This window comes from Massilia sp. DJPM01 (assembly GCF_030348125.1).
Lineage (GTDB): Bacteria > Pseudomonadota > Gammaproteobacteria > Burkholderiales > Burkholderiaceae_D > Telluria_A > Telluria_A frigida.
Genome location: NZ_JAQOZV010000047.1, coordinates 1 through 56,066, shown reverse-complemented (window position 1 = coordinate 56,066; position 56,066 = coordinate 1). Strand labels below are relative to the sequence as shown.

At 63.6% G+C, this 56,066-nt stretch carries 55 protein-coding genes and 1 pseudogene (1 of these 56 running past the window's edge); 27 read left to right on the top strand and 29 right to left on the bottom strand.

Features of this window, described 5'->3' with window-relative positions; translation table 11 throughout:
* Positions 1-222: the 3' end of a hydrolase 1, exosortase A system-associated gene (locus tag PO883_RS25185; RefSeq protein ID WP_289312195.1), read on the top strand. It extends 579 nt beyond the left edge of the window; the window shows 222 of its 801 coding nt (coding positions 580-801); its start codon lies off the left edge, out of view; the stop codon is at positions 220-222.
* On the opposite strand, the gene prsR is transcribed toward PO883_RS25185, so the two are convergent.
* Positions 214-1,569, bottom strand: a complete 1,356-nt coding sequence (gene prsR, locus PO883_RS25180; protein ID WP_289312194.1) for a PEP-CTERM-box response regulator transcription factor — start codon at positions 1,567-1,569, stop codon at positions 214-216. The two genes, PO883_RS25185 and prsR, sit on opposite strands and share 9 nt — an antisense overlap.
* Positions 1,570-1,597: 28 nt before the next feature.
* On the bottom strand, positions 1,598-2,989 hold the full coding sequence (locus PO883_RS25175; protein WP_289312193.1) for a TIGR03013 family XrtA/PEP-CTERM system glycosyltransferase: 1,392 nt from the start codon (positions 2,987-2,989) through the stop codon (positions 1,598-1,600).
* Positions 2,990-3,158: 169 nt separating this feature from the next.
* Between PO883_RS25175 and nadB the strand changes: the two genes are divergently transcribed.
* Genes nadB through PO883_RS25155 form a run of 4 tightly spaced genes read left to right on the top strand, consistent with a single transcriptional unit; the run spans position 3,159 to position 6,950 of the window.
* Entirely contained in the window at positions 3,159-4,775 is a 1,617-nt protein-coding gene (nadB, locus tag PO883_RS25170; protein ID WP_167078652.1) for an L-aspartate oxidase, read from the top strand.
* A 37-nt stretch (positions 4,776-4,812) separates the two neighbouring features.
* A complete protein-coding gene (locus PO883_RS25165) occupies positions 4,813-5,718 on the top strand; it encodes a DMT family transporter (protein WP_289312192.1) in 906 nt (301 codons plus the stop codon).
* 10 nt (positions 5,719-5,728) lie between these two features.
* Positions 5,729-6,130, top strand: coding sequence for a PPC domain-containing DNA-binding protein (locus PO883_RS25160; RefSeq protein WP_289312191.1), 402 nt, complete (start codon positions 5,729-5,731; stop codon positions 6,128-6,130).
* A complete protein-coding gene (locus PO883_RS25155) occupies positions 6,120-6,950 on the top strand; it encodes an NAD-dependent protein deacetylase (protein ID WP_289312190.1) in 831 nt (276 codons plus the stop codon). The genes PO883_RS25160 and PO883_RS25155 overlap by 11 nt, the downstream gene beginning before the upstream one ends.
* Here PO883_RS25155 and PO883_RS25150 read toward each other — a convergent pair.
* Positions 6,940-7,317, bottom strand: coding sequence for a hypothetical protein (locus tag PO883_RS25150; protein WP_289312189.1), 378 nt, complete (start codon positions 7,315-7,317; stop codon positions 6,940-6,942). The genes PO883_RS25155 and PO883_RS25150 overlap by 11 nt on opposite strands.
* A gap of 223 nt (positions 7,318-7,540) precedes the next feature.
* On the opposite strand from PO883_RS25150, the gene PO883_RS25145 reads away from it, so the two are divergent.
* The 7 genes from PO883_RS25145 to PO883_RS25115 all read left to right on the top strand — a co-directional run bounded on the left by PO883_RS25145 (position 7,541) and on the right by PO883_RS25115 (position 15,541).
* Positions 7,541-9,727 carry a TonB-dependent siderophore receptor gene (locus tag PO883_RS25145; RefSeq protein WP_308606179.1) on the top strand — a complete coding sequence of 729 codons (2,187 nt, stop codon included), beginning with the start codon at positions 7,541-7,543 and terminating at the stop codon, positions 9,725-9,727.
* 16 nt (positions 9,728-9,743) lie between these two features.
* On the top strand, positions 9,744-11,930 hold the full coding sequence (locus PO883_RS25140) for a TonB-dependent siderophore receptor (RefSeq protein ID WP_289312188.1): 2,187 nt from the start codon (positions 9,744-9,746) through the stop codon (positions 11,928-11,930).
* A gap of 18 nt (positions 11,931-11,948) precedes the next feature.
* Positions 11,949-12,677: a DUF4198 domain-containing protein gene (locus PO883_RS25135; RefSeq protein ID WP_289312187.1), complete on the top strand. Its 729-nt coding sequence runs from the start codon at positions 11,949-11,951 to the stop codon at positions 12,675-12,677.
* A gap of 1 nt (position 12,678) precedes the next feature.
* Complete coding sequence (locus PO883_RS25130) at positions 12,679-12,981, top strand: DUF3649 domain-containing protein (RefSeq protein WP_289312186.1); 303 nt, start codon at positions 12,679-12,681, stop codon at positions 12,979-12,981.
* Positions 12,978-14,594, top strand: coding sequence for a PepSY domain-containing protein (locus PO883_RS25125; RefSeq protein WP_289312185.1), 1,617 nt, complete (start codon positions 12,978-12,980; stop codon positions 14,592-14,594). The genes PO883_RS25130 and PO883_RS25125 overlap by 4 nt, the downstream gene beginning before the upstream one ends.
* Entirely contained in the window at positions 14,591-14,947 is a 357-nt protein-coding gene (locus PO883_RS25120; protein WP_289312184.1) for a DUF3325 domain-containing protein, read from the top strand. Before PO883_RS25125 ends, PO883_RS25120 begins: the two co-directional genes overlap by 4 nt.
* Before the next feature lie 69 nt (positions 14,948-15,016).
* A complete protein-coding gene (locus tag PO883_RS25115) occupies positions 15,017-15,541 on the top strand; it encodes a lipocalin family protein (protein ID WP_289312183.1) in 525 nt (174 codons plus the stop codon).
* On the opposite strand, the gene nadC is transcribed toward PO883_RS25115, so the two are convergent.
* The 3 genes from nadC to PO883_RS25100 all read right to left on the bottom strand — a co-directional run bounded on the left by nadC (position 15,531) and on the right by PO883_RS25100 (position 19,248).
* The gene (gene nadC, locus PO883_RS25110) at positions 15,531-16,397 is read right to left on the bottom strand and encodes a carboxylating nicotinate-nucleotide diphosphorylase (protein ID WP_289312182.1); all 867 of its coding nucleotides are present in this window, start codon (positions 16,395-16,397) and stop codon (positions 15,531-15,533) included. The genes PO883_RS25115 and nadC overlap by 11 nt on opposite strands.
* A complete protein-coding gene (gene nadA, locus PO883_RS25105; protein WP_289312181.1) occupies positions 16,394-17,527 on the bottom strand; it encodes a quinolinate synthase NadA in 1,134 nt (377 codons plus the stop codon). Before nadA ends, nadC begins: the two co-directional genes overlap by 4 nt.
* A gap of 122 nt (positions 17,528-17,649) precedes the next feature.
* Positions 17,650-19,248 carry an ABC-F family ATPase gene (locus tag PO883_RS25100; protein ID WP_054264505.1) on the bottom strand — a complete coding sequence of 533 codons (1,599 nt, stop codon included), beginning with the start codon at positions 19,246-19,248 and terminating at the stop codon, positions 17,650-17,652.
* A gap of 1,166 nt (positions 19,249-20,414) precedes the next feature.
* On the opposite strand from PO883_RS25100, the gene PO883_RS25095 reads away from it, so the two are divergent.
* Complete coding sequence (locus tag PO883_RS25095) at positions 20,415-20,879, top strand: cache domain-containing protein (RefSeq protein ID WP_289312180.1); 465 nt, start codon at positions 20,415-20,417, stop codon at positions 20,877-20,879.
* 221 nt (positions 20,880-21,100) lie between these two features.
* Positions 21,101-21,268, top strand: a complete 168-nt coding sequence (locus PO883_RS25090) for a porin (RefSeq protein ID WP_289312179.1) — start codon at positions 21,101-21,103, stop codon at positions 21,266-21,268.
* Between the two features lie 135 nt (positions 21,269-21,403).
* Here the strand turns inward: PO883_RS25090 and PO883_RS25085 are convergent, their stop codons facing one another.
* Complete coding sequence (locus PO883_RS25085) at positions 21,404-21,985, bottom strand: hypothetical protein (protein WP_289312178.1); 582 nt, start codon at positions 21,983-21,985, stop codon at positions 21,404-21,406.
* A 241-nt stretch (positions 21,986-22,226) separates the two neighbouring features.
* On the opposite strand from PO883_RS25085, the gene PO883_RS25080 reads away from it, so the two are divergent.
* On the top strand, positions 22,227-22,754 hold the full coding sequence (locus PO883_RS25080) for a porin family protein (RefSeq protein ID WP_289312177.1): 528 nt from the start codon (positions 22,227-22,229) through the stop codon (positions 22,752-22,754).
* Positions 22,755-22,806: 52 nt separating this feature from the next.
* Positions 22,807-23,187, top strand: a complete 381-nt coding sequence (locus tag PO883_RS25075; RefSeq protein ID WP_289312176.1) for a nuclear transport factor 2 family protein — start codon at positions 22,807-22,809, stop codon at positions 23,185-23,187.
* Positions 23,188-23,217: 30 nt separating this feature from the next.
* Here PO883_RS25075 and PO883_RS25070 read toward each other — a convergent pair whose 3' ends face one another.
* The 8 genes from PO883_RS25070 to queE form a co-directional block, all read right to left on the bottom strand.
* Positions 23,218-24,408 (bottom strand): serine hydrolase, encoded by a 1,191-nt coding sequence (locus PO883_RS25070; protein ID WP_289312175.1) that lies wholly within the window; start codon positions 24,406-24,408, stop codon positions 23,218-23,220.
* Positions 24,405-25,610 (bottom strand): DUF418 domain-containing protein, encoded by a 1,206-nt coding sequence (locus tag PO883_RS25065; protein ID WP_289312174.1) that lies wholly within the window; start codon positions 25,608-25,610, stop codon positions 24,405-24,407. The genes PO883_RS25070 and PO883_RS25065 overlap by 4 nt, the downstream gene beginning before the upstream one ends.
* Entirely contained in the window at positions 25,607-26,884 is a 1,278-nt protein-coding gene (locus tag PO883_RS25060) for an FAD-binding oxidoreductase (protein ID WP_289312173.1), read from the bottom strand. The genes PO883_RS25065 and PO883_RS25060 overlap by 4 nt, the downstream gene beginning before the upstream one ends.
* The gene (ldcA, locus tag PO883_RS25055; RefSeq protein WP_289312172.1) at positions 26,877-27,794 is read right to left on the bottom strand and encodes a muramoyltetrapeptide carboxypeptidase; all 918 of its coding nucleotides are present in this window, start codon (positions 27,792-27,794) and stop codon (positions 26,877-26,879) included. The genes PO883_RS25060 and ldcA overlap by 8 nt, the downstream gene beginning before the upstream one ends.
* Positions 27,791-28,717, bottom strand: a complete 927-nt coding sequence (locus tag PO883_RS25050) for an alpha/beta fold hydrolase (RefSeq protein ID WP_289312171.1) — start codon at positions 28,715-28,717, stop codon at positions 27,791-27,793. Before PO883_RS25050 ends, ldcA begins: the two co-directional genes overlap by 4 nt.
* A gap of 148 nt (positions 28,718-28,865) precedes the next feature.
* A complete protein-coding gene (tadA, locus tag PO883_RS25045) occupies positions 28,866-29,378 on the bottom strand; it encodes a tRNA adenosine(34) deaminase TadA (protein WP_167094237.1) in 513 nt (170 codons plus the stop codon).
* Positions 29,371-29,817, bottom strand: a complete 447-nt coding sequence (queD, locus tag PO883_RS25040; protein ID WP_054262350.1) for a 6-carboxytetrahydropterin synthase QueD — start codon at positions 29,815-29,817, stop codon at positions 29,371-29,373. The genes tadA and queD overlap by 8 nt, the downstream gene beginning before the upstream one ends.
* An 8-nt stretch (positions 29,818-29,825) precedes the next feature.
* Complete coding sequence (queE, locus tag PO883_RS25035; RefSeq protein WP_289312170.1) at positions 29,826-30,461, bottom strand: 7-carboxy-7-deazaguanine synthase; 636 nt, start codon at positions 30,459-30,461, stop codon at positions 29,826-29,828.
* A gap of 208 nt (positions 30,462-30,669) precedes the next feature.
* On the opposite strand from queE, the gene PO883_RS25030 reads away from it, so the two are divergent.
* A complete protein-coding gene (locus PO883_RS25030) occupies positions 30,670-31,512 on the top strand; it encodes a sensor histidine kinase (RefSeq protein ID WP_289312169.1) in 843 nt (280 codons plus the stop codon).
* 131 nt (positions 31,513-31,643) lie between these two features.
* Positions 31,644-32,675, top strand: a complete 1,032-nt coding sequence (locus tag PO883_RS25025) for a GGDEF domain-containing protein (protein WP_289312168.1) — start codon at positions 31,644-31,646, stop codon at positions 32,673-32,675.
* A 519-nt stretch (positions 32,676-33,194) separates the two neighbouring features.
* Here PO883_RS25025 and PO883_RS25020 read toward each other — a convergent pair.
* The 3 genes and pseudogenes from PO883_RS25020 to PO883_RS25010 form a co-directional block, all read right to left on the bottom strand.
* Positions 33,195-35,159 (bottom strand): annotated as a pseudogene (locus PO883_RS25020) (Tn3 family transposase); the annotation flags it as partial.
* Between the two features lie 480 nt (positions 35,160-35,639).
* Positions 35,640-36,917, bottom strand: coding sequence for a hypothetical protein (locus tag PO883_RS25015; RefSeq protein ID WP_289312167.1), 1,278 nt, complete (start codon positions 36,915-36,917; stop codon positions 35,640-35,642).
* 237 nt (positions 36,918-37,154) lie between these two features.
* On the bottom strand, positions 37,155-37,550 hold the full coding sequence (locus tag PO883_RS25010; RefSeq protein WP_289312166.1) for a RidA family protein: 396 nt from the start codon (positions 37,548-37,550) through the stop codon (positions 37,155-37,157).
* A 137-nt stretch (positions 37,551-37,687) separates the two neighbouring features.
* Between PO883_RS25010 and PO883_RS25005 the strand changes: the two genes are divergently transcribed.
* Positions 37,688-38,620 (top strand): LysR substrate-binding domain-containing protein, encoded by a 933-nt coding sequence (locus tag PO883_RS25005; RefSeq protein WP_289312165.1) that lies wholly within the window; start codon positions 37,688-37,690, stop codon positions 38,618-38,620.
* 18 nt (positions 38,621-38,638) lie between these two features.
* Here the strand turns inward: PO883_RS25005 and PO883_RS25000 are convergent, their stop codons facing one another.
* On the bottom strand, positions 38,639-39,253 hold the full coding sequence (locus PO883_RS25000; protein ID WP_289312164.1) for a hypothetical protein: 615 nt from the start codon (positions 39,251-39,253) through the stop codon (positions 38,639-38,641).
* A gap of 18 nt (positions 39,254-39,271) precedes the next feature.
* On the bottom strand, positions 39,272-39,724 hold the full coding sequence (locus PO883_RS24995) for a DUF4034 domain-containing protein (RefSeq protein WP_289312163.1): 453 nt from the start codon (positions 39,722-39,724) through the stop codon (positions 39,272-39,274).
* Positions 39,725-40,057: 333 nt separating this feature from the next.
* Between PO883_RS24995 and PO883_RS24990 the strand changes: the two genes are divergently transcribed.
* Positions 40,058-42,910 carry a pitrilysin family protein gene (locus tag PO883_RS24990; protein WP_289312162.1) on the top strand — a complete coding sequence of 951 codons (2,853 nt, stop codon included), beginning with the start codon at positions 40,058-40,060 and terminating at the stop codon, positions 42,908-42,910.
* Between the two features lie 68 nt (positions 42,911-42,978).
* Here the strand turns inward: PO883_RS24990 and PO883_RS24985 are convergent, their stop codons facing one another.
* Complete coding sequence (locus PO883_RS24985) at positions 42,979-44,070, bottom strand: YsnF/AvaK domain-containing protein (RefSeq protein ID WP_289312161.1); 1,092 nt, start codon at positions 44,068-44,070, stop codon at positions 42,979-42,981.
* 5 nt (positions 44,071-44,075) lie between these two features.
* The gene (locus PO883_RS24980; protein WP_289312160.1) at positions 44,076-44,525 is read right to left on the bottom strand and encodes a YsnF/AvaK domain-containing protein; all 450 of its coding nucleotides are present in this window, start codon (positions 44,523-44,525) and stop codon (positions 44,076-44,078) included.
* A gap of 149 nt (positions 44,526-44,674) precedes the next feature.
* Here PO883_RS24980 and PO883_RS24975 point away from each other — a divergent pair, with 149 nt between their 5' ends.
* Positions 44,675-46,108: an alpha/beta hydrolase gene (locus PO883_RS24975; protein WP_289312159.1), complete on the top strand. Its 1,434-nt coding sequence runs from the start codon at positions 44,675-44,677 to the stop codon at positions 46,106-46,108.
* Between the two features lie 184 nt (positions 46,109-46,292).
* On the opposite strand, the gene PO883_RS24970 is transcribed toward PO883_RS24975, so the two are convergent.
* The 5 genes from PO883_RS24970 to PO883_RS24950 all read right to left on the bottom strand — a co-directional run bounded on the left by PO883_RS24970 (position 46,293) and on the right by PO883_RS24950 (position 49,261).
* On the bottom strand, positions 46,293-46,799 hold the full coding sequence (locus tag PO883_RS24970; protein ID WP_289312158.1) for a hypothetical protein: 507 nt from the start codon (positions 46,797-46,799) through the stop codon (positions 46,293-46,295).
* A 67-nt stretch (positions 46,800-46,866) separates the two neighbouring features.
* Positions 46,867-47,205 (bottom strand): hypothetical protein, encoded by a 339-nt coding sequence (locus tag PO883_RS24965; RefSeq protein WP_289312157.1) that lies wholly within the window; start codon positions 47,203-47,205, stop codon positions 46,867-46,869.
* Positions 47,206-47,209: 4 nt separating this feature from the next.
* Positions 47,210-47,470, bottom strand: coding sequence for a hypothetical protein (locus PO883_RS24960; RefSeq protein WP_289312156.1), 261 nt, complete (start codon positions 47,468-47,470; stop codon positions 47,210-47,212).
* 16 nt (positions 47,471-47,486) lie between these two features.
* Entirely contained in the window at positions 47,487-48,272 is a 786-nt protein-coding gene (locus tag PO883_RS24955) for a DNA/RNA non-specific endonuclease (RefSeq protein ID WP_289312155.1), read from the bottom strand.
* 32 nt (positions 48,273-48,304) lie between these two features.
* Positions 48,305-49,261: a YafY family protein gene (locus PO883_RS24950; protein WP_289312154.1), complete on the bottom strand. Its 957-nt coding sequence runs from the start codon at positions 49,259-49,261 to the stop codon at positions 48,305-48,307.
* Between the two features lie 96 nt (positions 49,262-49,357).
* Between PO883_RS24950 and PO883_RS24945 the strand changes: the two genes are divergently transcribed.
* From PO883_RS24945 to PO883_RS24920, 6 genes are all read left to right on the top strand, one after another.
* A complete protein-coding gene (locus tag PO883_RS24945) occupies positions 49,358-50,071 on the top strand; it encodes a hypothetical protein (RefSeq protein ID WP_289312153.1) in 714 nt (237 codons plus the stop codon).
* Complete coding sequence (locus tag PO883_RS24940) at positions 50,068-50,700, top strand: LysE family translocator (protein ID WP_289312152.1); 633 nt, start codon at positions 50,068-50,070, stop codon at positions 50,698-50,700. Before PO883_RS24945 ends, PO883_RS24940 begins: the two co-directional genes overlap by 4 nt.
* 72 nt (positions 50,701-50,772) lie before the next feature.
* Positions 50,773-51,168, top strand: a complete 396-nt coding sequence (locus PO883_RS24935; protein ID WP_289312151.1) for a hypothetical protein — start codon at positions 50,773-50,775, stop codon at positions 51,166-51,168.
* Positions 51,168-51,425 (top strand): DUF5985 family protein, encoded by a 258-nt coding sequence (locus PO883_RS24930; protein WP_289312150.1) that lies wholly within the window; start codon positions 51,168-51,170, stop codon positions 51,423-51,425. Before PO883_RS24935 ends, PO883_RS24930 begins: the two co-directional genes overlap by 1 nt.
* A gap of 3 nt (positions 51,426-51,428) precedes the next feature.
* Entirely contained in the window at positions 51,429-51,698 is a 270-nt protein-coding gene (locus PO883_RS24925) for a DUF5985 family protein (protein ID WP_289312149.1), read from the top strand.
* Between the two features lie 204 nt (positions 51,699-51,902).
* On the top strand, positions 51,903-52,433 hold the full coding sequence (locus tag PO883_RS24920) for a hypothetical protein (RefSeq protein WP_289312148.1): 531 nt from the start codon (positions 51,903-51,905) through the stop codon (positions 52,431-52,433).
* Between the two features lie 474 nt (positions 52,434-52,907).
* Here the strand turns inward: PO883_RS24920 and PO883_RS24915 are convergent, their stop codons facing one another.
* On the bottom strand, positions 52,908-53,336 hold the full coding sequence (locus tag PO883_RS24915) for an NUDIX domain-containing protein (protein ID WP_289312147.1): 429 nt from the start codon (positions 53,334-53,336) through the stop codon (positions 52,908-52,910).
* A 114-nt stretch (positions 53,337-53,450) separates the two neighbouring features.
* On the bottom strand, positions 53,451-55,931 hold the full coding sequence (locus PO883_RS24910; RefSeq protein WP_289312146.1) for a response regulator: 2,481 nt from the start codon (positions 55,929-55,931) through the stop codon (positions 53,451-53,453).
* Positions 55,932-56,066 lie beyond the last annotated feature (135 nt).

Sequence of the window (56,066 nt, the reverse complement as noted above, 5' to 3'; positions counted from 1 at the left end):
CTGCCGCAGCGCGTGCTGGCCAGCCTGTCGGGCTTCGACGGCGCGGCCCTGGTGATCCTGGGCGGCGACGAACCGGGCGCCCGGCACGTGGACGCCCTGCTCAAACGCCACGAGCTGCGCTGCAAATGCGTCACCATCGACGGCGCCGACCGCACCTTCGCCAGCCGCGCCTGGCGCGACGCGGTGGCCGAGGCCAGCGCGAACTGGATTGCGTCATGGTGAAATCCGGATGCCGTGATGGTGCATCAGGTCGTACAGGGTCGGGCGGCTCACGCCGAGCAGCTCGGCCGCCTTGACGATCGACCCATTGGTACGCGCCAGCGCCGTCACCATCACCTTGTATTCGGCGGCGTCGCGCACCTGGCGCAGATTGACCGGGGCGTCCGACTGTGGCACGCCTGCCAGGCCCAGGTCGCGCGCGCTGATCTGCGGTCCTTCCGACATGATCACCGCGCGCCGGATGCAGTTTTCCAGCTCGCGCACATTCCCCGGCCAGCCATACTGCTCGATGGCCAGCACCGCGTCCTCGGTGAAGGCCGGCACGCTGCGCCGCTCCATCAGGCTGGCCTGGTGCTTGAAATGGTGCGCCAGCAGCACCGCGTCGCCGACCCGCTCGCGCAGCGGCGGAATGGCCAGCACCACTTCGCTCAGGCGGTAATACAGATCCTCGCGAAAGCGTCCTTCGCGCACCAGTTGCGGCAAATCCTGGTGGGTGGCGCACACGATGCGCGCATCGATGGCGATTTCGCTGCGCCCGCCAATCCGCTCGATCACCCGCTCCTGCACGAAGCGCAGCAGCTTGGCCTGCAAGGCCATCGCCATGTCGCCGATTTCATCGAGGAAGAAGGTGCCGCCCTGCGCCATTTCGATCTTGCCCAGGGTTTGCTGGCCGGCGCCGGTGAAGGCGCCCTTTTCGTGGCCGAACAATTCGCTCTCGAGCAGGTCGGCCGGAATGGCCGCGCAGTTGATCGCCACGAAGCGCTTCTCGTGGCGCGCCGACAGGTCGTGCAAGCCGCGCGCGAACAGCTCCTTGCCGCTGCCCGAGTCGCCCAGCAGCATGACGGTGGCTGACGACGGCGCCAGCTTTTCGACGCTGCGGCACAGGCGCAGCATGGCCGGGTCGCGCGTGACGATGCGCGAGAGCGGCGAATCGGCGCCGATCTGCAGCATGCGCTGGTTCTCTTCCTGCATCGCGTGCAGATAAAAGGCCCGCTCCACCACCAGCCCCAGGGTATCGGCATCGAAGGGCTTCTGGTGAAAGTCGTAGGCCCCCATGCCGATCGCCTTGAGCGCGTGGGCGCGCGCCTGGTTGCCCGACAAGACGATCACCTTGGTGCCGGGCGCTTCGGCCAGGATCTGGCGCAAGGTGGCCAGCCCCTCGGTGGCGCCGTCCGGATCGGGCGGCAAGCCCAGGTCGAGCGTCACCACCGCCGGGCGATGGCGGTGCAGCTGCGCCAGCGCGCTCTCGCGGTCCTCGGCGACGATCACCTCATACCCGTCGAAGCTCCAGCGCAGCTGCTTCTGCAAGCCTTTGTCGTCTTCGACCACCAACAGCTTCTTTTTGCCCATGATGCAGCTCCTTGAATGAGGTTCACCTTCAGCGGCTTCCCTTGCCCAGCAAAACCACCTGCACCGTATCGATCAGGATCAGCAGATCGAGGAACAGGCTGTTGTTCTTCACGTAGTACAGGTCGTACTGCAGTTTCTGGACGGCGTCGTCGACCGAGGCGCCGTACTGGTAGCGCACCTGGGCCAGCCCGGTCACGCCGGGCTTGATGCTGTGGCGGACGTTGTAGTAGGGGATTTCGCGCGCCAGCTGGTCGTCGAAGAAGGCGCGTTCCGGGCGCGGCCCGACGAAGCTCATTTCGCCCTTGAACACATTGAGCATCTGCGGCAGCTCGTCGATGCGCAGCATGCGCAAGTAGCGCCCGACACGCGTGACGCGCGGATCGTTGGCCGAGGCCCAGGTGGGCACGCCGGTCTCCTCGGCATTGATGCGCATGCTGCGGAACTTGAGCACATTGAAGATGCGGCCATCCTTGCCGACCCGCTCCTGCTGGTAGAACACCGGCCCGCCATCGTCGAGGGTAATGGCGGCCGCCGCCAGCAGCATGAGCGGCAGCGACACCAGCGTGATGCAGCCGCTGGCCACCAGGTCGAAGCAGCGCTTGACGCTGGCACGCCAGAAGCTCTGGTCGAAGCCGCCGCCGAAAATCAGGTAGCTTGGCTGCAGCGAATCGAGCCGGATCTGGCACGCCTCGCGCTCGAAAAAGGTGGCGGCATCGATCACGCGCACGCCCCCAAGCGCGCAGTCGAGCAGGTCGCCAACCGGGAACTCCTTGCTGCGCCGGTTCGTCACCGTCACGACCAGCTCGCGCGCCTCGTAGCGGCGTGCCATCTCCAGCAGCGATTCGCCGACCGGCAGCAGCGCGGCGGCGGGCACGCAGCTCTCTTCGCCGGCGATCGGCACGCAGCCCACCACGCTGAACTGGTGCAGGCCGATCTTGCTGTGCGCCAGATCCATGCACTCGCGTGCAAGCGCGCCGCTGCCCACGAAAATGAGGCGCGCTTCGAGCAGCGCCGATTCGGCCGACTTGAATACCACCAGCCGCGTGAGCACCACGGCGGTGGCGCCGATGGCGAAAATCACGCTGCTGATCCCGCGTCCGAAATAGATCTCGGGACGCACCGCGATCAGGGCGCTGAGCAGCGCGAAACCGAGCGCGAACGAGGGCATGATGCGGATCAAGGTGGTGCGGATGCCCTCGCGCGAGCTGTGCTGGTACATCCCGAGCGCGCTCATGCTGAAAATGATCACCAGCGCGAAGGTCAGCGACGACAGATACAGGTTATCGGCGCGAAACTTGCCGTGCTGGTCCGAAAACCACAGCACCGAGGCCACGCTGGCCGAGGTGAGCAGCATCAACAGTTCGAGCAGCAGCAGCACGAACGCCATCTTGGATACGTAGTGACTGAAAATCCGGATCACGGTTCCTCCCTGCCAGCGACGCGCCCACGGCACGGCGTGGTAAATAATCGCTTACAGACGCATAAGAGGTATTGACTACAAACAAGCATTTTCGGGCATTTCCCGAAGGCCAGACACGGGGCAGCCAAATAGACTATAGTGATGCTTCTGCACTAATTATTCGCCCAACATGAAATTTGACGTCGCTATTGTCGGCAGCGGACTGGCCGGTCTGTCGGTTGCCCTGCACCTTGCGCAAACGCGCACCGTGGCCATCATCTCCAAGCGGGCCCTGCTCGACGGAGCCAGCAACTGGGCCCAGGGCGGCATTGCCGCCGTGCTGGACTCGGGCGACAGCCACGCCCAGCACATCGACGACACCCTGGTGGCCGGCGGCGGCCTGTGCGACGAGGCGGCCACCCGCTTCATCGTCGAACATGGGCGCGAAGCGATCGAATGGCTGATCGACCAGGGCGTGCCGTTCACGCGCGACCCGACCGCCGAAATGGGCTTTCACCTGACCCGCGAGGGTGGCCACAGCCAGCGCCGCATCATCCACGCGGCCGACGCCACCGGACACGCGGTCCAGGTCACGCTGGAACAAAAGGTGCGCGCGCATCCGAATATCTCCCTGTTCGAACAGCACTGCGCGATCGACGTCATCACTTCCGACAAGCTGGGACCCAAGCCAGCGGCGGCCAGCGCCGGCCAGCCGCATTGCTACGGTTTGTACGTGCAGGATGAGAAAACCGGCCAGGTGCTGACCTTCGAGGCCGAGCACACGGTGCTGGCCACCGGAGGCGCCGGCAAGGTGTATCTGTACACCACCAACCCCGACACCGCCACCGGCGACGGCATTGCGATGGCCTGGCGCGCCGGCTGCCGCGTCTCGAACATGGAATTCATCCAGTTCCACCCGACCTGCCTGTACCACCCGTACGCCAAGTCCTTCCTGATCACCGAAGCGATCCGCGGCGAAGGCGGCTTGCTCAAGCTGCCGCCGGAAGCCGGCGCCGCCGCCGGCACGCGCTTCATGCCGATGTACGACGAGCGCGGCGAACTGGCCCCACGCGACGTGGTGGCGCGCGCCATCGACTTCGAGATGAAAAAGCGCGGCCTCGATTACGTCAACCTGGACATCAGCCACCAGAGTCCGGAATTCCTCAAGGAGCACTTCCCGACCATTTACGCGCGCTGCCTGGAACTGGGCATCGACATCACCAAGGAACCGATTCCGGTGGTGCCGGCGGTGCACTTCACGTGCGGGGGCATCGTCACCGACCTGGCCGGACGCACCGACGTGCCGGGCCTGTACGCGGTCGGCGAAACTGCCTGCACCGGCCTGCACGGCGCCAACCGCCTGGCCAGCAATTCGCTGCTCGAATGCCTGGTGGTGGGACGCGCCTGCGCGCACGAAATCGCCGCCATGCCGAAAGGCGAAACGCGCGACCTGCCAGCCTGGGATGAAAGCCGCGTCACCAACGCCGACGAGGAAGTCGTGATCGCCCACAACTGGGATGAGCTGCGCCGCTTCATGTGGAACTACGTCGGCATCGTGCGCACCACCAAGCGCCTCGAACGCGCGCAGCACCGCATTGCGCTGCTCAAGGAAGAAATCGACGAGTACTACCGCAACTTCCGCATCACGCATGATTTGCTGGAGCTGCGCAACCTGGTCGACGTGGCCTCGCTGATTGTCAACAGCGCGCTGACGCGGCGCGAAAGCCGCGGCCTGCATTTCAGCCGCGACTATCCGAACACGCTTCCGAAAGCCTTGCCAAGCGTGCTGACCCCGCCACGCCGCTAACACGTCGTTCCCGCCAGGCGGGAACCGACGGTAGCTCATGAACCAGAAACTGTCTCCATCGACCATCGGCTTGCTGACCCTGCCCCCGCTTCTGTGGGCAGGCAACGCCATCGTCGGCCGTCTGGTGCGCGACGCGGTGCCGCCGATGACGCTCAACCTGCTGCGCTGGTCGATCGCCATGCTGATCCTGCTGCCGCTGGGACGGCGCCTGTTCGCCAGCGATGCGCTGCGCAGCAACTGGCGCCGCTTCGCGCTTCTCGGCCTGCTCGGGATCGGCCTGTATAACTCCCTTCAATACCTGGCCCTGCAAAGCTCCACCCCGATCAACGTCACGCTGGTGGCGGCCGGCATGCCGGTCTGGATGCTGCTGGTCGGCGCCCTGTTTTTCGGCGTGAAGGTGGGGCGCCAGCAAGTCATCGGCGCGGCGATGTCGATCGTCGGCGTGCTGGTGGTGCTGTGCCGTGGCGAGTGGAGCCAGTTGGCCGCGATGCGCCTGGTCGCCGGTGACCTGTACATGATCCTGGCCACCATCGCCTGGTCGTTCTACAGCTGGCTGCTGACCCGGCAGAACGATCCGCCCGCCGTGCGCGCCGACTGGGCCGCCTTCCTGCTGGCCCAGGTCATCTACGGCGTGCTGTGGTCGGGCGCTTTCGCTAGCGTCGAATGGACCGGCGCCGCCGTGGCGGTGCACTGGAGCTGGACCGTCGCGGCGGCGCTGCTGTACGTCGCCATCGGCCCGGCCATCATCGCCTTCCGCTGCTGGGGCGCCGGCGTGCAGCGCGCGGGGCCCAGCGTGGGCGCGTTTTTCACCAATCTGACCCCGCTGTTCGCGGCCATGATGTCGTCGGCGTTTTTGGGCGAACTGCCGCATCTGTACCACGGCGTGGCCTTTGCGCTGATCGTCGGCGGGATCGTGTTCTCGTCGCGCCGCAAGGCCGGGTAAAATCAGGCGCATGAAAACACTCCCTCTCAGACTGGTTCCGGGACAGGACCTGCGCGCCGCCCTGGCCGAGGTGCTGGCCGCGCATGGCACGCAGGCCGGTTTCGTTTTGCAGGGGATCGGCAGCCTGCGCGGCGCGCGCCTGCGCCTGGCCGGCGCCGCCCAGGCCACCGAGGTCGAAGGCGACATCGAAATACTGACCCTGGCCGGCTCGCTCTCGCCGGACGGCCCGCATCTGCACATGTCCGTGGCCGATGCCGCCGGCCGCGTGCTGGGCGGCCACGTACTGGCCGGCTGCACCATCCGCACCACGGCCGAAATCCTGATCGCCCTGCTGCCCGGCCACAGCTTTGCGCGCGAGCTTGACGCGGCATCCGGCTTCGACGAGCTGGTGGTGCATTCCCATGACTGCTGACAGCGACGCACTGGCCGATTTTGTTGAGAGCCACCGGCGCATCCTGGTGCTGACCGGCGCCGGCATGAGCACCGCCTCCGGCATTCCCGACTACCGCGACCGCGATGGCGTGCGGCGCGGTAAAACGCCGGTCCAGGGGCCGGATTTCCGCAAGCTGGAAGCGGTGCGGCGGCGCTATTGGGCGCGCAGCATGGTCGGCTATCCCACCTTGTCCGCCGCCGCGCCGAACGCCGGTCATGCCGCGCTGGCCGGGCTACAGGCGGCCGGGCGGCTCGGCGCCCTCATGACGCAAAACGTTGATGGCCTGCACCAGCGCGCCGGCAGCGCCGACTTACTCGAACTGCACGGCAATATCCACAAGGTGGTGTGCCTCGACTGCCACGCCAGTTTTCCGCGCGCCTTCGTGCAGGGCCAGCTGGTCGAAGCCAATCCGGCGCTGGCTGGTGCCGTGGCCACGCCTGCGCCGGATGGCGACGCCCATCTGGAGCCGGACGCGCTGGCCGAATTCCACCTGCCCTACTGCGTGCACTGCGGCGGAACGCTGAAACCGGACGTGGTGTTCTTCGGCGACGGTGTGCCGGCCGACTGCACCCGCGAAGCGCTGGCACGCATGATGGAGGCCGACGCCCTGCTGGTGATCGGCTCGTCGCTGGTGGTGTATTCGGGCTTTCGCTTTTGCCGCATGGCCGCAGACAGCGGCAAGCCGATTACCGCGATCAACCTGGGCAAAACCCGCGCCGACGAATTGATATCGTTGAAGGTCGAAGCCAGCGCTGAAGATGTCCTCCCCGCGTTGCTCAGGCAGTTTGCTAGCGATTAAGCGCGCGTTCCCGCTCGCGCTCGGCCATAAAGTGCGCGAGTGATGCGATGGATTCCTGACGGAGCTCGATCTCGGCACTCAACCACTCGTAATCGGCCCGGCCGCTGAAAGCGTTGAGCCGGGATCGGGCCTTTTCCATGCGTTTTGTTTCCGCCTCCAGGCTGAAACACGGGGGCGACACGCGATACACCCATGCATGCGCTGCAGAATACAGAACGAAAAAAATACCGAATGACCAAAGCAGCCACGACGACGGATCCCAGACAACGATCGCTCCACACAATACCGCGCCAAATACAAGCATGAAAACGGCCTCCGCTTTTACTCTTAGCAAAAACCGTCGCTCAGACTCCAGGAATGCTTGCATGGTTGCCTCTCCTCATTAGATTCATTAATAGTTGCGATGAGGAACGTAACTATATTGCAATACGTGCGGCTCGGGAGTATTGACACGCTTGATCTGTCATGCTTCACGCATGAATGTTGCCTTGCCGAATTAGCTGCCACTCGTTATAATTGAGAATCATTCTCATTCAACAGCCGCCAGCACGACCGTAGCCAGCCATTGCACTCATTTTCAGGATGGCTCCATGGCGCACCACGCACCTTTCGGCCCGGCGTACGCCGGCGTCACGCACTGCATTCCCCTTCCCTTGACCGCCGCGGTCCGTTCCGCACTCATCTTCGCCGCCCTTGCCGGCCCCGCTGCCATGGCGCATGCCAGCGAGGTGGCCGATGATGCCGTGGCGATGCCGGTGATTACGGTCGACGGCAACAGGGAGGACAACGGCTACGTCGCCAAACGCAGCGGCGCCGGCACCAAGACCGACACGCCGCTGATCGAGACGCCGCAATCGATCAGCGTCATCCCGCGCGAGCGCTTCGAGGAGCAAGGCGCGCAAACGCTGCGCCAGACGCTCAATTACAGCGCCGGCCTGGTCTCCAGCTACTTCGACAGCCGGGTCGATTCGGTCACTTCGCGCGGCGGCAATCCGGCCATGCTGCAGGATGGCGTGCAATCGAACTTCGGCAGCTACAACACCACGCGCCCCGACCCGTACACCCTGGAGCGCGTGGAAGTGCTGCGCTGCCCGTCGTCGGTCCTGTACGGCCAGGGCGGCATCGGCGGCGTGGTCAATCTGGTCTCCAAGCGGCCGATGGCGACCTCGCAGCGTGAAGTCCAGGTGCAAATCGGCAGCAACAGCCGCAAGCAGCTCTCGCTCGACATCAACCAGGTGCTCGATGCCGACGGCCACTGGCTGGCGCGCCTCGTGGCCGTGGGCCGCGACAGCGGCACGCAAGTCAATATGGTCGACGACGACCGCAAGCTGCTGGCGCCCTCGCTGACCTGGGCCCCCAACGCGAACACCTCGCTGACCGTGCTGGCACTGCGCCAGGAAGACCACAGCGGCTCGATGATCGGCTTCTTCCCGTGGCAGGCCACCCTGCTGCCGTCGAAGTTCGGCCAGATCCCGACCAGCACCTTCACCGGCGAGCCAGGCTGGGATGCCTACGACACCGAACAGACAGCGCTCGGCTACCTGTTCAGCCACCGCTTCAACGATACGCTGAGCGTGCGCCAGACCCTGCGCAAGACCAAAAGCGAAGTCGATTACCGCAGCGCCTACACCAGCTTCACCGCCGTTGCGGCGACCGGCCGTCCGGCGCGGCCCGTGTTCAACGCCGACCAGCGCACCATCAACCGCGACTTGGTGCAAAACCTGAACAACCTGGAAACGCTGCTGGTCGACACCCAGCTGGAGGCGAAACTGGTCACCGGCCAGCTGCAGCACACAATTTTGCTGGGCGCGGACGTGCAGCGGGTGGAAACGCGCCAGGCCAATGGGCGCGGTGTGGCCGCGCCGCTGGACGTGTACGCCCCGGCCTACGGCAACTACACCGTTCCGAAGGCGCTGACCGGCCTGCCGACCACCAATCTGCGCCAGAACGGCTACTACGTGCAGGACCAAATCAAATACGGCCCGCGCTGGGTAACGGTACTGGGACTGCGCCACGACGGCGTAACCAACGATATCGAAGGCCGCGCGGCCGCGCGCACCGACGACAGCGCCAACACCAAGCGGGTCGGCCTGCTGTACCTGGCGGACGGTGGCTGGTCGCCGTATGTCAGCTATGCCGAATCGTTCCTGCCGCTGGGCGGCGTGGACCTGAACGGCCAGGCCTTCCAGCCGCAGCGCGGCAAACAGTGGGAAGCGGGCCTGAAATGGCAGCCGCCGGGCCGCAGCCTGATGACCACCCTGGCCGTGTACGACCTGCGCGATACCAACCGCAAGACCGCCGATCCCGCCAATCCGCTCAACAGCATCCAGATCGGCGAAGTGCACGTGCGCGGGCTCGAACTGGAAAGCGCCGGTAAGCTGGGCCGCGACTGGGACTGGACCGCCGGCTACGCCTACACCGACGCCACCGTCTCGCGCAGCAATGGCGCGGACAACGGCAAGCGCCTGAGCGGCATCCCCAAGCACAACGTGTCGGCCTGGCTGACGCACCGCTTCTCGATCGCGCAACAGGATGGCTTCAGTGCCGGTGCCGGCGTGCGTTACCTCGGCTCTTCGATGGACGGCCTCGATCAGCTCGAAACGCCGGACATCACCCTGCTCGACGCCATGCTCTCGTACAGCGGCGGACCGCTGCGCGTGGCGCTCAACGTCACCAACCTGACCGACAAGGTCCAGATTTCGACTTGCCTGGCCCGCGGCGACTGCTTCTATGGCCAACGTCGCGCCGTCACCCTGACCGCCCGCTACACTTTTTAAGTCCCCCTGAATGAACATGACCTTACATCCCCTCGCGCTGGCCGTCCGCTCGGCACTGCTTTTCTCGATGGCGGGCGTGGCCCACGCCGCCGCCCCTGACGCACCGCTCGACGAAGCGGCACCGGTGAGCGTGGTCGAAATCCGCGCCGACAAGCAGGACGACAGCACTTCCTACGGCGCGCGCGCCGCCAGCACCGCCACGCGCTTCAAGCTGTCGCTGCGCGAAACGCCGCAGTCGGTCACCGTCATCACGCGCCAGCGCATGGAGGACATGAACCTGACCAGCATCGCCGACGTGCTGGTGCAAACGCCCGGCATCACCGTGCAGGAAAACGACAGCGAGCGCACAGGCTTTTCGTCGCGCGGTTTCACGGTCAGTAACTTCCAGGTCGACGGCGTGGCCGCCAACTACAGCTCGGGCAACAGCGCCCTGTTCGACACCGCTCTGTACGAGCGCATCGAAGTGGTGCGCGGCGCCACAGGACTGGTGACCGGCGCGGGCGACCCGTCGGCCACGATCAACATGCTGCACAAGCGCCCGACGCGCGAATTGAGCGGCTCGGCCTCGGTCGGTATCGGTTCGTGGAACATGCGGCGCGTGGAGGCCGATATTTCAGCGGCCCTGAACGCATCGGGCAGCGTGCGCGGACGCGCCATTGGCGTGGTGCAGAACCGCCATTCGCACCTGGACCTGTACAAGGAGCGCAAGATCGTCGGCGGCGTGCTGGTCGAAGCGGACCTGGGCAAGGACAGCCTGCTGACCGTGGGCGCCGACTACCAGCACAACACGCCGAAAGGCACGACCTGGGGCACCACGCCGCTGTTCCTCAGCGACGGCACGCCAGCCAACCTGCCGCGTTCCTTCAACGTGGCGGCCGAATGGAGCAGCTGGGAACGCACCTACCGCAATGTGTACGCCAACCTCGAACACCGCATCAACGACGACTGGAAGGTGAAGGTCTCGTACAACCGGCTCGACTCGACATCCGAGGGCGCGCTGTTCTATGGCGGCAGCGGCTACCCGAACCGCGACGGCACGGGGCTGGCCGTGTGGAACGGCACCTTCCCGTACGAAGAAACGCAGGATAACCTGGACCTGTACGCGACCGGCGCCTTCAATCTGTTCGGGCGCAAGCACGAGCTGGTGGCCGGCTGGAACGGCTGGCGCCGCGAAGGCGTGACCCCGGCCATCGCCACCGAAACCCCACTGCCGTTCCCGCTGGTGATTCCCGACTTCCGTAACTGGACCGGCAAGGTGCCGCAGCCGGTCAGCTGGCGCACGGGTGCCAGCGCGGCGGCGGTCACCGAGCAGTCGGGCGCCTACCTGGCGGCGCGCCTGCGCCTGGCCGACCCGCTCCAGGTAATCGCCGGCGCGCGCCTGAGCACCTGGAAGACCCGCACCGACAACTTCAACACCAGCGGCGAGTTCGTGAACGCCACCGGGCGCTACGCGTCGAAGGACGTGCTCACGCCATACGCCGGCGTGGTGTTCGAGCTGGCGCCGACTACCTCGCTGTACGCCAGCTACAGCGATTTGTTCAAGCCGCAGAACTACAAGGACAAGAATAACAACTTCCTCGACCCGGTCACCGGCAGCAACGTGGAAGCCGGCGTCAAGGCCGAATTTTTCGGCGGCCGCCTGAACGCCGCCGTCGCCGTGTTCGAGGCCAAACAGGACAATCTTGGCGAGGATGACAGCTCGGTGCCACTGGGCGTGCTCCTGCCCGACGGCACCCGTCCGTACGTCTCGACCGGCAAAGGCACGAAAAGCCGGGGAGTGGAAGCCGAAGTATCGGGCACGCCGACGCCGGGCTGGCAGCTCTCGGCCGGCGCCACGCGCAGCACCTCGCGCAACGCCAAGGATGTGGTGATCAATACGATCCAGCCGCGCGACATGGTACGCATCAGCACCACCTGGCGCCTGCCGGGCGAATGGCGCGATGTGACCGTGGGCGGCGGCGTGAACTGGCAGAGCGACATCTACACCACGGCCACCGGGCCGGCCGGCAAGGTGCGCACCAGCCAGGCCGCGTACACGCTGCTTAACCTGATGGGCCGCTACCAGATCACGAGCCAGCTTTCGGCCAGCGTCAATATCAACAACCTGCTCGACAAGACCTACTACCGCAAGGTGGGGTTCTACAACGGCGGCTACTACGGCGAGCCGCGTTCGGTCTCGGCCAATCTGCGCTATCAATATTGATCACAACAAGGGCATTCCATGAACAACCGCGCAACCACCCTCCTCGCCACGCTGCTGTGCGGCGCCTTTGCCAGCGCGAATGCGCACCAGATCTGGATCGAACAGGAGGGCCAGACGGCCGCCGTCTACTTCGGCGAATTTGGCGACAACCTGCGCGAAGCCTCGCCCGGCCTGCTCGACAAGTTTGTCGCACCGACCGCCACGCTGATCGGCGCCGGTGCCGACCGCAAACTGAAACTGGACAAAACCGCCGGTGCGTTCGTCTTGTCGGCGCGCGCCGCCGAAGGCCAGAGCATCGTGGCCGAAGAAACGAGCTACCCGGCCTTTGAAAAAAAGACCGGCGACACCGTGCTGCGTTCGATCTGGACTCCGGCCGCGCGGCTGGTCAACGGCAGCGCCGCGCAGCAGGCGCGCCTGACGCTCGACATCGTCCCGACCGGCAAAGCCGGCCAGTTCCAACTGAGCTACCAGGGCAAGCCGCTGGCGAAAACCAAGGTCGCCGCGGTGGCGCAATCGGGTTGGGCCAAGGAAGCGAAAAGCGATGAACAAGGCATGGTCAACTTCAGCATGCCATGGAAAGGCACCTATGTGCTCGAAGCGCACCACACCGACAAAACTGCGGGCCAGCGCGACGGCAAACCGTACGACGTGGCCACCTACGTGACCACCATGAGCATGGTGCAAACGGCCGGCGCGGCTGCCATCGCGGCGCCGCCAGCGGCCAAACCGAACGTCATTGCGCCGTAACATGCGCCTGTCCGCCCCTCTCGTTTACCGGCTCGGCGTGGGCTCGCGCGCGCTGGCCGCCATCCTCGGCGGCTACCTGCTGGCGGCGGCCAGCGCCCTGCTTGCCCTGCTGCTGCCGCGCGTGCTGGGTACCGGACGCGCGGACGCCGTCATCGGCGCGACCCTGGCGTCGTTTGCCATCTACGCCGGCGCCGTGATCTGGGTGTTCGCCGCCCGTAGCGCCGCGCGCGCCTGGCTTGGCTTGCTGCTGCCAGCGGCGTGCATGGCCGCCATCGTCTATCTTCTGTACCGGAACGTCCCATGAAAGAAAACCTTCGCCAGTCCATGGCCTGGCTGCATACCTGGTCGGGCCTCCTGGTCTGCTGGGTGCTGCTGCTGATCTTCGCCGGCGGCACCGCCAGCTACTACCAGGAAGAAATCACCTTGTGGATGGAGCCCGAACTGCATGGCGTGGCCGCGCACAAGGCCGGCAGCGTCGATGCCGCCGACATGGCCGTCAAGGCGCTACAGCAGCGCGCGCCGGACGCGCAGCGCTGGTTCATCAACCTGCCGACCGAGCGCAGGGGCGCCGTGCGCATCGCCTGGACCGCGCCCCCGCCGCCCGAGGGCGCGCCGCGCAAACGCCAGCGCCTGCAGACCGCCCTGATCGATCCGGTCACCGGCGCGGCCATGGCGGAGCCACGCGACACCCGTGGCGGAGAATTCATCTACCGCCTGCACTTCGACCTGCACTACATGCCGCCGCTGACGGCGCGCTGGATCGTGGGCTTTTGCGCCATGTTCATGCTGGTGTCGATTATCAGTGGCGTGATTACGCACAAGCGCATCTTCAAGGATTTTTTCACCTTCCGGCCCAACAAGGGGCAGCGTTCCTGGCTCGACGCCCACAACGCCACCGAGGTGCTGGCATTGCCGTTTCACCTGATGATCACCTACACCGGCCTTGTGACCCTGATGTTCATGTACATGCCGGGCGCCGCCCAGGTGGCTTACAAGGGCGACCGCGATAAATTTACCGAAGAAGTCTTCCCGAGCGCCGGCAAGCCGGCCAAAAAGCCGGGTGAAGCGGCCGTGATGGCGCCGCTGCGGCCGATGCAGGAACAGGCCGAACGCCATTGGGGCGGCAGCCACGCCGGCTCGATCACGGTCAATCATCCGAACCACGCCAACGCCAGCATCTCGGTCACGCGCGCGGGCGGCCGCGAGCTGTCGTACAAGCAGCCGGCGATGCAGTTCGACGGTGTCAATGGCGCGCTGCTGGCCAGCGCGGGCGAGCAGCTGGCGCCACCGGCGGCCACCCACGGCGTGATGTACGGCCTGCACGTGGCGCGCTTTGCCGAGCCGCTGCTGCGCGCTTTGTTCTTCCTTTCCGGGCTGGCCGGATATGCGATGGTGGCGACCGGCGCTATCCTGTGGGCGGTCAAGAGCCGGCAGACGCAGGCCAAGGCGCTCAAGGCCGGTGCGCGCATCGGTGTCGGCACGCGCCTGGTGGAGGCGTTGAACATCGGGGCGGTGGCGGGTTTGCCGATCGCCTTTGCCTGCTACTTCTGGGCCAATCGCCTGCTCCCGGTGGTGATGGAAAAGCGGGCGGAGAACGAGATTGCGGTGTTCTTTGCCGCCTGGGGCGCCGCGGCGCTGCTGGCGCAGGTGAAGCCGGACCGTGCCATGTGGCGCTTGCAACTGGCCGCCGGGGCATTCCTGTTCGGCGCGATCCCGCTGCTCAATGTGTTGACGACGTCATCGCACCTCGGCGTGACCCTGCTCAACGGCCCGAGCGCGGTAGCGTGGTTCGACATCACGGTACTGGCATTGGGGCTGCTGCTCGGTTACGGCGCGCTGCGGCTGGGCCGGGGCAAGGTGAAGACCAATGAAGTCGGGGCGCAGGCGGTGAGTGCCGGGATCGGAGCGGCATCATGAGCGGCGTGTTTTATCTCGTTGCGGTGTTCGGGCTCAGTTACGCCGGTTTCGGTGCCCTGAGCGTGGCGATACAGCGGCATTATGCTGACATGCATGGACGCGGACAGGAAGCCACGCCCGCGTTGCGGCGGCGTTTGCAGGCAGCCGGCGCGGGCGCGCTGGTGCTGGCGTTTGCGGCCGCGGTGCGCAAGGGGGGCGGCGGCCACGGGCCGCTGCTCTGGTTGGGCGGGATGACCGCTGCGGCACTGGCACTGATGATGTTGCTGGCCTACGCGCCGCAACGGGTCGCGCGACTGGCGCAGGCAGCAGGCCTGGTCGGAGCAATCGCCTTCGTGCTGGGCGGTTTCGCCTAGCAATCGCGCAAGGGGCGCGCCACCCCGTGGGCTACAATCGAACTCGGCATTCTTAGTGCGGAGTTCATCATGAAAACATTGTTCGTCGTAATGGCGTTTCTGCTGGCCGGCTGTGTTTCCAAGCCGGCGGACATTGAACCGGTGGCCAATTTCGAGTCGGCGAAATATCTCGGAAAATGGTACGAAATCGCGCGCCTGGATCATTCGTTCGAGCGTGGCTTGAGCCGGGTGAGCGCCGAGTACAGCATGCGCGACGATGGCGGCATCAAGGTCATCAACCGCGGCTATAACGCCAAAAAAATGGAATGGAAACAGTCGGAGGGCAAGGCCTATTTTGTCGAGAAGCCGGACGTCGGCTATCTGAAGGTCTCGTTTTTCGGCCCCTTTTACGGATCGTACATCGTGTTCGACCTGGAACGCGGGCATTACAGTTATTCGCTGATCAGCGGACCCGATAAATCCTATTTCTGGCTGCTGTCGCGCACCCCGACAATCGATGTGGCAACAAAAAAACGCCTGGTCGCTAAGGCCCAGGCGCTTGGTTTCGATACATCGAAACTGATCTACGTTGATCAGTCTCCGGTCAGTCGATAATCCGCAACGAAAAATCGGTGGCCTTGATGTCCTTGGTCAGGCTGCCGATGGAGATACGGTCGACGCCCGTCTCGGCGATCGCGCGCACGCTATCCATCGTCACTCCGCCCGATGCTTCCAGCAACGCGCGGCCCGCATTGAGCGTGACCGCGTGGCGCATCGTGGCCAACTCGAAGTTGTCGAGCAGGACAGAGGTGGCACCGGCCTCGAGCGCTTCGCTCAGCTGGGCCAGGGTTTCGACTTCGATCTGGATCGATACGCCGGCGTCCAGCGCTTGCGCAGCCGCCAGCGCCTTGCCCACGCCGCCCGCTGCGGCAATATGATTTTCCTTGATCAAGATGCCGTCGTACAAGGCCATGCGCTGGTTCTTGCCGCCGCCAACCCGTACCGCGTACTTTTGCGCCTGGCGCAGGCCCGGCAGCGTCTTGCGGGTGTCGAGGATGGATGCCTTGGTGCCTTCGACCACTTCGACGTAGCTGCGCGTGACGGTAGCCACGCCGGACAGCAACTGCATGAAATTCAACGCGGCGCGCTCGGCCGTCAACAAGGCGCGCGGCGGCGCTTCGATGGTGCACACAACGCTACCTGCGTTCATCAGGTCGCCTTCGGCATATTGCCAATCGACGTCGATGCTCGCATCGAGGGCCAGCATCACGCCTTCAAACCACGGGCCGCCGCAGAGCACGGCTTCTTCGCGCACGATCACGCGGGCGCGCACGCGGGTGTCGTCGGGCACCAGCTTACCGGTCAGGTCGCCGCTGCCGACGTCTTCGAGCAAGGCGGCCAACAGGTTCGATTCAAAGGCGGTTTGCAGCGCCGCATCAAAGACGGCGTAAGGATTTCGTAAATTGCTCATGCTGGGCCCACTCCGGAAAACAGGTTTGCTTCGTTGGCCAACGCGCTGGTCGGCAAGGCTTTGGCTTTTTTCGCGGCGGCGAAGTCAAGCATGCGGTCGATGGCGCGCACGGCTTCCTTGCCGACTTGCGGATCGACATGGATTTCATTGCTGCCGCTCTCTAGCACGTCGGCCAGGTTTTGCAGGCCGTTCATGGCCATCCACGGGCAGTGTGCGCAGCTCTTGCAGGTGGCGCTGTTGCCAGCGGTGGGTGCCTCGATGAAATGCTTGCCCGGGGCGGCGGCGCGCATCTTGTGCAGGATGCCGTTGTCGGTGGCAACGATGAAGGTGGTCGCATCCATCGTTTGGGCGGCGTTGATCAGCTGGGTCGTGGAACCGACCACATCGGCCAGGGCCACCACGTTGGCGGGCGACTCGGGATGGACCAGTACTTTCGCTTCCGGATGCTCGGCCTTGAGCAGGTCGAGTTCGATGCCCTTGAATTCGTCGTGCACCAGACAGGAACCCTGCCACAGCAGCATGTCGGCGCCGGTCTGTTTCTGGATGTAGGAACCGAGGTGCTTGTCCGGCGCCCACAGGATTTTCTTGCCCTGCGCATGCAGGTGGGCCACGATGTCGAGGCCGATGGACGAGGTCACCATCCAGTCGGCGCGGGCTTTGACGGCGGCGCTGGTGTTGGCGTAGACCACCACCGTACGGTCGGGATGGGCGTCGCAAAAGGCTGAAAATTCGTCGGCCGGGCAACCCAGGTCGAGCGAACAGGTCGCGTCCAGGTCCGGCATCAGGATGCGTTTTTCGGGGCTGAGGATCTTGGCGGTCTCGCCCATGAAACGCACGCCGGCGACGACCAGCGTTTTGGCCGGATGATCGCGGCCGAAGCGCGCCATTTCGAGCGAATCGGAAACGCAGCCGCCGGTTTCCTCGGCCAGGTCCTGCAGGTCGCCATCGACGTAATAGTGGGCCACCAGTACCGCTTCGCGCTCTTTCAGCAAGCGCTTGATGCGTTCCTTGAGCGCCGTTTTTTCGGCGGCGGAGGGCGCGGCCGGCGTGCGTGCCCAGGCTTGCGCGGTGCAGCTCAGGCCGGCCTGGGGATGCTCGTATTCGATGGTCTTGATAGGGAGAATATTCATGTCGGTACTATCTCACAAGAGAGAAATCGTTGCAGGGGCGGCCGTGAAATGGCGCGCGGGCACCTCGGTGCCCGCCCTGCCCCACATGGCCGAACGGGACGCCAGGCGCCCCGTTGCCAGCCTTAGTCGATACCCTGGCTCGTCAGGTAATCCTCGTAGTTGCCGCGGAAGTCGACGATTTCGTTTTCCTTGATTTCGAGGATGCGGTTGGCCAGCGAGGACACGAACTCGCGGTCGTGGGAGACGAAAATCAGGGTGCCGGTGTATTTTTCGAGCGCAATGTTGAGCGACTCGATCGATTCCATGTCCATGTGATTGGTCGGCTCGTCGAGCAGCATGACGTTGTGGCGGCCAAGCATCAGCTTGCCGTACATCATGCGGCCTTTTTCACCGCCGGACAGTACGCGTACCGATTTCTTCACGTCATCGCCGCCGAACAGCAGGCGGCCGAGGATGGAGCGCACGGCCTGGTCGTCGTCGCCTTCCTTGGTCCACTGGCCGATCCAGTCGGTCAGGACCGCATCGGTGGCGAATTCCTCGGTCGGATCTTGCGGCATGTAGCCGACGTTGGCGTTCTCGGCCCACTTGACGCGGCCGGTGTCCGGCTGCAAACCGGTCAGCTCGGAACCGATCGAACGCAGCAAGGTCGTCTTGCCGGCACCGTTGGCGCCGATGATCGCGATGCGCTCGCCGGCTTCGACCATGATGCTGAAATTCTTGAACAGCTGACGATCGTATTTCTTGGAAATGCCTTCAACTTCCACCGCGAGGCGGTGCAGTTTTTTCTCGGCTTCGAAACGCACGAAGGGATAGGCGCGCGACGACGGTTTGATATCGTCGACCTTGATTTTGTCGATCTGCTTGGCGCGCGAGGTTGCCTGGCGTGCCTTGGACTTGTTGGCGGCGAAGCGGCGCACGAAGTCTTGCAGCTCGGCGACTTTTTCTTTCGCCTTGGCATTGTTGGCCAGTTGCTGGTTGCGCGCCTGGGTCGAGGCGAACATGTATTCGTCGTAGTTGCCCGGATATACCTTGAGCGTGCCGTAATCCATGTCGGCCACGTGCGTGCACACCTGGTTCAGGAAGTGGCGATCGTGGGAAATGATGACCATGGTCGAATTGCGGTCGTTGAGCACGTCTTCGAGCCAGCGAATCGTGTTGATGTCCAGATTGTTGGTCGGCTCGTCGAGCAGCAGGATGTCCGGATTCGAGAACAGGGCCTGGGCCAGCAGCACGCGCAGCTTCCAGCCCGGCGCCACGGCGCTCATCGGGCCCTGGTGCTGGTCGATCGAGACGCCGGCGCCGAGCAGCAGTTCGCCGGCGCGCGCTTCGGCCGAGTAGCCGTCGTATTCGGCAACCTTGCTTTCGAGTTCGGCCGCGTGCATGTAGTCGTCGTCGGTCGCTTCCGGGTTGGCGTAGATGGCGTCGCGCTCGGAAATGGCGTTCCACAGTTCGGTGTGGCCCATCATGACCACGTCCAGCACGCGCATGTCTTCGAACGCGAACTGGTCCTGGCGCAGCTTGCCCAGGCGCTCGTTGGTGTCGAGCATGACGGTGCCGCCCGATGGCTCGAGGTCGCCACCGAGGATCTTCATGAAGGTCGACTTGCCGCAACCATTCGCGCCGATCAGGCCGTAACGGTTGCCGTCACCGAATTTGACGGAGATGTTCTCAAACAGCGGCTTGGCGCCGAACTGCATCGTGATGTTAGCTGTGGATAGCATGCTGGATTGGGTCTTTTGCGAATGGAAACAGGCGCTGAGCGCTAATCGGCCATTATACAATATGCACCGCCCGCCGCTGTACATCGCATCGAAAACAATGACCTGGCGCGCAATCTGCGCGCTCTGCCCGGCCGTGGCCTGAGCCGGCCGTTCGTCGCGGGATCGTGGCCGGGTTTGCTTCGCACTGCGTGTCTCGACGCTCAAGCCCGCACACCTCTATTTGTGCCTGGGCGGCACATCCGCACAGCCCAAGCGATGCTTCCCTTCCCCGCATTTGTGGCGTCGCGCGACCTCGTGCGCATAACAGGAGTTCCGACGATTCTTTTGTCCGAGAACAGCTCCCACTTATCCCATCTTCATTCGATGGAAATGCGTACTCGGCAAGGTAAACCTAACGATCTGCATGGAATCGGTATATAGAAACTGGCGCCGAAATTATTTGAAGCTAACGACATTCAGCCGGCAAGCGTTGCAGCCGCCTCGGTAACGCCTATTGAAAGCCAGGTGCTTACAATAACCAAGCAAAGCGTTCACCGGAAAGCCGATATTGGAAGATTGCAAGGCATTCTGGCATTGAAACTGCTCACTTCGCCTGAGTAAAGTCTGCTTTCGCCACGTCAGAGCCGGCCGTCAGCTGTTGGCTTGTATTTTAAATCAACATTATATGAATAAGCAGAGTGACTTTATTGAGGGTTGGTAACGTCTATTACTCAACTCCAGCATCATGGCCTACTGGCCTTTGACAGGAAGAATTGGCGAACTACTCAACTTCTCATTGCGCCACGCGCTATCCCGGGCTCCTTCCCGATACAGATCCCCCCCCACTACCCTGCTGAATAGTCGATAGGCACGGTGCGGCCAAGCCGAGCACGCATGGCGCTGGAGTCGCTGGCCGCTTACCTCCTTCGCACCGCAGCGATCCAAAAAAAACAACAGTGCACCTCATATTTGTCGCAATTTGCCTGAATAAATGTAAGACTGAAACATCTTGTCGTTCCATACCTGCCGAATTGATGTCGACATACATCCGACCGCGTCCGGTCAAGATTGATGGCATCCATGATTTTAATAATGCCTCATATTCTTCGTCACCAGACATTGATATTGCAGCGCCCAACCGGAACGAATCAGGCCCTTGCTTTTATCCGTAACATACAGGAGAAATCATGATTATTAATAACATGCTACGTACCGCCAGCGTCCTGCTGATTTCAGCGAGCTTGCACAGTTCTGTATTCGCTGCCGAGCGCGGCATCGCTGAAGAGGCAACGGCTCTCGTCAAGAAAGCGGTCGCTTATCTCGAGGCCAATGGCAAGGACAAGGCATTTGCCGAATTCAGTAACCCAAAAGGCGCATTCGTCGATCGTGATCTGTATATCTTCGTCATCGACATGGACGGTATGGAGTGGGCCAACGGCGCTAACGCCAAGATTATCGGCAAAAATGTGCTCGAACTGAAGGACGCCGATGGCAATACCATGGTCAAGAATTTTATTAAATTGGCCAGTACTAAAGGAAAGGGATGGATCGATTACAGCTGGCCTAATCCTGTGACGAAAAAGGTTGACAAGAAATCCACTTATCTTGAAAAATCCGGTGACGTTCTTGTCGCCAGCGGAATCTATAAATAGCCGTCACATCTCGGACCGGATAGCGCTGCTGGTGCAAAGGCCGGGCAAATCTGACAGACGCATGGTGCGCCAGGCGGTACCGGCCTGTTCACCTCACAATGAAACTCGTCAGGACATCGTTCCCGGCCGCCATACGCTCGTGGCATGACGTTGTCTGAAGAAGTCGCCGAGACCTGGACAACAGTGCCAGTAAATATTCAACCGATTTGCAAGGAACTACCATGAACAAGTATGTCTTCGCCGTGTGCGGAATTTTTTGCAACGTTGCCATGGCGCAAAGCAGTGTCACAGTGTATGGCGTGGCTGACGCCGCTCTCGTCAAAGAATCCGGCGGTGTTGCAGGCGGCGGGGACCGGGCTTTTAATGTTGGCATGCGCCATAGTTTCTAGCCTGAGTTTCTACAGGGGCCACTGTGTAGTTGGTGACGAATCATTCAGGTGGCGATGAATAGTTGGTGAATCGCGCGCGCATGGCAGCCCGGGTTTTGATGGCCGTGGGCGGCCTGGCTGGAATTCGCCCTCCGGCTATGTGCGCTTGATACCGAAATCGCTCGCCTTGATTTTCGCCATTCGCCCATCCGGGTGATGCCAGACAATGCCTTCGATGACATGCTCGCTCAGATAGTCGCGCAAGGCGTCGAAGGTGCGCGGGCAGTCCGGCAATTGGTCCTTGCCGTGCGCGACCAGGATATGCTCGGTCAGGCGCTCGGGATTGGCGCCGTGGCGGGTGCCGATTTTCGGCCCGCACACTTCATACGTACCATCGGGAACCGGGCCGCCGCCGAACAGCGTGCGCGCGCCCCACTCAACGCCTTCGATAATACGCGCCGAATCGGGTCCGACTGCGGGAACCCAGCCCGGCCAATGGCCGGTCGCCTCATCCGCCGCCGGCTGCGCGGGCAGGAAATCGGCGGGCGGCGTGCGCCCCGCTTTGGCGTCGTAGCGCTTGAAAATGGCGCCATCGGCAACCATGACCGCCATGCCGTCCCACTTGCGCGTTGCCATGCCTTCGCCAGCGGCCACCCACTCGGCCCCGGGCACGACCTCGTCGCGCACCTGGCGGTCACCATCGTAGTTGCGCTGAAACAGCGAGACGATTTTCTTCATATGATCCTTTGACGTGTCGCGATAATCGGGTCGCGACTGCCCGCATAGCCTGTATTTTCATGTCGGACAAAGCCGCTTTATGCATATATGCACTGAAAAGACAGACAGCAAACCGTCTATTTATCAGGCAATATTGCACGAATAACAGAGTTGACATTATCGCTATCAATCCGGTTATAATTCCACGTAGCAATAGCCAATTCCTCGTCAGGCTATCGCACCAACTTTACCAGGATAAATTATGCGAATGATGTACAGCAGCGCCCTTCTGGCGTTGGCCGCCGGCTTTTCCCTGTCCGCTTCGGCGGCTCCCGATGGCGCCGGCGCGTATGCAGGCACCTTGATCGGCCAGGCTAGGGCGTCGAATAAGCAGATCGAACGCGACAATGTGTCGTTCGGACTGCGCGCCGGCTATCAGTTCAACAGCACCGTGGGCGTCGAAGTGTTCACCAACACGCTCAGTTTCATCGAAGCGCCGTATTATTTCGAGCACAGGCACGAGGCTTTCCCCGAGGAGCATTATGGCGTGGCCGTCACCGGCGCCGTTCCCCTGGGCGGGCGTTTCAGCCTGACCGGCCGCGCCGGCATCGGCCGCACCAAAATGCACGCAGCGTCCCCGCGCTACAGCGATTACAACGAAACCGATCCGAGTATTGGCGCGGGCGTGCGCTTCTCCTTCACTCCGCACCTGTCGATCAATGCGGAAGCGATGCGCCTGACCAAAACCAAGGTAACGGTACTCTCGACGGGATTTCGCTACCAGTTCTGAACTTTCAAAAACGTCGGGATGCACTCCCGGCGTTCTTTATCAGGGGAACACCATGCACGACAAGGAAGCGCAAAACCGCATCATCGCGTTGGAAGAACAGCTGCGCCGCGCCATGCTGGCGTCCGACGTCGAGGCGCTCGAGCGCCTCATGTCGCCCGGCCTGCTGTTTACCACCCACATGGGCCAGGTCATCGGCAAGCGGGAGGATCTCGACATGCACCGTTCCGGCTTGCTCAAATTCACCGCGATTGGGGCGGCGGAGCGCCAGATCGTGGCCGACGCGCGCCTTGGCGTCATCTCGGCGCGCATGAATCTGGTGGGCAGCTTCGGCGCAGCGCCATTCAATCTCGACTTGCGCTGCACCCGCACCTGGCGCGCGCCCGACGATGGCGGACAATGGCAGATCGTCGCCGGCCACATGAGCCTCGCGTGAGCAGCTATTCCCGGCGCCGCTGATCATGAGTTAAAGGCACAAGCGCAGTGTCGTGCAAAACACATTGATAACGTCAACACCGAGCATGGGAGACTGGAAGAGTTTATGCTCGCCTGGCACGATTTTTTGCGCCATCGGTTGCGCCAGTTCCAACCCATTTTCACTGTTGGTCAGCATCACAAAGCCATCCCCCGTTCGGACCGAGGCGATGACGAAGGCGCGATAACCGGTATTATTCCCCCATTGCCAAATAGAGACATCGTCCCGATCGCGCTCGATTCCCCAACCCAAGCCCCAGCTGAGACCAAGGCCGGGCTCCACCGTGACCGGCGATGCGCTTATCTGTTTGATCAAATGGTCATCGTTCAGCAGCGTGACGAGGAATTTTCCATAATCCGCCGCACTGGTGTAGAGCGAAGCGGCTGCAATCGGGCGGTTCCACTGAATTGTCGCTCTCGGCGCCCCGTTCGCTTTGGTCCCGGGCAGAAGGTTTTGCGCGATTCGTTCATTCCATACGAAGTCGCTGTGATTCATGGCCAGCGGCTTGAATACCTGGGCGCGCATGAATTGATCCAGTGGCTGACCGGTGACCGCCTCCACCGCCCGCTGCAGCAGCACGTAAGCTTCCCCTGAATATTGCCATTTTTTTCCGGGAGTCGAATCGACCTTCAGGGGCCCGGAAGCCCAGTTCGGCAATCCTGAGGTGTGATTCAGAACCATCCGGACGGTAATTGCCTGAAGACGCGTGTCTGCTACCAGTTCGGAAGGCTCCTCTTTCAAAGGATTGAATTGATGCCGATAGCCTTGCGGCAGATAGCTCATTACCGGAACGTCAAGCGCCAATTTCCCTTGCTCCACCAGCTTCAGCACCGCATACGCAAAGACCGGCTTGCTCAGCGATGCCGCTTGAAAAACGCTGTCCGGAGCCAGCGTCGAAGCTGGCAGGCAGCCAGTCGCGGATTCGATGGAATCAAGCTGCCGGTTCTTGATAACGGCCACCGCCACACCACAAACATGATGCCTTTCCGCAAGAACTCTTAAGGTGTCGCGCACACTCCCCGACGTCAAATCCGCCCGATTGGAAGCGGCGCAGCCAGCCAGCAATGTCGATATTAGCGGCATCAACAGCAGGAAACCGGCATGCCGGGCCAATACGGCACCTGGCGTGGACCTAAGCACGCGTGAGGGTTGCATGTCTACCTTTTCTTTATCGAGACTCATCTGCCTGCCATTCCGTGTTCCGGGGACGGCCCCGTAAAGCGGCGCCACAACGCTTCCACAGGGCCATGACGATGGGACCGCATCCACCAGCGGCTCAGCAGCACCTGCACGATCATGATCAGCACGCACACGCCGATCAGCGCGCCGTGCGACAGCGTCGCCCCGAGGCCAAGGCCGGCCCCTTGCAGCAGCAAATCGCACAGCAGCGACTGCACCAGGTAGTTGCTCAGCGCCATGCGGCCGACCGCGTCGAACCACTGCGCCAAAGCAGCCGCCACCCGGCCGGAGGCGCACATGAGCGCCGCGACGTAGCCGGCCGCCAGCAGCGGGCCGGCCACTTCGACCAGCATCGACACCAGCGCCGCCAACGGCGCGCCTGCCATGGGATTGATCGCATCGCGCAGCGCGGCCCAGCCCCATAACAGGTTGACCGGTACGCCGACCCATAGCGCGGCCAGCAGTACCTTGCGCCACAGTGCGCGGTGGCGCTGCGGATGCGTGAGCCAGCCCAGGCGCGCGCTGACGACGCCCATGAGAAACAGGAGCGCCACCTTGGGCAGGAAAAACAGCGAACTGACCAGGTTGTTCCAGAAATCGACCAGCCGTTCCTGCGCAATCGCCATCAGCGTTCCCTGGCTGTACACGGCATGCGCGCGTGCGCTCTCGCCCATGGCCCAGGCGATGACGTCCGGCGTCATCGTCACCAGTTCGTATGTGTAGGACGCCGTGAACAGCATGACCGCCACATTGAGCGCGACCACCCGGCGCAGCGCAGCGACGATATCGGCCAGCCTGCGCCCCGCCTGCGTCACTAGCCAGAAGCCGCAGACCGCGTACACGGTCAGAATATCGCCGAACCACAGCAGGGTGCCATGCAGCAGGCCGCATCCAAGCAGCCAGGTCATGCGGCGCAGGTAAGTCGTTTTGATCTTATGGAGCTGGGGGCCAAGGGCGCGCCGCCCGCCCGTCTGCAGCGCGAAGCCGGCGCCGAACAGGAAAGCGAAAATGGGATAAAACTTCTGTTCCGCAAAAGTGGCAATCAGGAACACCACCAACTTGTCGGCAAGCGCCGCCTGCTCGCCCAGAACGCCGTAACGCGACAGGCCGCTGCCGAACGTGAAGCCCCAGACGTTGATGAGCAAAATACCGAAGACGGCCATCCCGCGCAGCGTATCGATGCGCGCCGAACGCACTACCTTCATTGGCGCATCCAGTCGCGCAATTCGTAATACCAGTACGTCAGCTGCGCGGCAGCCAGCCCCGCCGGCCCGCCCGCGAACGGCAAGCCCCAGTCGGAAAAGCGCGCCAGCGCGGCGCCGTCACCGGCAATCGCGGCGGCGATGACTTCGCCGGCCAGCGTGGTCGGCGCCACGCCGTGGCCGCCGAATCCCATGCCGTACCACAGCCCGTCCGGCAGGCGCCCGATCTGCGGCATCTTGTGGCGCGCGTAACTCATCATGCCGCTCCACGCATGCTCGACGCGCACGCCCGCCAGTTGCGGGTAGACCTTGAGCATATCCTGGTGCAGCAGGCGCGCCACGTCGGCCCCGCTGCGCTCGCGCACCGCAATCCGTCCGCCCCACAGCAGGCGCGTGTCGGGCAGCGGGCGGTAGTAGTCGAACGCGAAACGCGTGTCGTAGACCGCCGCACCGGTGCGCATTGCCGTGCGCAGGCGCTCGCCCAGCGGCTCCGTCACCATCACGTAGGTGGCAATCGGCAGTATCGCGCGCGACAGCTTCGGAAGCAGCTTGTCGATGTAGCCGCCGCAGCACACCACCACCTCGCGCGCCCTGACGCTGCCGGCGGCCGTGGTCACGCGCCAGCCTGCGCCGTCGGCGACAATCGCTTCCACCCTGCTCTCTTCATGCACGCGCACGCCGTTCTGGGCCAGCACGCCCGCCAGGCCCTGCGCATATTTCAGAGGATGAAAATGAAACGCGGCCGGCTCGAACAGGCCGCCGAAGTAGCGCGCCGAATCGAGCTTGTCGGCCAGTTGCGCGCACGACAGGCGCTGCCATTCGACGCCCATGCTCTCGCTCATGAAGCGCTGCTGCTCGTCGAGCAGGCGGGCGTCGTCGAACCAGTTGGCCAGGTACACGCCGTCTTCCCTGGCGTCGCAGTCGATGCCATATTGGGCGATGCGGTGGCGGATGCGCTCCACCGCGGCCAAGGTCATGTGATACAGCGCGCGCGCTTCCTCCACGCCGGCGCTGGCGGCGAGGCTGCGTTCGCCCTGCGAAAAGCCGCCGAACACAAAGCCGCCGTTGCGCCCCGACGCCCCATGGCCGACGCGCTGCGCATCGAGCAGCACGATGTCGCGCACGCCGCGCTCGATCAATCCGATGGCCGTCGCCAGCCCCGCGAAGCCGGCGCCGACGATGCACACGGCAGCGTCATGCCGGCCAGCCAGCGGCGCATGGTGCTCGCCCGGCGAGGTAGACCGGTAGTAGTCGCCTGCCCCGACGGCGTCAGTCATGGGCGACGGTCGGGTAGTCGTTCATGGTCAGCGTGAAGCCCGCCTCGTCGGAGCACACATGGGCACGCGCGCCGAAAGGGATCGTGGCGCGGTGCGGCGTGTGCCCGAACGGCAGCCCGGTCAGCACGGGAATCGGCAGCGTGGCGCGCAGGTAGGCCAGCATGGCGGAAAAATCGTAGCCGTTATCGGCCGGCGTGAGGCGGTAGCCGGAAAATTCGCCCAGCACCAGCGCCTTCTGGCGCCCCAGCACGCCGGCCTGCAGCAATTGCAGCAGCATGCGCTCGACGCGGTAGGGATGCTCGTTGATGTCTTCGACAAACAGGATGCCGTCGTCGATGCGGGCAAACCACTCGGTGCCCAGCAGCGAGACGAGCATGGCCAGGTTGCCGCCCCAGATCGTGCCTTCCACCTGCGCGACCGGGTTGCCGCCGGCGCAGGCGCGGATCGTGTGGCACGGCCCGCGCAGGCAGCGCCAGAAGTCGTCCTGCGTGAAGGCCACCGGCTCGGCGGCGCCGAAGTCGCTGTAGAACATCGGCCCGGCGTAGCTTTGCGCACCGGTCTTGGCCATCAGGCCCATATGAAAGGCGGTGAAGTCGCTGTAGCCGACAAAGATCTTTCCGCTGTCGGCCATGCGCGCGAAATCGATCTCGGGCAGCAGGCGCGTGAGCCCGTACTGGCCGCGCAGCGCCATCACCACCTGCACCTGCGGGTCGTTCGCCGCGGCGTTCAACTGCGCCAGGCGCGCCGCGTCGGTGCCGCCGAAGCGCTGGAACACCTTGTCGGCCTCGAAGTAGTTGTGGACGGTGTGGCCCTGCGCCGTGAGGGCGGCGATGCCGCGTTCGATGGCCGCGTTGTCGCTGCCGTAGCCGCTCGGCGCGACGATGGCGATGCCGATGGGTTGTGAGTTCACTGTTTTTCGAAAAGCCGCGCTGTGGAGTCGGGACTCATCTTACCGTGCGCGTGCGCATCGATCAAGGCAAGCAGCCGCTCGATCAATTGCGGCGGCAGGTCGTGGCCCATGCCTTCGATGACTTCGAGGCGCGAGTCGGGCACCAGGCGCGCGCTGTCCGCGCCGCAGGCCAGCGGCACCAGCGGATCGGCGGCGCCGTGAATGACCAGCGTACGTACGCGGATCGACTGGAGCAGTTCGCTGCGGTCGCCCGAGGCCGCAATGGCCACCAGCTGGCGCGCCACGCCGCCCGGACAGACATTGCGCTGGATGGAACGCGCGATACGCTCGCGCAGCAGCCGCTCGGGCGTGGGATAGGCCGGGCTGCCGATCACGCGCATCGCATGGACCATGTGCGCGACCAGGCTGTCGAGGTCGCTGGCATTGCGCGGCGGGCGCGTCAGCACCGCGCGCGCTTCCCTGGTCGGCCCGGGCAGGCCGCGCCGGCCGCTGTCGGACATGATGGAGGTCAGGCTGATGACGCGTGCGGGATGGCGCGCCGCCAGGATTTGCGCGATCATGCCGCCCATGGAAACACCCACCACATGGGCGCGCGCGATGCCGAAGGCGGTCAGCACGCCGAGCGCGTCGTCGGCCATGTCGGCCAGGGTGTAGGCGCTGCGCAGCGGCCAGCGCAGCCGTTTCTTGAGCCAGGCCAGCGCCAGGCTGGGCGTGCCGGCGTGGTCGAATTTGGTGGATAGCCCGCTATCGCGGTTATCGAAGCGGATCACGTAGAAGCCCAGTTCGACCAGGCCATCGACGAAGTCGTCGGGCCAGGCGGTCAGCTGCATGCCCAGGCCCATGATCAGCAGCAGCGGCGTGTCCTTGGGGTCGCCTGCAGTTTCGTAGGCGATCCGGATCCCGTTGGCGGTAAGAATAGGCATGCTCAGGGTGCCTGCTTGTGATTGGTAAGGTCGCGCGGCGCGCAATGCCTGCCGCAGGAGGCGCTTGACCGCAAACCAGCATACCATTTTTGTGCAAGGGTCGGCATACGGTGCGCACCGTGGCGCAGGCCCCGAGCGTATGGCGCCGCTATTGCAGCGCACCATCCTGCGCGCCTGGCGCCGCCTGTGCCGCCCGCCGCGCGGCCTGGGCCGCCTGGCGCCGTTCGGCGAAAAAGGCGCGCAGCATGGCGCTTGCTTCCTCCGCCATCACGCCGCCAAGCAGTTCGGTGTGGTGGTTCAGCTGCTCTTGCCCGAACAGATTGAGCACCGAGCCGCAGGCGCCGGTCTTGGGGTCGGGCGCGCCGAACACCACGCGCGCCAGACGGGCGTGCATCATCGCGCCCGAACACATCGCGCACGGTTCCAGCGTGACGTACAGCTCGCAGCCGGGCAAGCGGTAGTTGCCCAGCTTGTCGGCGGCGGCGCGCAGGGCGACGATTTCCGCGTGCGCGGTCGGGTCGTGGCGCCCGATCGGCTGGTTAAAGCCGGTGGCAATCACTGCGCCATCCTTGACCACCACCGCGCCGACCGGCACTTCGCCCAGACTCCATGCATGTTGCGCCTGTTCCAGCGCCAGTTGCATGAAGGCTGGATCAGGCATCGGTAATCTCTGCCCAGCAGTTCGGGGTTTCATGCAGCACCAGTTTATGCAGGTGCAAGCCGGTGCCGAAGCGGTCGGTGTAGGCGGCCTTGAGGATGTCAAAGGCGATCTGGGCCAGGTTTTCGACGGTCGGAATGCGGTCGATCACGACTGTCTTGTGGCCCGGCAGCGACGCCAGGAAGTCGCGCACCTTGTCGTCTTTTTCGTAGACCAGGAAGGCATGGTCCCAGACATCGACCAGATGTTCCTTGGCCAGCGCCTTGATATCGGAAAAATCCATGATCATGCCGTTGTCGGAATTGCCTTCGGCCTGGATGACGGCGCCGGTGAGCGTGATTTCGAGCGTGTAGCGGTGCCCGTGCAGGTTGCGGCACTGGCTTTTGTGGTCGGGAATGCGGTGCCCTGCATCGAATTCGAGCTTGCGTGTGATGGTGAGCATGAAGTGCTTTAAGGTATCTGTAAAAGTTTATGGGTTTGCAAGCTCAGCTTCCACTTGGGATGGCGCTTGCAGGTCTCGATGGCGAGACGGGTGTTGTGTTCGCCGAGCGGGCCATCCATCGGCTGCACGAAGAAATTCTCGAAATCGAGTCCTTCGTAGGCGCCCAGGTCCTGGCCGGTCTGCGGAATGACGACCTTGAGCTCGTTGCCCTTCTCCACCACCAGTTTCGACCCCATCTTGGGGCTGACGCAGATCCAGTCGACCCCGGGCGGGACCGGCAGGGTGCCATTGGTTTCGATGGCGATCTCGAACCCAACGGCATGCATCGCGTCGATCAGGGGCGCGTCGAGCTGGAGCAGCGGCTCGCCGCCGGTGAAGACCACATATTTACCGTGCGGGTAGGACGCGGGCCACAGGCTGTCGATCAGCGCGGCCAGGGCGGCGCCGGCAGCGAACTTGCCGCCGCGCTCGCCGTCGGTACCGACGAAATCGGTATCGCAGAAGGTGCACACGGCGCTGGCGCGGTCGCTTTCGCGCCCGGTCCACAGGTTACAGCCGGAAAAACGGCAAAACACGGCGGGACGCCCCGCGTGCGCGCCTTCTCCCTGCAGGGTGTAGAAAATCTCTTTAATGCTGTAAGTCACTTGATTGTCCTAATCGTCAACCCTCCATTATAGCAAGGTCGCGTGGATCATCCGGAAATCACGAAAAATGATGCCGTTACGACAGATACATTCCGAAATGAAATAGAGTTGACCAGAGACAATATTCGTGAAGATCGTGCGGAGTAACTTGATCGGAGTCGGCTTGGTTTTGTCGGATTAGTCTTGTCAGATTCTTCGGAAGGTTCTCATGCATATTACGCCCACCGCCCTGCTCGCCCTGGTTTGGATGCTGCTCATCGGCTGGGGCTTTTACGCCCTGCTGCAACGCCACCTGCGCCTGGACGACCAGCTTGCCGACAAGGAAGCCCAGCTCTCCATCGAACGCCACGCGCGCGACGTGGCCGAACTGGCGCTGGCCAACACCCATCTGTCGCTGTGCCAGTTGAGCAAGGAACAGGAAAACGTGCGCGAAAGCGAGCGCCAGCGCATCGCGCGCGACATCCATGACGACCTCGGCCAGAATTTGCTGGCCCTCAAGATCGACCTGCAACTGCTGCACGTGAGTACCACCGGCGCCCATCCCCTGATTACCCAGAAAGTCGACTGCATGATCGGCAACCTCGACAACACCATCAAGTCGTTGCGCGCCATCATCTACGACTTGCGGCCGGTGGTGCTGGAAGCCGGTTTCCAGAGCGCGATCGAGTGGCAGCTGAGCGAATTTACCCGTATGCACGGCATCCGCCATGCCTTCACGGCCGACCCCGCCGCGCTGGACGCGCCGCCGGATCCCGAGCGCGATGCCATGCTGTACCGCATCGTGCAGGAAGCGCTGTCGAACGTGGCGCGCCATGCGCATGCCACCGAGGTCGAGGTCAAGCTGCAGCGCTTCGGCGACATGCTGACCCTGCGGGTGGAAGACAACGGGGTCGGCATGGTGGCCATTGGCAACGGGCGCGGCTGCGGGCTGCCCGGCATGCGCGAACGGGTGCGCGCCATCGGCGGCTGCTTCGCCATCGACAGCCTGCCCGGCAACGGCACCCTGCTGTCGGTATCGATCCCCTTGACGGTTGCAATTGCCGCACACTAAAAGCGCGATCGCGCGCACGCTTGCGCTTTATCAATAGAACGGCGGTCCGCCAGAGGCAAAATTAAGTCTTGTCGGCAATTAATATTTTGCCTTCAGGATACATCTAACAGGGGCGGCACATGATGAGCAGAATGAAACACCACAGCGCGACGGCGCAAGGCATTCCTGACCAGGAACGCGCGTTCGCCTACAAGCTCATGGAAATGCTGGCCGTGCCCGCCTTTGTGCTGGACACGGAGCGGCGGGTGATCATCTGGAACCGCGCCTGCGAGCGCCTGACCGGGGTGCAAGCGGAGGAAGTACTGGGCACCCAGGATCACTGGCGCAGCTTTTACCGGGAAGCGCGGCCGACCCTGGCCGACCTGGTGGTGCAAAACCGCAGCGACGAACTCGATTCGCTGTATCCGCACGCCGCCCGGAGCCGCCACGTGGCCGGCCAGTTGGGCGCGGAAAGCTGGTGCGACATGCCGCGCGGCGGCGAACGGCGCTACCTGGCCACCGACGCCATTCCGATCCTGGACGAGCACGGCAAACTCGAAGCGGTGGTCCAGACCCTGCGCGATATCACCGAGGAAAAGGCGGCCCAGGTCGCGCTGGAACAACTGGCCACGCTCGACGGCCTGACCGGCCTGGCCAACCGCCGCTGTTTCGACACGACCCTGGCCGCCGAATGGGCGCGCGCCCTGCGCCAGAAGCAGCCGCTGTCGCTGCTGATGGTCGATGTCGATAATTTCAAGGCCTACAACGACGCCAACGGCCACCTGGGCGGCGACGAATGCCTCAAGCGCATCGCCAGCGCCGTGGCCAGCGAAATGCGGGCCAACGACCTGGTGGCGCGCTACGGCGGCGAAGAGTTTGCCGTGATCCTGCCGAACCAGTCGCTCAAGGGTGCGGCCATCGTGGCCGAGCGCATCCGCTGCCGGGTCGAGCAGCTCAAGGTGCCGAACGGGCGCGGCGCCAACGACCACGTGACGGTGAGTATCGGCGCGGCCACCGCGATTGCCTCGTGCGACACCACTGCCTGCCAGTTGGTGGCCACCGCCGACGCGGCCCTGTACCGCGCCAAGCACATGGGCCGCAACCGGATCAGCCTGCCGGCGACCGAGCCGGACATTGCCGCCACGGCGCGGCCGGACAGCCACGCGGCCATGAACGCGTCTTGAGTTCGGGCGATGCCGCGCGCGCGGCGCTCAGGCCTGGCGACCCGAAGATGAGCACCGCCTCGTTTTCCGCATGGCGGCACGCGTGCGTGACATCGTCGACCTTGCCCCGCGATAGGCAGACCGGCCGCACCTGGCGCCGTACGTACGGCCTGCGTCACGGCAACGCCGCATCGCTCGGACGCCCTGCCCCGGCCCTCGATGCAACACCGCACCCGGCAAAGCGGGCAGTGTACGTTGGCGCTGCCACCGCCGGCGCGGTCCATCTAAACCGCCTCATCGAGCAGCGCCGCCGAACCGAGCAGGTGCAGCAGAAGCGCAAATGTGGAGCACAGGTCGCTTTATGACCATGCCGATGATCTATGGCGATGCATCGGAAGCTTTGCACGCGACACTGTACGGCGCGACCTTCCACATTTGTTCAACATCCGGGCAGCCCCACAGGACGAGCAAGGCCTTGCTCGAGATAAGCACGAAGCATCGGCGGCACTTTATCTCATGGCTGGTGGTGCAATGTGTCCATTACTTGACGTTGCGCCAACGCTCGGAGGGTCCGCTCCTGCAACGTGGTCTGCCGCTTCGAGGGTAGCGTTCAAAAAGGCTGCTGTCGAAGTAGGGGCGCCTACAGAATTCGGAAAAAATAGTACGCTCATGATTTCCGCCTGTCCGACGCGGCCGGAATCCTCCCGCTTCATGGTTTCGGCTCTGCCGCCATACATAGTCACCGGTCAGGTTAATGTGCTCCCAGCCCAACGGCGAGAGGTATCGCAGCATGCTGTCGTCGGGCAGCTTGCCCGCTGCGCGCAATGCTTGCGTGGCCCGTTCAAGCTACACGGTATTCCACAGCACGATAGCGGCCGTCACTAGGTTCAGTCCGCTGGCTCGGTAGCGCTGCTGCTCGAAGCTCCGGTCCCGGATCTCGCCGAGCCGGTGGATGAAGACCGCCCTCGCCAAGGCGTTACGCGCTTCGCCCTTGTTCAAACCCGCATGCACGCGTTGGCGCAGTTCAACGCTTTGCAGCCAGGCCAAGATGAACAGCGTCCGTTCGATGCGCCCCAGCTCGCGCAGCGCGATCGCCAAGCCGTTCTGGCGCGGATAGCTGCCGAGCTTGCGCAGCATGAGCGACGCCGTCACGGCGCCATGCTTGATTGACGAGGCAAGGCGCAAAATGTCGTCCCAATGGGTGCGCACATGCTTGATGTTCAGGGTGCCGCCGATCATGGCCTTCAGCCCAGGATATTCGCCAACTGCTCCAGGAATGTACAGCTTGGTGTCGCCCAGATCTCGGATGCGCGGCGCGAAGCGAAACCCTAGCATGTGCATCAGCGCGAAAACATGGTCCGTGAATCCGGCGGTGTCTGTGTAGTGCTCCTCGATGCGCAGGTCCGACTCGTGGTAAAGCAAGCAGTCGAGCACATAGGTCGAGTCCCACACGCCGACGTTGACCATCTTGGTACTGAACGGGGCATAGTTGTCGGCAATGTGCGTGTAGATCATCTTTTCCGGTTCGGTGCCGTACTTCGGATTGACGTGGCACGTGCTCTCGGCGCGGCCGCCGGCGCGGAAGCGCTGCCCATCCGACGACGAGGTGCCGCCGTCGCCCCAGTTCCCGGCGAATGCATGGCCCAGCTAGGCGTTGACCAGATCGGCCAGAGCGGCCGAATAGGTTTCATCCCGAATATGCCAGGCTTGCAGCCACGACAGCCTGGAATGGCTCGCGCCGGGGCTCGACTCCGCCATCTTCGTCAGACCGAGGTTGATCGCGTCAGCCAAGATCGCCGACCGTAGCAAAGTCTTGTTCTGAGCCCGCGCAGCGCTTTTGAGGTGCACGAAGTGGCGGGTGAGCCCGGTCCATTCATCCACATCCATCAGCAGTTCGGTGAACTTAATACGCGGCAGCAGATTGCCGGCTTGGTCGATCAGCACCTGGGCCGACTCGGGTACCACCGTGTCTTGGGGCGTGATTTTCAGACCGGTATCGGTGATGATCGCGTCGGGCAGCTCGTTGGCCAGCGCAAGTCGATTGACCGTGGCCAGTTGCTGGTTTAGTAAAAGCACGCGTTCGGGCAGGTACTGGTCGAGGTCCGGGTTGATGGCAATCGGCAGCGCGCGTGCCAGTCTGAGATACCTGAACTTGGCTGCTGGCAGCAAATATTCCTCAAAATCCCGGAACTGGCACGAGCCATGCACCCAGATGTCGACGGAACGTAGCGCGTTCTTCAGCTCCGACAAAACGCAGATCTCGTAGAAGCGGCGATCGATGCCCTCGCGGGTGATGACCAGCGGCTTCCAACGTGCTTTGACGAATGCGATCGGGGCGTCGTCCGGCACCTTGCGCGATCCCGTTACATTCATTCTGCGCAAGATGTCGATGGCGCCCAGAACTGCCTGCGCCGCCGGCGCCGCGTTCAGCCTGAGCACGTCCAGCAATTCCGGGGTGTAGCGCCGCAGCATGCTGTGGTGGTCGCCGATCAGGTGCAGTCCATCCTTGCCGCGCTGAGCGGCGGCACGTCCAAGGCCTCCGCTTGCCGAACCTTTGGCGTCAAACGCACCACGTTAACTGAAACAATCGCGCGGATTACCGGCGCCGGGTCAACATGAGTAGCTTACGCACCTCGAAAGTGGCGTGACGGATGGCGCACCGCTCGATACTTTCCGCAACCGAACGGGACAGCTTAATGGCATTCTCGGAAAGTCAGGATGACATTCGCGACGTTGCAGTCGTACATCGATTCGCTGCGCAACTCCGCACTGGGCCATTGAGTCCGAAGCTATGAGCGCTTACAGATGTTGTTCGACCATGTATTTTCTCCAGGGCTAGGCTGGTATAGCATGGAGACGAGCATCGGTAACTTGGTGCGGTAACATTTCCCCATAATCGAAGAACTATTTCGAATTTTGCAGATGCCCTGGCACAGTCTAAACTATACAAGCGCGCCACGTTCCGACCACGCCTTGTAACAGTATTTATGCGTCGCACACTGCTCCGCGCACAGGCTTCTCCACGATCTTCAAAACGGACCTACACCTACAATCTGTCGGACGCAACGGTGCTTTGCTGCAGCGGGCCACTTCATCTTGTATCTCTTTCTTCCACAAGGCTTCGATTTTCCCCGCCTCTTTTTCACGAAGGCGCGACATTGCCAACTGATCAGCTGCACGGCGCGCCCATTCTGCCTCCAGTTCCTTCAGTCGACGCGCCTTCGCAGCCTTTTCGGCATCAAGGCCTTTCTGCACATCAGCTATTTTTTTATCCAGGACTGCTAGCCTTTCGGCTAAGTCACCTAATTTTTCGATCTGGAGCCAATCAGCGTACTTGTCCCGACATTGCAGCTTGCGCCGCTCATCCTGTAGGCGTTCTTTATCTCGGTCAACAACTTCATTCTTGTCTACGACCAAAAGGCATACTTGACGAATTGTGCAAAAGCAGTTGAAGTCATTTTCTCTCGTCGGCCCATCAAACCGCATCCTGCGTTTTAGCAACTCGGACATTTCGGTCTGCTTTTTTGTTAGCTTGTCTTTGAATTCGTCTTCAAGCTGGTTCTGTTCAGCCTTTGCGTCTTCCTTCATCATCCGCGAAACGCGCTTCGCAGCACGTTCATTCAGGGTTTCCTTGGTAGTGTCCTTATCACCCTCGCGACTGCATACCTTCGTCTGCCCACCGTTAAAGCAGTAACCCACACCTGTTTTTGCCCCATTGTTAAATTCTCCGTAGAACCCACTACCATTCACCTTCCATTCCATTCCTTCACCAGTCAAACGCGTACCGTTAAACTTACCGATAACGATGTCGCCATTCGGGTACTCCATCGTCCCATACGCCAATCCATTCCCGAAGCTGCCAGTAATTACTCGCCCATCCGGATAACTCATACGTCCCTTCCGCAATTGATCATGGTCGAAGTCGCCTGCGTGTACCCGTCCATCCCTAAAACGCAAAACGCCGCTATGGGCAATCCCACTTCCTCGATACAACGTACCGTCGTACATTCCTCCCATTAATGGATGGCCCTTGACTTCATAAAAAGAAGAGAGATCCGGCGCACATCCCGCAACAGCGGCTAGGAAGAATAGAAACAGAAGCTTTTCAAAGCCTAAAGCAATACCATGACTGGACAATAGTTGATAAAACGATATGCCTGGCACGCTACATTGCCGACGAAGGAATGGGGCCAACAATGACAAACGAGTCGAAGCTGAGTCGCACTGAGTAGTCATGGAAAGCCCATTAATGGAATTATTCAAGATAAATGTCAATATAGCACAATCAAATTCAAACCCGGCGATCGGATATTTCTGCAGGTGACTGTTCAGTCCCTATGATTCCCAAAGTCAACGGATCGGATTGAAACAGTGTAAGCAAAACCGCTCTGGCTTTGAAGAGTGGCCAGCTACGGATGGGTACATGATCCCGCGGGTCCCAACACCGGCCGAAACCCGACTTATCGCGGCAAGCTCGGAGGTGTTTCAGGGGTACTCACATCAACTCCCGACGTGCGGACGGACAGCGGCGATAGCCTCGATTTCGATCATGGCCGCGGGATCGTACAGGGCTTTGATTTCGGCAATCGTATCGGCCGGGTAGGGTGCCGCAAAGAACTGACGGCGCAGTTCCACAACCTCCTTGAAGTTGCCCATGTCGGTCAGGAAAATGGTGACCTTGATGACGGCGTCAAGACCCGAGCCGCCGGCTTCGAGCGCGCGCCTGAGGTTGGCGAACGCCTGCTCGCCCTGGGCCCGGAATCCGCCGGCGACAATCTTGCCATCGTCGCCGGCGCCCGCCTGGCCGGAGACGAACAGCAGGTTGCCGAATTTGATCGCTTGCGAAAGCAGGAAGGGTTCGTAATTGTCTGGCTGGGTGATGATTCGTTCGAGCATGATGTTCTCCTTGTGTCACGGTGATCGATGGGTGTCCGGCGCTCTCGGCGCCGCAGGGAGACGATAGGCGTAGCCCGTCATGTTGACAAACGGTGATTCGTCAGGCATAAGGTGAATTATTTTCACCTGTAGGCACGATGCGGCGACTTCCCCCACTCTCGGCACTGCGCGCGTTTGAAGCGGCAGCCCGCCATGGCAGCTTCAAGAACGCTGCCAATGAACTCGCCGTCACGCCGACCGCGATCAGCCATCAGATTCGCGCTCTGGAGCAATACACCGGCCTGACGCTGTTCGAGCGACAGGTGCGCAAGGTCGCCCTGACCGACGCCGGGCAGGAGCTGTATCCGGTGCTGCGCGACGGCTTCAATGCTTTCGAGACAGTGCTGCAGCGCCTGGCAGTCGGACAGGCACGCCGCCGGGTCATCATCTCGGCGACCAATGCATTCATGGCGCGCTGGCTGGCGCCCCGGGTGGCGGACTTCCGAACCTCGTACCCGGACATCGATCTGGAGCTGTACGCATCCGATCAGGCAATCGACCTGGAGTCCGGCGTCGCCGACATCGCGATTCGCTACGGGCGAGGGCCGTATCCAGGCATGGTAGCGGAGCCGCTGTTCGCCGACAGCTTCGCACCGGCGTGCAGCCCCCGGCTCGGGCCATTGACACAGGCGGATCTCGACCAGGTCCCCTTGATCGATTTCAGGTGGACCCGCGACCATCCGCTCAACCCTACGTGGAAGAACTGGTTCGCGGCAGCCGGCCTGCCGTGGAAGACACGCCACGGCCAGCTTCTTTTCTCGGACGAAGACCATGCGATCCAGGCGGCATTGGCCGGCCAGGGGATCGCACTGCTGAGCCTTGCGCTGGTGGCCGCCGACATCGCGGCCGGGCGCCTGGCGCAGCCGTTCGGCCCGAGCATGCCCGGGCATACCTATCATCTGGTTCGAAGTGCGGGCCATCTGCACGGGCCGCACGTCGACTCGGCATTGGCATGGCTGCGCGGCCAGGCCCGCGGACCGACCACGCCCTTGGCGCTGCCTGACGACGCGGATGGCTGCGCTAAGCCGTGATGTCGCGGCGGACCAGGTTCAATCGCACTCCACGTCGCCGGAGTCTTTAAACTCGAAGCAGCGCGGCAGCGTGCCGGTGTCGCTGTGTTTGGCCAGCGCCATGCAATAGGCGTAATTGCGCTTGCTTCCCCAGAACGCAGGCTCGACGCCGGCGCCCAGCACGTCGAGCTGCTTCTTGAGGTAGCTCGCATCGCTGGCGATGCAAGCAAACGTGCCGAGATAGTTTCGTGTGCGCTTTTCATCGAACGTGGCCAGGATATCCTCGAAGCCGGTCTTCATCCTGGCCCAGCTGACGTCGCCGGACGTGAACATGTCCCCCGCTTGCGAGTGCGTCCAGTGCATGCGCGTGTACATGGTTTGTCCGAGTCGTTCCTTGGTCAGTTCGACCGCGCGCTCAACGACGTCGTTGAACTCCTCCTTGGATCCATGCCACCGTTCGGAGTGGTAGCGCGCCGCCTCATAGTGCAGATCCATATAGTAGGGGGCGAGCGCGACCCCCTTCTCATACAGGGCATCGAACTTTTGCGCCGTCTCTCCCTGTGCCAAGCCAACGTTCAGCATGGCGGCATACCAGGCCGGATTGGTCTTGTTGGCCGGAGCGAGGGCAGCGAGCTGCGCCTTGGCCGATGCCATCCGGAGCTTGAATAATTTTCACTCCGCCGGGCTGACTGTCGGCGCGTAACCTGTTCCGCGCGCAAACCAGGCATATTTGGCGGTGAAGAACGCCAACGCCAGCTTGGGCGCTTGCGACCTGGGCGACGCCTTGCGCCAGGCGCGCAAGGAGGCCTCCTGGCTCCGTGCGGTGTCCTCCGTCACGGGCGTGGAACCGCAGGTATCGAAAGACTGCTCAATGCCTTCGAAAAACGCCTGCAGCGAGGAAATGCTGTCGGCAGTCATCGACTTTTCTTCCAGATATCTGGCGTACAAGGCGTCCAGTTTTTTATAGTCCTTTTCCTCGAAAAGCGCTTGTACCTCGTCGACCACAACATTCGTCGGCCGCGTGCGCTTGCTTGCAGTGCAAGCTGCGTACGCCGACTGGATGGATACGAGCAGCACGAAAGACCATGCTGAAATACGGGATAAATGTTGCCAGGATGGGGTCATGAAAGAGTCGTGTGGGCAAACAGCGTGTGTCCGCCAGGGTGAAGTAAAGGCATCGTGTCCGATGAACTATTGAGTATCCGGCAAGCATTCTACAGTGCGCCGCATCGTCGTCTGCTGCCGCTGGACCGGGACCACATCAAGCCGGCGACGATGTTCGGCTGCACAGCCGACACGCCGAAGAGCGAACATGCCGGCCGACGCGGACTGGCGGAACGCCTGAAACGCCTATTTTTCGGGATGTCGTGGGCGCTCCACGTATGCACAAATTTTTACTGTCCTTTCTTGCCCGATTCTTTTATCCTGCGGCTACCATTTTTAGCCCCAGGAGACAACGTGTCGAAACTCATCCCGATTACCCTGCTGGCCCTGCCCGCGTTCGCCATGAACGCGCTGGCGGCCGGCCCGGCGGCGCCCGCCAGCGCCGGCGCCAAAGCCGACGTGCTGCCATTCAAGGCCACCGAAAAAACCCTCGCCAATGGCTTGAAAATCATTGTCGTCCCGACCGGCTTTCCCAACCTGGTGTCGGTACAGATCCCGGTGCAGACCGGTTCGCGCAACGAGATCGAGCCGGGCAAATCGGGTTTCGCGCACTTTTTCGAACACATGATGTTCCGGGGCACCAAGGCCTATCCGCCTGAAAAATACCAGGACGTCATCACCAAGGCCGGCGCGCGCCAGAATGCCTACACCAGCGACGACCTGACCAACTACTACACGACCTTCGCCAAGGATGACCTCGAAACCGTCCTCAAAGTCGAGGCCGACCGCTTCCAGAACCTGTCTTACGGCGAAGATGCGTTCAAGACCGAGTCGCGCGCCGTGCTGGGCGAATACAACAAGAACAGCGCCAATCCGACCTCGAAAATGTTCGAGGTGCAGCGCGACACGGCCTACAGCACCCATACCTACAAGCACACCACGATGGGCTTCATCAAGGACATCGAGGACATGCCGAACCAGTATGCCTACTCGAAAGTGTTTTTCGACCGCTGGTACCGCCCGGAACGCACCACGGTGATCATCGCCGGCGACGTCGATCCGCAAAAAGCCATCGCCCTGGTCGAAAAATACTGGAGCACATGGAAAAAAGGCAGCTACAAGAGCGAGGTGCCGATGGAGCCGGCAGCACGCGGCGCGCTCTACAAGCACGTGCCATGGCCGACCCAGACGCCACCGCTGGTGACGGTCGGTTTCCGCGCGCCGGCGTTTTCGGCCACCGCCAAAGACCATGCCGCGCTGTCGATGCTGCTGTCGCTCTCGTTCGGCCGCACCTCGCCGCTCTACAAACGCCTGATGCAGGATGAACAGAAAGTCGACCAGTTCAGCGACTACACGCCGGGCCGGATCGATCCCAACCTCGCGACCATCATCGCGCGCGTGAAAAAGCCCGAGGATGCCGTGTACGTGCGCGACCAGATCCTGCAAACGGTGGCGCAACTGCGCAACGTGCCGGTCACCGAGCAAGCCCTGGCGGACGCCAAGTCGGCACAAAAATACGGCCTGATCCGCTCGCTCGATAACACCGAGCAGATCGCCGGCACCCTGGCCTCCTACGTGCACTACAACCGTTCCTACGGCACGCTGAACCAGTTCTACCGCCTCACCGACAGCCTGACCCCGGCCGACCTGCTGGCCGCCGCCCGCACCTACCTGGTCGATGACGGCATGATCGTCACCACCCTGTCCAACCAGGCCCTGCCGGAATCGATGGCTACCCTGCCCTCGCTGGCGAGCCTGGCGGCGCCCGCCGCCGAAGCCAAAGTTGATGTGCTGGTGCAAAAATCGGCACTGCCGCAAATCCGCTTCAAGCTGCTGTTCGCCGCCGGTTCGGCGCACGATCCGAAAGGCAAGGAAGGCCTGGCGGCGCTGACCGCGATGATGGTGGCCTCGGCCGGTTCGAGCGAGCGCAAGATCGACGAAGTGAGCAAGGCCCTGTTCCCGCTGGCCGGCTCGTTCACCGAGCAGACCGACAAGGAAATGACCACCTTCACCGGCTCGATCCACAAGGATAACTGGAAGCAGTACCTGGCCGTGGCCATGCCGCAGCTGGTCGCCCCGGGCTTTCGCGAGGAAGATTTCCGCCGCCTCAAGGATTCGCTCAAGAACGCCCTGCTGGTCGACCTGAAAGACAATAACGAAGAAGAACTCGGCAAGGAACGCTTGCAGACCAACGTCTTCGCCGGTACGCCGTATGCCCATCCCGTGCTCGGCACGGCCAAGGGCATCGACGCGATCACGCTCGACGACGTGAAGGACTTCTACAAGAAAGCCTACACCCAGGGCGCGGTCCGGGTCGGCATATCGGGCGACGTGTCGGACGAGATGACGTCCGCGCTCAAGCAGGCACTGGCCAAGCTGCCGGCCGGCGCGGGCTTGCCGGCCACCAGCGCACCGCTCGCCCGCATGCCGAACGGCCTGGAAGTGGAGATCATCGAAAAGAACACGCGCGCCACCGCCCTCTCGTTCGGCCTGCCGATCGAGGTGCGCCGCAGCCATCCGGATTTCCCGGCGCTGTGGCTGGCCAAGACCTTCCTGGGCGAACACCGCGCCTCGAATGCCTATCTGTACCAGCGCATCCGCGAGCTGCGCGGCATGAACTATGGCGACTACACCTACATCGAAGCTTTCCCGCGCGGCATGTTCCAGTTCTTCCCGAACCCGAACGTCGGCCGCAAGGGCCAGCTGTTCGAGGTCTGGATTCGTCCGGTCGCACCGGAAAACGCCCACCTCGCGCTGCGCATCGCCTTGACCGAGCTCGACAAGGTAATCCAGCAGGGCTTGACCCAGGAACAGTTCGAGATCACGCGCGGCTACCTGATGAAAAACGTGTTCGTGATGACGGCCACGCAAGACCAGTACCTCGGTTACGCGCTCGATTCCCAATGGTACGGCACGCCTGATTTCACCAAGATGATGCGCGACGGCTTGAGCAAGCTGACCCTGGCCGACCTCAACGCCGCGATCAAGAAGCACCTGTCGACCAAGAACCTGTCGCTCGTGTTCATCACCAAGGATGCCGCTGGCCTCAAGGAAAAACTGGTGACCGACGCGGTGTCGACGATCAAGTACGACGGCAACAAGCCGCAAAGCTTGCTCGACGAAGACAAGGTGATCGGCAGCATGAAGCTCAACATCAAGCCCGAGGCGGTGAAAATCACCCCGGCCAGCGCGGTGTTCGCCGAGTAAGACCGTCAGTCAAGCGTGCACTTGGCACCCATCCCGCAAGGACGGGTGCCAAGTGCAGCGCGGCGCGCTCAGGAAGTCATGCGCTCCCAGCCATGCCTGATCGCCGCCTTCATCTTCTCCCAGGTCGAGCCGGGATTGCGCGCCTCCCAATTGGTGCGCAGCCCGGGCTCGATTTCTTCCCACGGACGTCCGCGATACAGCTCGCTGCCCGCCATGCTGCTGCCATAGCGGTAGGCCGGCGCGTAGTCGTCGTAGCTGCCGCCTCCGCGCGCGAAATTGCTGCTCCAGTGGCCCCGGAAATAGGCGTCGTCGTCGGGTGCGATCTGTTCGATGTCCACCTCGGTGTGGCGCACGGTATCGTTGATCTGCTCCTGGCGCTGCGTCACCTGCTTGCCGATGATGACTTCTTCCACCATGCGCGCCGTCTTCTCGACCACGGCTTCTTCCGCCGTTTCGCGCAGTTCGATCGTGTTTTCCTGGAAGGCGGCAATGTCGGCCGGGTCGACCATTTTATCCACCGCGCGCCGCTCCACGTTGATGTGCTCCTCGCGCAGGCCGATGCTTTCGCTCACCGGCGTTTCCACGATGCGCTGGTAGATTCGCACCCCGCCGCGCTGCACCTCGCGCTTGCCGACCTTGAGTTCTTCCTGGATCACGGGAATGGCCGTGCTATCGGCCGCGCGCTGCCGCGAGCCGGCCATGGCCGCTCCCTGGGCGCTGCCGGCGCCGCCGCCCTGGGACGAGCCGGACGCGGACTGCTGCGACAGCGCTTGTCCGCGCATGGCGTCGCCGCCCTGCATGGCGCCCTGCCACTGCCTGGCATGCTCGTCGATGTCGACCGGCCCATGGCGCTCGACGATGTCGGCGGCGCGCTCCACCTCGGGCTCGTTCGGCGCCGTCACGGTCAATACGTAATGCCCGCGCGCGATCGCCTCGGAATACATGCGCGCAGGCTCGCTGCGGTCACCGCCGAACAGCTCGGTGAAAAAGTGCTTGATGCCCGAACCGAACGATTGCTCCTCGCCGGCACCGGCCGCCCGGCCCGGGCCGCCATCGCTCAAGCGCACGTGTTGGCGGGAAAAACCCGCGCCCACCAGGTCGTCGAGCGCCTGCTGGGCGTCGCCGCGATGACCGAATACCGCTACCAGTGTGTGTTCCATGATGACTACCTCCGTGTTGTTGAACTCGCTTCCTTGTGAGGGCCTTCGTCGAACCGTTCGACGAGCACGTCTTCCGCGCGCAGCATGACGGTCCCGGACTGGGTGCGGGAGCGCTGGATGCGCGTGATGTGCACTTCTTCCTTGATGCGCAGGCGCCGTTCGGTCACCAGCACTTCCTCGACCACCGGCACGATCAGCGTGTCGCCTTCCTGGCGCGCGGACGGGGCCTGGGACAGGGGCACGATCCTGTCGACGATCACATGCCTGACGTCGAGCTCGTCGTACAGCAGGGTTTCGTCGACGTGATGGGGGTGTTCGCTGACGGTTTTGTGGAGCCGCACGCCGCGCCCGGTATCGACGACGCGCGTTCCCACCCGTACTTCCTCGCGGTGCAGTGCCACGCTCAAGGTGTCGCCGTCGGGCGCGCCGGGTGCGTCGGGACAGTCGCTTGCCATGAATGTCGCTCCTCGAAAAACGCTGCGGAGCGCACGAGAGTACCGCAAAGTGCGCCGACCCCGCACACCATTGACCTCCCTCAAGTTTTGATTGGTCGCGTAGTCGAAGCTGGAGTGTCGCCCGCATCCGGGCCAAGGAGGAAACCGCCATGGCAGTGCCATGCACGACCCTGACCGAATTAAGCGGGCGCGCCGCCGCGCCACAGGCATCGCAAGCGCCCGACATCGAACCGCCCAGCCCGCTCGACCGCTTCCTGCACGCGATGCAGGCGCACGCCACGCAAGGCATCTCGCCCGCCAGTCTGGCGCTGGCGCATGCCGACTGGCTGCTCAAGCTGCTGCAATCGCCCGCCAAGTGGCAGCGCCTGCTGCAAAAAGCCTGGACCAAGGAGCTGCGCTGGCTCGATTACGCGCGCCGCAGCACGCTGGGCCAAGCGGCGCCGCCCTGCATCGAGCCGCTGGCGCAGGACCGGCGTTTTCGCGATCCGGCATGGCAGCGCTGGCCCTACAACCTGGTGCAGCAGGCTTTTCTGCTCAACCAGCAGTGGTGGCACAACGCCACCACTGGCATCGATGGCGTCAGCCGCCACCACCAGGACGTGGTCGCCTTTAGCGCGCGCCAGCTGCTCGACCTGGCCTCGCCGCTCAACGTCGTGGCCACCAATCCCGAGGTGAGCGACGCGGCCGTGCGCGAAGCCGGCGCCAATGTCGTGCGCGGCGCGGTCAACCTGGCCGACGATGTCTGGCGCAGCCTGACGGGCGCGCCACCGGAGGGCGCCGAGGCGTTCCGCAATCATTTGATCGAACTGATCCAGTACGCGCCGGCGGCGGGCTGCGCCAGCGTGCACGCCGAGCCCATGCTGATCGTGCCGGCCTGGATCATGAAGTATTACATTCTCGACCTGTCGCCGGGCAATTCGCTGGTGCGCTACCTGGTCGGGCAAGGACACACCGTCTTCATGATCTCGTGGCGCAATCCGGACGCCGACGACCGCGAGCTCGGCATGGACGACTACCTGCGCGATGGCGTCATGGCCGCGCTCGGACACATTCGCGGAGTCGCGCCCGGCCAGCGCGTCAATACGGCCGGCTATTGCCTCGGCGGCACGCTGCTGTCGATCGCGGTGGCCTCGCTCGGCTGCGAGGGCGAGGCGCTGATCAATTCGATGACCCTGCTTGCCGCGCAGGCCGACTTCAGCGAAGCTGGCGAGCTCATGCTGTTCATCGACGACAGCCAGGTGGCCTTTCTGGAAGACTTGATGTGGCAGCAGGGTTACCTCGACAACCGGCAAATGGCGGGGGCATTCCGCCTGCTGCGTTCGAACGACCTGGTGTGGTCGGTGTCGGTCCACCAGTATCTGCCGGGGCACCGCGGCCGTCATTACTACACGGCGCGCCGCCGCCGTGGCGACTGCTACATCGATCCCGAGCGCTGGGTGGAGCACGCCAGCGAACACGAGGGCTCCTGGTGGCCCGCGTGGACCCAGTGGCTCGACACGGTGTCGACCCAGCCGCGCGTGCCGCCGCGCACTGTGGAGGCCGGACTCGGCCCGGCGCCGGGGAGCTACGTTCTGCAGCGCTAGCGACGCAGCACAGGTGGCTGGCGCGCCCATCTGCACGATGCGCTTCCGGCTGCGCGCGCCGCGCACCACCGTGCGTCATCCGAAAGCGGGACGCCAGCACCGCCACCGTCATTTCCGCAAGGCTGCCGGCGCCCTGAAGGATGTCGTTTGCGTAGCTCAAGCGAATGTGGCGCGCACGGCCAGCCTAGACTTCGCGGTAGTCCTGAATGTGCAAACGCGCCAGTTCTTGTGCATTCCCTACCGCTTCCTCGCCGACAGCGGCTGAGTCGGGTAGCCAATTGAAGAAACCAGGCCCTTGAAAGAGCAACAAGCCATCCGCGAACCGTCGCGCACGTGTAAAACTTGCCCACCCGATTCGCACCTCGCTATCTCGGCCAACAATGTGCGACCCGCTTTCTGACATGACGAACGCAATGTCATCATTGTGAAATGGCGATTTTCTGAATCTTCTGCGAATAAGCCAGGCGTCGATAGGCCAACCGAGTAGCAGGGCCCCGACGATGCCACCTACTATTCCCGCAAGCAGCACCGAGCCGATGAACACGGCAAGCGCCAAGAGCACAGCCAGCGCCGCTCCCAGAAACCATTTCAGTCCGATGAATGGCCGGCGCCACCACAGCTGCTTCCTGTAACGCAGGAATGAGGTGATCAAATGGTCTTCCGAGAAGCGGAAGCGAAAGTGGGGATGCATAAGATGTTGACTCCTTCCAACGGGATTGTCCCGGGCCAGCCGTCAGGGCAGACAGCGCGATAAGCGCCTAGCCAATACATACCTCGACCTCGCCGCCCGTGTCGGCCAGCAGTTCGCCCAGGGCGTCGATCAGCGCATCGATCCTGCCGGTGAGCGCCTGCTGCCGGCCATCATCGAACGGCTGCGCCAACACCCACCCGCGCAAGGTCAGCAATTCCATTGTCAGCGCGGGAAAGTCCTTGCCCTCGAGCGGGCAGCCGGTCTGGAACAGCGGCAACCAGACCGCCGCGGTCGCCGCCGCTCCTGGCATCCAGGAGCGCTGATACACCTCTTCCACGGCGACCGGGACCGTGAACCACTGCCATTTCTCGCTATCCGGCCGGGTGACGATCAGCGCAACCGTCATGCGCTCAGTTGAACGGGTTGTCCACCTCGCCCACCGCCGCCGGCGGCAGCTTGGCGGGCAAGGTCATCGCTTCGAGCTTGGCGACGATCTCGCCCAGCACCTCGTGCAGCCGGCGCGCATGCGCCAGGCCAACGTCATCGGCGGTCAGGTCCACATCGCCGCTGACCGTGATCCGGTCGAGCCGGTTTTCGATCATCAGCTTGCCGACCGAAATCACATCGGCCTCGTTGGCGTACGGTACAAAACCCTGTTTCTTGCTGCTCATTGCATCTCCTTGAATGTCAGAACGGCCAGCGCCGCGATTTCTTGTGTTTCGGCTGCGGCAGGTCGAGCATCAGCGACTTCTGCCTGGCGCTCAGCGATGGCATGAGGTTGATGCCGATCTTGTCTTCCAGCTCCGCAATCGTCATCACGTCGAGCTCGTCCGCCGAACGATTTTCCACCAGCCAGGCAGCGCCCGCCTTCTGGCTCGGACTATACACTGCCTTGTACAAATGGCTCGGCACCAGCACGTTGCCCACCTTTTGCAAGCGCCCGCCGATGAAGGCCGGCCCGGTGATCACATACAAAGTGCCATCCTTCTTGACCATGTCGCGCACGCGCCCCTCCAGCCCGGCCCACAGGTGACGGTTATTGTCGGCATCCTGCGGCACCATGTTCGCCAGCGTGAAACTTTCGTGCTGGGTGCGGCGGTCCGGCATGTTGCCGTTGGGCGCCATGTGGCCGCGGTCGAAGCCGCTGCGGGCGTAGTCGGACAGCTCCGCCCGCTGTGCCGGCGACAAGCGTTCCTCGGCGTGAAACGAATCGTCGCGCGACAGTTTTCTGGCCAGCGCCAGGTTTTCCGGACGCAGGCGCTCGGCCGACCACAGCGGCGTGCGCGTGATCCCCGAATGCATGACGCCGAACACGCCGTAGCACAGTTCGGTGGTCGCTTTCGCCAGTTTGGCATTGCGGATTTCGGGCAGGCGCCCGTCGACATAGTGGGCGGGGCAACCGCCGGCAAACGCGCTGCCGGCTGCCAGCATCGTCCATCCCAGGACGAGGCCGGCCAGTGTTTTCTGAATCATATTTTCCAAATTGAAATGATGAGCGACGCATTCTAGCGGAGCGCGCCCGCCATGCGAAGCAGTCGTTCACCTAATCTGGCCAGGCTGTCGCGCAGCAGGTCCGGCGCGCGCACCTCGAACTCGAACGGCAGCCCCGCCAGGTGGCCGGCGAACCAGTCGACATGGTCGGTGCTGCAGCGCAGGAGCACGCCTGCGTCGACCTGCTCGAACACGCCGAGGGCGCCGAAAAAATGCGTGCTGGCCGTTTTCAGGTCGGTGTGCAGCAGCACCTCGACCGGATGCGCGCGCGGCATCGCGGCCATCGACTCGGTCAGGTAACCGAGCGCGTCGAAACCGGCCGGGCGCGCAAACGATACCGGACGCGGCTCGGCCCGCACGATGCGGTCGAGCCGGAACGAGCGCATTTCCGCGCGCAGGTGGCACATGCCGATCACGTACCAGCAGCCGCCGCGAAACGCCAGTCCGTAGGCGTCGAAGCCGCGCTCGGTTTCGCTGCCGTCCGGCGCGCGGTAGCGCAGGTGCACACGCTGCTGCGCCAGCGCGGCCGAACTGAGCGTGACCAGGGCATCGTTGTCGGTCGGGGCCACGCTGCGCAGCATGTCGAGGCGGACGGTTTCATCGATGGCGCGCACCCGCCGCTTGAGGTTGGCAGGCATGATGCGTTCGAGCTTGGCCTGGGCGCTGGCAACGGCCGGCGCGGCCTCGGCAAAGCCCAGGCTGCGCGCGGCCAGCAAGCCGATCGCCAGTGCCAGCGCTTCATCGTTGGTAAACATCATCGGCGGCAGCTTGAAGCCGGCCAGCAGCGCATAGCCGCCGTGGCGCCCGCGCTCGGTGGTGATGGGAATGCCCATCTCTTCCAGGGTGACGATGTAGCGGCGCAAGGTGCGCGTGTCGACGGCCAGCCGCGCCGACATCTCGGCGCCGCTCAGGCGGCCATGGGTTTGCAGCAGTTCGAGCACTGCCAGCACGCGGGTGGTTGGATGGTACATGCCGCAACGATATCAGACTAATAGGGCGAATTCTGTCCTGTTTTGCATTTAGGCTGTCGCTTGTCGATGTTTCATCAACAAGAAAGAGAGCACAACATGACAAGCCCGACACCGCACGAGCATTTCCCCGTGATCGAATTGCGCCGCTATACGATGGCGCCGGGCGCACGCGCCGCCATCGTGCACCGTTTCGACGATACCCTGGCGCATCGCTTCCAGCACCTGGGCGGCATGGCGTTCGGCCATTTTTGCGAACGCGACCGGCCGGACGGCTTCGCCTGGCTGCGCGGCTTTCGCACGCCGGCGGCACGCGCCAGGATCGTGCGCGCGTTCGACGACCTGGCGCACACGGGCGGCATGGCCAACCGCACCGATGTGCTGGTGCTCAGGCCGCTCAAAGCGGGCGCCGGCATCGCGCCCCTGCCCATGGCCGGCGAAGCGCAGGGCATCGTCATCGCACAGATTCTCCCTGTGGCGCCGGGCCGGATGGCGGCCTGCGAACGCGCCGCCGAACGCTGTTTCGCCGCCTACCATGGCTGCGGCGTGATCGAAGCGGGCATCCTGGCCACGCCCGGCGAGTGCGCTGCGGACGGCGCCCTCGTCTGGCTTGGCATCCTGAGCGGCGACGCGGCGCTGGCCGCCTTGCGCCCGGCCTTCGACGCCGCCGCCGCCGAACTGGGCGCGGCCGGCTTGCTGGCGGCGCCGCCCGAACTGCTGGTGCTCGACCCTGGCCGCCGCTCGCGCCTGCGCTGGGTCAGCGCCGCCAGCGTGACCGCGCCAGCCCGATCCTCCATCATGGCGGCGGCATGAGCGGCGGCACCAACCTGTGGCTGTACTTCCTGGTGGTATTCGGCATCGTCGCCCTGCCCGGCCTCGACATGGCGTTCGTCATGGGCAGCGCCATGCTGGGCGGGCGGCGCGCCGGACTGGCCGCCGTGGCCGGCATCGTCAGCGGCGGTTTCTGCCACCTGGCCATGGGTGCGCTGGGGGCGGCCGCGGTGCTGGCACTGTGGCCGCCCCTGTTCAAGGCGATGCTGGGCGCGGGCGCGCTGTACACGGCGTGGATCGGCTGGAGCTTCCTGCGCGCCAGCGCGGCGGGGAGCGCGCGCATGCCGGGCGCGGCCTGCTCCAGCGGCGCCACCTTTCGCCGCGCGCTCGGCACCAGCCTGCTCAATCCGAAAGCCTATCTGTTCATGCTGGCCATCTTTCCCCAGTTCCTGCAGCCCGGCCCACAGCCGCTGTGGGTCCAGTCGGCGCTGCTGGGCACGATCACCGCGCTGACCCAGGCGGGCGTGTACGGCGCCCTCGCCCTGCTCGGCGGCGGTGCCGGCGGCTGGCTGGAACGCCATCCCGGCGCCGCCACTCTGCTGGCGCGCATCATGGGCGTGCTGCTGATCGCGGTGGCCATCCTGACCGCGACACAAATGATGCATACTTGATAAGCAAAATCGTCTAGAATACGGATTTTGGACCGCGTTGGCTCAGCTTGGCGCAATGGATTCTTTCACATCATGGTGCCCCAACCGATTCCCGAAGAGCTGCGCCGGTTCGTACTGACCAGCATTGCCTCCGTGCCTCACCTGGAGGCGCTGCTGCTATTGCGCGGCGGCGCGCAGCAGGACTGGAGCACGCAGGCGGTGGCCGAGCGGCTGTATATCGGCGACAAGCTGGCCGCCACCGTGCTCGCGGACCTGTCGCGCGCCGGCATGACCGTCACCCTGCGCCACGCCGGCAGCGAGCCGGTGTTCCGCTACCAGCCCGCCACGGCGGCGCTGGGCCAGGTGATCGACGCGCTGGCCGACTTGTACGGGCGCCGCCTGGTCGACGTCACCCATCTGATTCACGCGAAACTCGAGCGCAAGGCGCAGCAGTTTGCCGACGCGTTCACATGGCGAAAGGAATCGTAATGGCTGCGGCAATCTACGTTCTTTGCATGTTCACCGCCCTCGCCTGCGCCTGGCTATTGCTGGCCAGCTACACGCGCACCGGCCATCGCCTGCTGTTCTGGAGCGGTCTGTGCTTTTGCGGCATGACGCTCAACAACCTGATCCTGGTCCTCGACAAGCTGGTGTTCCCGCGCGTCGATTTGCTCACGCTGCGGCTGGTCACGGCGCTGCTCTCGGTATCCCTGCTGCTGTACGGCCTGATCTACGAGACGGAGTAGGCGATGGACTTGATGCTGGCCGGGGCCGGCGCCATGGGTTCGCTCGTGATCGGCCTGTTTTTCCTGCGCTTCTGGCGCAGCTCGGGCGACCGTTTTTTCCTGTATTTCGCACTCTCCTTCCTGGCCGACGGCGGCCATCGGATCTACGCCAGCCTCACGCCCGGAATGAGCGAAGATGCGCCTTTCCATTTCCTGCTGCGGCTCTTGTCCTATTGCCTGATCTTGTGGGCGATTGCTGCCAAGAATTGGCGCCGTTCCGACGCCGGCAAATAGCGCGGCGCGAGCGGTTCGCTGAACTTTCCGCGGCACCGGGCATCCAACCAGGAAGCGGATCGGATGGGGGCCAAAGCGGCGACATTCGGGAGCAGCGCGCCCGCCACGTCCGCCCAGCATGCCGGCGCACCTGGCGCTGCCGCCGCGCGGGTGCAGCCTGTCCAGCAAAAAAGAATCCAGGAGCAATCCGCCGTGGTGCAAAGAATGGTCGGCTTCGAGTTTGAAACCGGATGGTTTGTCGATTTTCAACCTACAGGTGCTTTCGACGATAACGGCGACATCGTCGCGCCGGCGCCATTTGCCAAGAAGGATGTGGTCCGTCATACCAACAACGATGGCTTTCGCGTGGAGGCCGATGAAGCTGAGCAAGGACGCAGCGAGCTGGAATTCGTGACCAGGCCGCCTGTCGCGGAAAGTCAGGCCGGGCGACAAGTGCTGTTCCAGGTCATGACCGCCATGGCAACCATGACGACGGCACTTTTAGGGCGCGCCGGAGGCGGACAATTCAGCCTGGATCAGATCACGCACGATGACGAGGATGCGAACACGCTGGTCACGCCGCGCGATGCGGCCATGCTGGCAGGCCCGCAAGCGACCACCGCCCTCATGCTGGAGCACATACCGGGCATGATCAATCCCGGGGCACCCGCCGCGCCACTCGATGCCGCACCGCATGCGCATGCCGCCGCCGCCGGCGCTGCAGCCTTCCGGGGCTTGGCCACCCTGATCCGGTAGTATATCGACAACGGAATGACGTCGGACCTTGCGGTGCGTGGTGCGCTTGCTGACCCGAAAATGATGGCTGAACCGCTGCTGGCGCGTACCATTTTTGTCGGACTCTTCAACTTACTGGACGATCAGCGGCGCGCCTTATATATTGCCGACCCCGGGCAATGGGTGAACGATATCTTCCAGGTCGCCGGATTGCCGATTGACCGGGCCGATCACGATCTACTGGATCGGGGCGTCGTAGCGGATCATAATATGGTTGAGCACATACGCTTGCGAAATGAAATTTTCGGCTTGGAATTTGACCCGCCGGCGGCGCTGAATGACTTCGATAAGGAAATCGAGGCGGCGACCGCTGCAATGCCCGCAGCGCCAAGCGGAAGGCTTGCCGCAGCCACAGTTGCGTACGCTAATCCGGCACGCGGCCGCCTTGCTGTCGAGCCAAGCGGCGCACCAAGATCCAGCCTGAGAACGCTGCTGCTACCAGTCGAGCGTGAGCAGCAGCTTGCCCATGCGCGGCCAGCACAGGCGGGCCACGTCGCGCCGGTGGGCCCAGCGGAAGGCATCCGTTTCCGGGGTCGGCTGGCCGCTCACCGGATGCGGAAAAAAACTGGTGCAGGCCAGATGCGCCAGGCTGGCCAGCTCGTCGCCCGCGCGCACGCGGAACAGGTGCAGGCGCTTGTCGTTGCGATACGCAAAGCCTCCCAGGTCCTCGAAGCGCTGCGGGGCAAAGGCGATGCCGGCTTCTTCCTGCAATTCGCGGATGGCGGCCTCGAGCGCGGTTTCGCCGGGATCTTGCATGCCTTTCGGAATGTCCCAGCTGGCGGTATTGGTGACGTGGCACAGCAGCAACTGGCCGCCAGGGTTGACCACCAGGGTGCCGCACGAGACGGTCTGCACGCGCGTCACGACGGCGCGCCGGGTGCTGTACGCTCGGGATAAAGTAGAGGCTCGCGCATGTTCACTGATCATCCTTTCGATAATATTGTAGCGCAGGCATCATGCACCCAAGCATTCAAATTGTCAAATTGATACGGCCGGTGTAGGCACGGGCGGTGTCGCCACGGGCGATGCATCCAGGGCCTGGGTGGCGGCGGCCAGCACGCTGTTGAGCGCGGCAATATCGACCGGCTTGGTCAGGTGGCGGTCGAAGCCGGCCTGGTGCGACATGGCGACGTCGGCGCGCGCGCCCCAGCCGGTCAGCGCGACCAGCAGCATGCCGTCCAGCGCGGGCATGGCGCGGATCGCGCGCGCCAGCTGGTGCCCGCTCATGCCGGGCAGGCCGATGTCGAGGAAGGCCAGGTGCGGCTTGCATCGCGCGGCCAGCACCAAACCCTGCTCGCCATCGACGGCAATGTCGGTGCTGTGGCCTAGCGCCTGCAGCAAGGCCGCCAGGCTGTTGCCGGCGTCGACGTTATCGTCCACCACCAGCACCCGCAATGCGGCTGGCGCGGCGTCCGCGCACGGCACGGGAGCCGGCGCCGGCTCGCCGCTGCGCAGCGGCAGGCGCACGGTGAAGGTGCTGCCCAGGTCGCGTCCCGCGCTGGCGGCGCTGACGCTGCCGCCGTGCAATTCCACCAGGCGGCGCACCAGCGACAGGCCAATCCCCAGCCCGCCCTGCGAGCGGTCGAGGTTGCGCCCGACCTGGGTGAACATGTCGAACAGGGTGCCCATGTCTTCCTGCGATATGCCGACCCCGCTGTCGATCACCGACAAGACGGCCTCGCCGCCCTCGCGCACGGCGCGCAGCGCGATGCGCCCGCCGGCCGGCGTGTACTTGGCGGCATTGTTGAGCAGGTTGCTCAGCACTTGCACGATACGGGTGACGTCGACGTCGAGCGGCAAGGGCACGTCGGCCACCTCCACAGTCAATGCATGGCCGCCCGCGTTCAGGGCCGCCATGCTGGTTTCGACCGCCATCGCCACCAGCCTGGCGACGTCGCTGGCTTCGCGCTTGAGCTCGATCTTGCCGCGCGTAATGCGCGCCACGTCCAGCAGGTCGTTGACCAGGTGAATCAGATGGCCCAGCTGGCGGTCCATCATCTCGTGCACCTTGGCCATGCTCTGGGGCGGCGCGGCCGCCATGCGGATCAGGTCCAGGCCGGTGCGGATCGGCGCCAGCGGATTGCGCAGCTCGTGCGCCAGGGTGGCCAGGAACTCGGACTTGCGCCGGTCCGCCTCGGCCAAGTCGGCCGCCACCCGGCGCAAGTCGTTTTCAGCCTGCTTCTGGGCCGTGATGTCGCGCGTGATCGAGGCCAGGCCGATATTCTGGCCCTCGTCGTCGCACACGGCAAAGCCCTTGTAGTACACGGGCAGGATGGCATCGCTCTCGAAGTTGCGCATGCGCAGCTCGCCTTCCCAGCGCCCCGCCGGCCCGCGCACGGCTGGCAACACCACCTGCTCGACGAAGTCGCGGCAGTCGGGAGCGAAAAAGTCGCCGATGGCGTACTCGCCGACCGAGGCATCGGGCGCCAGTCCGGCCAGGCGGCGCCCGGCCGGATTGACGTAGCTGGTGCGCGCATCCGAACCGGCAATGCCGATGAAGTCGGACGACTGCGCCGCCACCGCCGCCAGGCGCCGCATGCCTTCCTCGGCGCGCTGGGAGCGCTGGCGCGATTCGTCGAGCTGCTGTTCGGAAGCTTCGAGCTGCTCGGCGGCGAGGCGCTCGGGGGTGGCGTCGCGGAAGATCTTGGCGTAGCCGCGCAGGCGTTCGGCGTCGTCGCGCAGCGGCACCATCACGCCATCGGCGAAAAAGCGGGTGCCGTCGCGCCGCACGTGCCAGCGCTTGTCGTCGGCGCGGCCGCTGTCGCGCGCCATGCGCATCTCGTGCTCCGGCACGCCGGCGGCGCGGTCTTCGGGGGTAAAGATGACGGCGCTCGACTGGCCGCAGGCCTTGTTTGCGAACCAGCCCGTGATGGTTTCGGCACCGCCTTCCCATTCGGTGACGATGCCATCAGTATCGGTGCCGATGAAGGCATAATCGCGGGTATTGTCGAGAATGAGGCGGATGCGCTCGTCGCGCGTGCGGAGCGCTTCGAGGTGGCTGGCCTGGGCATGCAGGGCGATTTCGGCGGTTTTTCGGTACAGGTCGATGAAGACCGCCACCTTGGCGCGCAGGATGACCGGGCTGATCGGCTTGGTCAGGTAATCGACCGCGCCCAGCGCGTAAGCGTGTTCGACATCGCGCGGGTCGTCGCCGGCGGCGGTCAGGAAAATGATCGGCAGCGTGCGCGCGCGCGGATGGCTGCGGATCAGCGCGGCCGCCTCGAAACCGCTCATGGTCGGCATATGCACATCCATGAGGACCATGGCAAAGTCGCGGTTGAGCAGTTCGCGCAGGGCTTGTTCGCCCGAGGCGACGCTCACCAGCACTTCGTCGAGATCGGCCAGCACCGCTTCGAGCACGGTCAGGTTGGCGCGCTGGTCGTCCACCAGCAGGATGTTGATTCGGTCCTTGGATTCGCCCCTGGCCTGGCCGCCTGCGTTGTTGTTCTGCTCGATCATTGGGTGTCCGATGTGCCTCTTGGCGGTCGCCCAGGGTCAAGCTGGCAATGTAGGCCGGCGATGAATAAAAGTCAATTGTGTAGCACGTAAAAAATTCTTAAAACGCGGGAACTTCCGATCAGCCCGCGTCTCTAA

What these genes read in the sequence shown, in the direction of transcription:
- prsR (WP_289312194.1), bottom strand. Translation starts at nt 1,569, where the DNA reads ATGGGCAAAAAGAAGCTGTTGGTGGTCGAAGACGACAAAGGCTTGCAG.
- nadB (WP_167078652.1), top strand. Translation starts at nt 3,159, where the DNA reads ATGAAATTTGACGTCGCTATTGTCGGCAGCGGACTGGCCGGTCTGTCG.
- PO883_RS25165 (WP_289312192.1), top strand. Translation starts at nt 4,813, where the DNA reads ATGAACCAGAAACTGTCTCCATCGACCATCGGCTTGCTGACCCTGCCC.
- PO883_RS25160 (WP_289312191.1), top strand. Translation starts at nt 5,729, where the DNA reads ATGAAAACACTCCCTCTCAGACTGGTTCCGGGACAGGACCTGCGCGCC.
- PO883_RS25155 (WP_289312190.1), top strand. Translation starts at nt 6,120, where the DNA reads ATGACTGCTGACAGCGACGCACTGGCCGATTTTGTTGAGAGCCACCGG.
- PO883_RS25150 (WP_289312189.1), bottom strand. Translation starts at nt 7,317, where the DNA reads ATGCAAGCATTCCTGGAGTCTGAGCGACGGTTTTTGCTAAGAGTAAAA.
- PO883_RS25145 (WP_308606179.1), top strand. Translation starts at nt 7,541, where the DNA reads ATGGCGCACCACGCACCTTTCGGCCCGGCGTACGCCGGCGTCACGCAC.
- PO883_RS25140 (WP_289312188.1), top strand. Translation starts at nt 9,744, where the DNA reads ATGACCTTACATCCCCTCGCGCTGGCCGTCCGCTCGGCACTGCTTTTC.
- PO883_RS25135 (WP_289312187.1), top strand. Translation starts at nt 11,949, where the DNA reads ATGAACAACCGCGCAACCACCCTCCTCGCCACGCTGCTGTGCGGCGCC.
- PO883_RS25130 (WP_289312186.1), top strand. Translation starts at nt 12,679, where the DNA reads ATGCGCCTGTCCGCCCCTCTCGTTTACCGGCTCGGCGTGGGCTCGCGC.
- PO883_RS25125 (WP_289312185.1), top strand. Translation starts at nt 12,978, where the DNA reads ATGAAAGAAAACCTTCGCCAGTCCATGGCCTGGCTGCATACCTGGTCG.
- PO883_RS25120 (WP_289312184.1), top strand. Translation starts at nt 14,591, where the DNA reads ATGAGCGGCGTGTTTTATCTCGTTGCGGTGTTCGGGCTCAGTTACGCC.
- PO883_RS25115 (WP_289312183.1), top strand. Translation starts at nt 15,017, where the DNA reads ATGAAAACATTGTTCGTCGTAATGGCGTTTCTGCTGGCCGGCTGTGTT.
- nadC (WP_289312182.1), bottom strand. Translation starts at nt 16,397, where the DNA reads ATGAGCAATTTACGAAATCCTTACGCCGTCTTTGATGCGGCGCTGCAA.
- nadA (WP_289312181.1), bottom strand. Translation starts at nt 17,527, where the DNA reads ATGAATATTCTCCCTATCAAGACCATCGAATACGAGCATCCCCAGGCC.
- PO883_RS25100 (WP_054264505.1), bottom strand. Translation starts at nt 19,248, where the DNA reads ATGCTATCCACAGCTAACATCACGATGCAGTTCGGCGCCAAGCCGCTG.
- PO883_RS25095 (WP_289312180.1), top strand. Translation starts at nt 20,415, where the DNA reads ATGATTATTAATAACATGCTACGTACCGCCAGCGTCCTGCTGATTTCA.
- PO883_RS25090 (WP_289312179.1), top strand. Translation starts at nt 21,101, where the DNA reads ATGAACAAGTATGTCTTCGCCGTGTGCGGAATTTTTTGCAACGTTGCC.
- PO883_RS25085 (WP_289312178.1), bottom strand. Translation starts at nt 21,985, where the DNA reads ATGAAGAAAATCGTCTCGCTGTTTCAGCGCAACTACGATGGTGACCGC.
- PO883_RS25080 (WP_289312177.1), top strand. Translation starts at nt 22,227, where the DNA reads ATGCGAATGATGTACAGCAGCGCCCTTCTGGCGTTGGCCGCCGGCTTT.
- PO883_RS25075 (WP_289312176.1), top strand. Translation starts at nt 22,807, where the DNA reads ATGCACGACAAGGAAGCGCAAAACCGCATCATCGCGTTGGAAGAACAG.
- PO883_RS25070 (WP_289312175.1), bottom strand. Translation starts at nt 24,408, where the DNA reads ATGAGTCTCGATAAAGAAAAGGTAGACATGCAACCCTCACGCGTGCTT.
- PO883_RS25065 (WP_289312174.1), bottom strand. Translation starts at nt 25,610, where the DNA reads ATGAAGGTAGTGCGTTCGGCGCGCATCGATACGCTGCGCGGGATGGCC.
- PO883_RS25060 (WP_289312173.1), bottom strand. Translation starts at nt 26,884, where the DNA reads ATGACTGACGCCGTCGGGGCAGGCGACTACTACCGGTCTACCTCGCCG.
- PO883_RS25050 (WP_289312171.1), bottom strand. Translation starts at nt 28,717, where the DNA reads ATGCCTATTCTTACCGCCAACGGGATCCGGATCGCCTACGAAACTGCA.
- tadA (WP_167094237.1), bottom strand. Translation starts at nt 29,378, where the DNA reads ATGCCTGATCCAGCCTTCATGCAACTGGCGCTGGAACAGGCGCAACAT.
- queD (WP_054262350.1), bottom strand. Translation starts at nt 29,817, where the DNA reads ATGCTCACCATCACACGCAAGCTCGAATTCGATGCAGGGCACCGCATT.
- PO883_RS25030 (WP_289312169.1), top strand. Translation starts at nt 30,670, where the DNA reads ATGCATATTACGCCCACCGCCCTGCTCGCCCTGGTTTGGATGCTGCTC.
- PO883_RS25025 (WP_289312168.1), top strand. Translation starts at nt 31,644, where the DNA reads ATGAAACACCACAGCGCGACGGCGCAAGGCATTCCTGACCAGGAACGC.
- PO883_RS25010 (WP_289312166.1), bottom strand. Translation starts at nt 37,550, where the DNA reads ATGCTCGAACGAATCATCACCCAGCCAGACAATTACGAACCCTTCCTG.
- PO883_RS25005 (WP_289312165.1), top strand. Translation starts at nt 37,688, where the DNA reads ATGCGGCGACTTCCCCCACTCTCGGCACTGCGCGCGTTTGAAGCGGCA.
- PO883_RS25000 (WP_289312164.1), bottom strand. Translation starts at nt 39,253, where the DNA reads ATGGCATCGGCCAAGGCGCAGCTCGCTGCCCTCGCTCCGGCCAACAAG.
- PO883_RS24995 (WP_289312163.1), bottom strand. Translation starts at nt 39,724, where the DNA reads ATGACCCCATCCTGGCAACATTTATCCCGTATTTCAGCATGGTCTTTC.
- PO883_RS24985 (WP_289312161.1), bottom strand. Translation starts at nt 44,070, where the DNA reads ATGGAACACACACTGGTAGCGGTATTCGGTCATCGCGGCGACGCCCAG.
- PO883_RS24980 (WP_289312160.1), bottom strand. Translation starts at nt 44,525, where the DNA reads ATGGCAAGCGACTGTCCCGACGCACCCGGCGCGCCCGACGGCGACACC.
- PO883_RS24975 (WP_289312159.1), top strand. Translation starts at nt 44,675, where the DNA reads ATGGCAGTGCCATGCACGACCCTGACCGAATTAAGCGGGCGCGCCGCC.
- PO883_RS24970 (WP_289312158.1), bottom strand. Translation starts at nt 46,799, where the DNA reads ATGCATCCCCACTTTCGCTTCCGCTTCTCGGAAGACCATTTGATCACC.
- PO883_RS24965 (WP_289312157.1), bottom strand. Translation starts at nt 47,205, where the DNA reads ATGACGGTTGCGCTGATCGTCACCCGGCCGGATAGCGAGAAATGGCAG.
- PO883_RS24960 (WP_289312156.1), bottom strand. Translation starts at nt 47,470, where the DNA reads ATGAGCAGCAAGAAACAGGGTTTTGTACCGTACGCCAACGAGGCCGAT.
- PO883_RS24955 (WP_289312155.1), bottom strand. Translation starts at nt 48,272, where the DNA reads ATGATTCAGAAAACACTGGCCGGCCTCGTCCTGGGATGGACGATGCTG.
- PO883_RS24950 (WP_289312154.1), bottom strand. Translation starts at nt 49,261, where the DNA reads ATGTACCATCCAACCACCCGCGTGCTGGCAGTGCTCGAACTGCTGCAA.
- PO883_RS24945 (WP_289312153.1), top strand. Translation starts at nt 49,358, where the DNA reads ATGACAAGCCCGACACCGCACGAGCATTTCCCCGTGATCGAATTGCGC.
- PO883_RS24940 (WP_289312152.1), top strand. Translation starts at nt 50,068, where the DNA reads ATGAGCGGCGGCACCAACCTGTGGCTGTACTTCCTGGTGGTATTCGGC.
- PO883_RS24935 (WP_289312151.1), top strand. Translation starts at nt 50,773, where the DNA reads ATGGTGCCCCAACCGATTCCCGAAGAGCTGCGCCGGTTCGTACTGACC.
- PO883_RS24930 (WP_289312150.1), top strand. Translation starts at nt 51,168, where the DNA reads ATGGCTGCGGCAATCTACGTTCTTTGCATGTTCACCGCCCTCGCCTGC.
- PO883_RS24925 (WP_289312149.1), top strand. Translation starts at nt 51,429, where the DNA reads ATGGACTTGATGCTGGCCGGGGCCGGCGCCATGGGTTCGCTCGTGATC.
- PO883_RS24920 (WP_289312148.1), top strand. Translation starts at nt 51,903, where the DNA reads ATGGTCGGCTTCGAGTTTGAAACCGGATGGTTTGTCGATTTTCAACCT.
- PO883_RS24910 (WP_289312146.1), bottom strand. Translation starts at nt 55,931, where the DNA reads ATGATCGAGCAGAACAACAACGCAGGCGGCCAGGCCAGGGGCGAATCC.